46 protein-coding genes (2 of these 46 only partly in view) are annotated in these 57,671 nt (G+C 69.0%); 14 read left to right on the top strand and 32 right to left on the bottom strand.

The genetic code is table 11. The annotated features are described in order from the left end of the window. The 7 genes from ACFYPC_RS02035 to ACFYPC_RS02005 form a co-directional block, all read right to left on the bottom strand. On the bottom strand, positions 1-721 hold the 5' portion of the coding sequence (locus ACFYPC_RS02035) for a sensor histidine kinase (RefSeq protein ID WP_388669206.1). Its footprint begins 473 nt before the window's first position; the window shows 721 of its 1,194 coding nt (coding positions 1-721); it begins with the start codon at positions 719-721; its stop codon lies off the left edge, out of view. Next, positions 718-1,476 (bottom strand): ABC transporter permease, encoded by a 759-nt coding sequence (locus ACFYPC_RS02030; protein WP_388669203.1) that lies wholly within the window; start codon positions 1,474-1,476, stop codon positions 718-720. The genes ACFYPC_RS02035 and ACFYPC_RS02030 overlap by 4 nt, the downstream gene beginning before the upstream one ends. Continuing rightward, positions 1,470-2,495 (bottom strand): ABC transporter ATP-binding protein, encoded by a 1,026-nt coding sequence (locus tag ACFYPC_RS02025; RefSeq protein ID WP_388669200.1) that lies wholly within the window; start codon positions 2,493-2,495, stop codon positions 1,470-1,472. Before ACFYPC_RS02025 ends, ACFYPC_RS02030 begins: the two co-directional genes overlap by 7 nt. A gap of 277 nt (positions 2,496-2,772) precedes the next feature. Further along, the gene (locus ACFYPC_RS02020) at positions 2,773-5,169 is read right to left on the bottom strand and encodes a hypothetical protein (RefSeq protein ID WP_388669197.1); all 2,397 of its coding nucleotides are present in this window, start codon (positions 5,167-5,169) and stop codon (positions 2,773-2,775) included. A gap of 160 nt (positions 5,170-5,329) precedes the next feature. Further along, on the bottom strand, positions 5,330-5,749 hold the full coding sequence (locus ACFYPC_RS02015; protein WP_388669194.1) for a DUF6113 family protein: 420 nt from the start codon (positions 5,747-5,749) through the stop codon (positions 5,330-5,332). Then, positions 5,749-6,690, bottom strand: coding sequence for an N-acetyl-1-D-myo-inositol-2-amino-2-deoxy-alpha-D-glucopyranoside deacetylase (gene mshB / locus ACFYPC_RS02010; RefSeq protein ID WP_388669191.1), 942 nt, complete (start codon positions 6,688-6,690; stop codon positions 5,749-5,751). The genes ACFYPC_RS02015 and mshB overlap by 1 nt, the downstream gene beginning before the upstream one ends. Before the next feature lie 461 nt (positions 6,691-7,151). After that, positions 7,152-7,346, bottom strand: a complete 195-nt coding sequence (locus tag ACFYPC_RS02005; protein ID WP_384388679.1) for a hypothetical protein — start codon at positions 7,344-7,346, stop codon at positions 7,152-7,154. Between the two features lie 187 nt (positions 7,347-7,533). On the opposite strand from ACFYPC_RS02005, the gene ACFYPC_RS02000 reads away from it, so the two are divergent. Further along, positions 7,534-9,654: a prolyl oligopeptidase family serine peptidase gene (locus ACFYPC_RS02000; protein WP_388669187.1), complete on the top strand. Its 2,121-nt coding sequence runs from the start codon at positions 7,534-7,536 to the stop codon at positions 9,652-9,654. A 148-nt stretch (positions 9,655-9,802) separates the two neighbouring features. On the opposite strand, the gene ACFYPC_RS01995 is transcribed toward ACFYPC_RS02000, so the two are convergent. From ACFYPC_RS01995 to ACFYPC_RS01975, 5 genes are read right to left on the bottom strand one after another with little or no spacing between them, the layout of a single operon-like run. Then, the gene (locus ACFYPC_RS01995; protein ID WP_388669184.1) at positions 9,803-10,885 is read right to left on the bottom strand and encodes an ABC transporter ATP-binding protein; all 1,083 of its coding nucleotides are present in this window, start codon (positions 10,883-10,885) and stop codon (positions 9,803-9,805) included. Next, positions 10,866-11,861, bottom strand: coding sequence for an ABC transporter ATP-binding protein (locus ACFYPC_RS01990; RefSeq protein WP_388669181.1), 996 nt, complete (start codon positions 11,859-11,861; stop codon positions 10,866-10,868). Before ACFYPC_RS01990 ends, ACFYPC_RS01995 begins: the two co-directional genes overlap by 20 nt. Positions 11,862-11,866: 5 nt before the next feature. Beyond that, complete coding sequence (locus tag ACFYPC_RS01985) at positions 11,867-12,880, bottom strand: ABC transporter permease (protein ID WP_388669178.1); 1,014 nt, start codon at positions 12,878-12,880, stop codon at positions 11,867-11,869. After that, positions 12,873-13,796 carry an ABC transporter permease gene (locus ACFYPC_RS01980; protein WP_388669175.1) on the bottom strand — a complete coding sequence of 308 codons (924 nt, stop codon included), beginning with the start codon at positions 13,794-13,796 and terminating at the stop codon, positions 12,873-12,875. The genes ACFYPC_RS01985 and ACFYPC_RS01980 overlap by 8 nt, the downstream gene beginning before the upstream one ends. A 54-nt stretch (positions 13,797-13,850) precedes the next feature. Next, a complete protein-coding gene (locus ACFYPC_RS01975) occupies positions 13,851-15,482 on the bottom strand; it encodes an ABC transporter substrate-binding protein (RefSeq protein ID WP_388669172.1) in 1,632 nt (543 codons plus the stop codon). A gap of 536 nt (positions 15,483-16,018) precedes the next feature. On the opposite strand from ACFYPC_RS01975, the gene ACFYPC_RS01970 reads away from it, so the two are divergent. From ACFYPC_RS01970 to ACFYPC_RS01950, 5 genes are all read left to right on the top strand, one after another. Next, positions 16,019-17,047: an ABC transporter permease gene (locus ACFYPC_RS01970; RefSeq protein WP_388669169.1), complete on the top strand. Its 1,029-nt coding sequence runs from the start codon at positions 16,019-16,021 to the stop codon at positions 17,045-17,047. 74 nt (positions 17,048-17,121) lie between these two features. Then, positions 17,122-18,876 (top strand): ABC transporter substrate-binding protein, encoded by a 1,755-nt coding sequence (locus ACFYPC_RS01965; RefSeq protein ID WP_388669166.1) that lies wholly within the window; start codon positions 17,122-17,124, stop codon positions 18,874-18,876. A gap of 101 nt (positions 18,877-18,977) precedes the next feature. After that, positions 18,978-19,958, top strand: a complete 981-nt coding sequence (locus tag ACFYPC_RS01960) for an ABC transporter permease (RefSeq protein WP_388669163.1) — start codon at positions 18,978-18,980, stop codon at positions 19,956-19,958. Between the two features lie 58 nt (positions 19,959-20,016). Next, entirely contained in the window at positions 20,017-21,054 is a 1,038-nt protein-coding gene (locus tag ACFYPC_RS01955; protein ID WP_388669160.1) for an ABC transporter ATP-binding protein, read from the top strand. 26 nt (positions 21,055-21,080) lie between these two features. Next, positions 21,081-22,127 carry an ABC transporter ATP-binding protein gene (locus tag ACFYPC_RS01950; protein WP_388669157.1) on the top strand — a complete coding sequence of 349 codons (1,047 nt, stop codon included), beginning with the start codon at positions 21,081-21,083 and terminating at the stop codon, positions 22,125-22,127. A gap of 252 nt (positions 22,128-22,379) precedes the next feature. Here ACFYPC_RS01950 and ACFYPC_RS01945 read toward each other — a convergent pair whose 3' ends face one another. Beyond that, on the bottom strand, positions 22,380-22,772 hold the full coding sequence (locus ACFYPC_RS01945) for a VOC family protein (RefSeq protein WP_388669154.1): 393 nt from the start codon (positions 22,770-22,772) through the stop codon (positions 22,380-22,382). A gap of 54 nt (positions 22,773-22,826) precedes the next feature. Then, positions 22,827-23,336 (bottom strand): DinB family protein, encoded by a 510-nt coding sequence (locus tag ACFYPC_RS01940; protein ID WP_388669151.1) that lies wholly within the window; start codon positions 23,334-23,336, stop codon positions 22,827-22,829. Positions 23,337-23,583: 247 nt separating this feature from the next. On the opposite strand from ACFYPC_RS01940, the gene ACFYPC_RS01935 reads away from it, so the two are divergent. Further along, the gene (locus ACFYPC_RS01935; RefSeq protein WP_388669148.1) at positions 23,584-24,324 is read left to right on the top strand and encodes a class I SAM-dependent methyltransferase; all 741 of its coding nucleotides are present in this window, start codon (positions 23,584-23,586) and stop codon (positions 24,322-24,324) included. Positions 24,325-24,327: 3 nt separating this feature from the next. On the opposite strand, the gene ACFYPC_RS01930 is transcribed toward ACFYPC_RS01935, so the two are convergent. The 8 genes from ACFYPC_RS01930 to ACFYPC_RS01895 all read right to left on the bottom strand — a co-directional run bounded on the left by ACFYPC_RS01930 (position 24,328) and on the right by ACFYPC_RS01895 (position 36,385). Continuing rightward, a complete protein-coding gene (locus ACFYPC_RS01930; protein WP_388669145.1) occupies positions 24,328-25,449 on the bottom strand; it encodes an ABC transporter ATP-binding protein in 1,122 nt (373 codons plus the stop codon). Between the two features lie 11 nt (positions 25,450-25,460). Continuing rightward, entirely contained in the window at positions 25,461-26,525 is a 1,065-nt protein-coding gene (locus ACFYPC_RS01925; RefSeq protein WP_388669142.1) for an ABC transporter ATP-binding protein, read from the bottom strand. 99 nt (positions 26,526-26,624) lie between these two features. Next, positions 26,625-27,602, bottom strand: a complete 978-nt coding sequence (locus ACFYPC_RS01920; RefSeq protein WP_388669139.1) for an ABC transporter permease — start codon at positions 27,600-27,602, stop codon at positions 26,625-26,627. A gap of 90 nt (positions 27,603-27,692) precedes the next feature. Next, positions 27,693-29,489, bottom strand: a complete 1,797-nt coding sequence (locus tag ACFYPC_RS01915) for an ABC transporter substrate-binding protein (RefSeq protein WP_388669136.1) — start codon at positions 29,487-29,489, stop codon at positions 27,693-27,695. A 98-nt stretch (positions 29,490-29,587) separates the two neighbouring features. Next, positions 29,588-30,616, bottom strand: a complete 1,029-nt coding sequence (locus tag ACFYPC_RS01910; protein WP_388669133.1) for an ABC transporter permease — start codon at positions 30,614-30,616, stop codon at positions 29,588-29,590. Positions 30,617-31,293: 677 nt separating this feature from the next. Then, positions 31,294-33,201 carry a translational GTPase TypA gene (gene typA / locus ACFYPC_RS01905; RefSeq protein WP_388669130.1) on the bottom strand — a complete coding sequence of 636 codons (1,908 nt, stop codon included), beginning with the start codon at positions 33,199-33,201 and terminating at the stop codon, positions 31,294-31,296. 158 nt (positions 33,202-33,359) lie between these two features. Beyond that, a complete protein-coding gene (locus ACFYPC_RS01900) occupies positions 33,360-34,013 on the bottom strand; it encodes a hypothetical protein (protein WP_388669127.1) in 654 nt (217 codons plus the stop codon). Positions 34,014-34,138: 125 nt separating this feature from the next. Continuing rightward, on the bottom strand, positions 34,139-36,385 hold the full coding sequence (locus tag ACFYPC_RS01895; RefSeq protein ID WP_388669124.1) for an ABC transporter family substrate-binding protein: 2,247 nt from the start codon (positions 36,383-36,385) through the stop codon (positions 34,139-34,141). 430 nt (positions 36,386-36,815) lie between these two features. Between ACFYPC_RS01895 and ACFYPC_RS01890 the strand changes: the two genes are divergently transcribed. Genes ACFYPC_RS01890 through ACFYPC_RS01875 form a run of 4 tightly spaced genes read left to right on the top strand, consistent with a single transcriptional unit; the run spans position 36,816 to position 40,756 of the window. Beyond that, positions 36,816-37,103 carry a hypothetical protein gene (locus ACFYPC_RS01890; RefSeq protein WP_388669121.1) on the top strand — a complete coding sequence of 96 codons (288 nt, stop codon included), beginning with the start codon at positions 36,816-36,818 and terminating at the stop codon, positions 37,101-37,103. Between the two features lie 50 nt (positions 37,104-37,153). Continuing rightward, positions 37,154-37,975 carry a hypothetical protein gene (locus ACFYPC_RS01885; protein ID WP_388669118.1) on the top strand — a complete coding sequence of 274 codons (822 nt, stop codon included), beginning with the start codon at positions 37,154-37,156 and terminating at the stop codon, positions 37,973-37,975. Positions 37,976-37,994: 19 nt separating this feature from the next. Beyond that, positions 37,995-39,992, top strand: coding sequence for a fumarate reductase/succinate dehydrogenase flavoprotein subunit (locus ACFYPC_RS01880; RefSeq protein ID WP_388669115.1), 1,998 nt, complete (start codon positions 37,995-37,997; stop codon positions 39,990-39,992). Further along, entirely contained in the window at positions 39,989-40,756 is a 768-nt protein-coding gene (locus tag ACFYPC_RS01875) for a succinate dehydrogenase/fumarate reductase iron-sulfur subunit (protein ID WP_388669112.1), read from the top strand. Before ACFYPC_RS01880 ends, ACFYPC_RS01875 begins: the two co-directional genes overlap by 4 nt. Positions 40,757-40,770: 14 nt before the next feature. Here ACFYPC_RS01875 and ACFYPC_RS01870 read toward each other — a convergent pair whose 3' ends face one another. From ACFYPC_RS01870 to ACFYPC_RS01830, 9 genes are all read right to left on the bottom strand, one after another. Beyond that, positions 40,771-41,700 carry a class I SAM-dependent methyltransferase gene (locus ACFYPC_RS01870; RefSeq protein ID WP_388670006.1) on the bottom strand — a complete coding sequence of 310 codons (930 nt, stop codon included), beginning with the start codon at positions 41,698-41,700 and terminating at the stop codon, positions 40,771-40,773. Between the two features lie 251 nt (positions 41,701-41,951). Continuing rightward, a complete protein-coding gene (locus ACFYPC_RS01865) occupies positions 41,952-43,109 on the bottom strand; it encodes a hypothetical protein (RefSeq protein WP_388669109.1) in 1,158 nt (385 codons plus the stop codon). 112 nt (positions 43,110-43,221) lie between these two features. Beyond that, a complete protein-coding gene (locus ACFYPC_RS01860) occupies positions 43,222-45,882 on the bottom strand; it encodes a SpoIIE family protein phosphatase (protein ID WP_388669106.1) in 2,661 nt (886 codons plus the stop codon). Positions 45,883-46,125: 243 nt separating this feature from the next. Beyond that, the gene (locus ACFYPC_RS01855; protein WP_388669103.1) at positions 46,126-46,557 is read right to left on the bottom strand and encodes an ATP-binding protein; all 432 of its coding nucleotides are present in this window, start codon (positions 46,555-46,557) and stop codon (positions 46,126-46,128) included. Between the two features lie 137 nt (positions 46,558-46,694). Further along, positions 46,695-47,105: a (deoxy)nucleoside triphosphate pyrophosphohydrolase gene (locus ACFYPC_RS01850; protein ID WP_388669100.1), complete on the bottom strand. Its 411-nt coding sequence runs from the start codon at positions 47,103-47,105 to the stop codon at positions 46,695-46,697. 54 nt (positions 47,106-47,159) lie between these two features. After that, positions 47,160-47,351: an SPOR domain-containing protein gene (locus tag ACFYPC_RS01845; RefSeq protein ID WP_388669097.1), complete on the bottom strand. Its 192-nt coding sequence runs from the start codon at positions 47,349-47,351 to the stop codon at positions 47,160-47,162. A gap of 487 nt (positions 47,352-47,838) precedes the next feature. Beyond that, a complete protein-coding gene (locus tag ACFYPC_RS01840) occupies positions 47,839-48,591 on the bottom strand; it encodes a GntR family transcriptional regulator (protein ID WP_388669094.1) in 753 nt (250 codons plus the stop codon). Positions 48,592-48,738: 147 nt separating this feature from the next. Further along, complete coding sequence (locus ACFYPC_RS01835) at positions 48,739-49,986, bottom strand: DUF4190 domain-containing protein (protein WP_388669091.1); 1,248 nt, start codon at positions 49,984-49,986, stop codon at positions 48,739-48,741. 260 nt (positions 49,987-50,246) lie between these two features. Further along, positions 50,247-51,815 (bottom strand): S8 family serine peptidase, encoded by a 1,569-nt coding sequence (locus tag ACFYPC_RS01830; RefSeq protein ID WP_388669088.1) that lies wholly within the window; start codon positions 51,813-51,815, stop codon positions 50,247-50,249. Between the two features lie 289 nt (positions 51,816-52,104). On the opposite strand from ACFYPC_RS01830, the gene ACFYPC_RS01825 reads away from it, so the two are divergent. Continuing rightward, complete coding sequence (locus ACFYPC_RS01825; RefSeq protein ID WP_388669085.1) at positions 52,105-53,208, top strand: pyridoxal-phosphate dependent enzyme; 1,104 nt, start codon at positions 52,105-52,107, stop codon at positions 53,206-53,208. 47 nt (positions 53,209-53,255) lie between these two features. On the opposite strand, the gene ACFYPC_RS01820 is transcribed toward ACFYPC_RS01825, so the two are convergent. Continuing rightward, a complete protein-coding gene (locus ACFYPC_RS01820; protein ID WP_388669082.1) occupies positions 53,256-55,487 on the bottom strand; it encodes a DEAD/DEAH box helicase in 2,232 nt (743 codons plus the stop codon). Between the two features lie 290 nt (positions 55,488-55,777). On the opposite strand from ACFYPC_RS01820, the gene ACFYPC_RS01815 reads away from it, so the two are divergent. Together ACFYPC_RS01815 and ACFYPC_RS01810 are read left to right on the top strand one after the other, a co-directional pair. Continuing rightward, positions 55,778-56,689, top strand: coding sequence for a squalene/phytoene synthase family protein (locus ACFYPC_RS01815; protein WP_388669079.1), 912 nt, complete (start codon positions 55,778-55,780; stop codon positions 56,687-56,689). 558 nt (positions 56,690-57,247) lie between these two features. After that, positions 57,248-57,671, top strand: partial view of an alpha/beta fold hydrolase gene (locus tag ACFYPC_RS01810; RefSeq protein WP_388669076.1) — the 5' portion only. It continues 377 nt past the right edge of the window; only the first 424 of its 801 coding nucleotides appear in the window; it begins with the start codon at positions 57,248-57,250; its stop codon lies off the right edge, out of view.

The raw sequence follows: 57,671 nt of genomic DNA, 5'->3' as shown, positions 1-57,671 counted from the left end.
CGTCGACGAGGGCCTGGCGGCTGACGTTCTCGATGTCGGCGACCTCCTTGGCCGCCTTGTCGGGGTGGTCGGGGAGCATGCGGCCGGCCAGCTCGCTCTTGAGCGTGATCAGCGACAGGGAGTGCCCCAGCAGGTCGTGCAGGTCACGGGCGAGCCGCAGCCGTTCCTCGTTCGCGGCGAGCTGGGCGACGGTGGCGCGGGCCTCGCGCAGCGCGATGGTCGTGCGCACGAGTTCACGCACGCCGGTCATCGCGAACCCGCCGAGGACCGCCGGGATGAGGAGCGCGCCCAGATACGCCGTGCCGTCCGGGACGGCAAGGGCGATCGCCGTCAGCAGGGCGGCGGCGCCCGGGATGCTCCAGCGCGCCCACCGCAGCGGGAGCGCCGCCCCGGACGCGATCGCGACGTACACGAAGAGGACGAGCCACTCCCGGCCCAGGGTGAGCGACAGGACCGCCGACTGGGCGGCGAGGACCGCGAGGGAGCCGAGCACCAGGGCGTTGGTCTCGCCGCGGCCGGTGCGGAAGACCAGGATCATGTACCAGCAGACGAAGGCGACCAGGCCGAGCCAGCCGAGGATCCGGACGCCGGTGCTGTGCCCGCCGTGCAGCAGGTCGCTGACGGGCGCGCTCAGGTAGACGAGCCAGATGCCGGTCCACAGGGACTTGACCAGCTTCTGCTTGCGGTTCTGCGGGCGCTGCCCGATGCCGACGCCGCTCACGCCTTCAGCGTGTCCTTCCGGTACAGCCAGGCCGCGCCGCCCGCGAACAGGACGAAGGAGACGGCGAGGATGGCGAGGTCCTTCGCGTGCGGGGCGTTGCCCAGTTCGATGGACTGCCCCAGGGCAGCGTACGCGTGCGTGGGCAGCCAGTTCGCGATGCTCTGCAGCCAGTCGGGGAAGGTCGTGCTCGGCAGCCACAGACCGCCGAGCATCGAAAGGCCGAAGTAGACGATCATCGTGATCGGGCGGACCGCGTCCCCGGTGGCGAGGTAGCCGATGGCCACCCCGAGCGCGGCGAAGACCAGGCTGCCGACCCAGATCGCGAGGGTGAGGACGACCCACTGCCAGGCGTCGAGGCGTACGTTCTTCACGGTCGCCGCGACGACGAAGACGATCACGATCGAGGGCAGGCTGATGACGGCCGCGCTCGCTGTCTTCGCGAGCACATAGCCGTGGCCCGGCAGCGTGGTCAGCCGCAACTGCCGTACCCAGCCGCTCTCCCGCTCCTTCGCGATGCGCTCGCTGTTGCCCAGCAGTACGGCGGTCAGGGCGCCGAAGGAGGCCATGGAGACCATGTAGAAGGTCGGCAGGGTGAGGCCGGTGTCGCCCACCTGGGTCGTGCTGTCGGCGCTGCCCGCGATCAGCAGGAACAGGGCCGAGGGGTAGATCACCGAGAAGAACAGGAACTTGCGGTTGCGCAGGGCGCGGATGATCTCCAGCTTGACGAGGCCCCGGGAAACGAATGTGTTCAGCACTTCTGCTTCGCCTCCTCGGCGGTCGTGATGGCGACGAAGGCCTGCTCGAGACCGAGCCCGGCGACTTCGAGGTTGCGGGGGTAGAGGCCGAGGCCGTACAGCGCGTGGACGGTCGCGTCGGCATCGGTCGACTGGATGCGGACCGTGTGGCCGGAGATGTCGATGGTGGTGAGGAAGGGCAGCGCTCGCAGCGATGCCTCGTCGGCCTCGCTGACCTGGCTGACCTGGCCGACCTGGCCGACCTGGCCGACCTGGCCGACCTGGCCGACCTGGCCAGCCTCGCCGACCTCGCCGACCTCGCCGGTCGAGGTCTGCAGGTCGAAGGCGATCCGCCGTGCGCCCGCCTTGGCCTTGATCTCGGCGGCGGTGCCGTCGGCCAGCAGGCGTCCCCGGTGCAGGACGAGCACCCGGTCGGCGATCGCGTCGGCCTCCTCCAGGTAGTGCGTCGCGAAGAGGACCGTACGGCCCTGGTCCGCCTGCTCGCGCATGGTGGCCCAGAAGGCCTGGCGGGCGGAGACGTCCATGCCGGTGGTGGGCTCGTCGAGCACGATCAGGTCGCTGTCACCGGCGGTGGCGAGGGCGAAGCGCACGCGCTGTTCCTGGCCGCCGGAGAGCTTGTTGACCTTGCGGTCGGCGAGTTGCGAGACGCCCGCGCGGGCCATGACGTCGGTGGCCCGGAACGGCTTCGGGTGCAGGTCGCAGGCGAGCCTCACCAGTTCCCCGACGGTGACCTCGTCCATCAGGCCGCCGCTCTGCAGCATGGCGCCGACCCGGCCGCCGACGATGGCCTCGCGCGGGGCCGCCCCGAACACCCGGACCACACCGCTGTCGGGTCGCTTGAGGCCGAGCAGCAGGTCGAGAGTGGTCGACTTGCCCGCGCCGTTGGGGCCGAGGAGGGCGACGGTCTCGCCCGGGTGCAGGTCGAGCGTCAGTCCGTCCACGGCCCGGACTCCGCCGTAGCTCTTGGTCACCGATTCGAACCCGACCACCGAGGTGGTGGCCGTCGCAGTCGTTGTCATGTGATCCATCGTGGCGGCGCGGGGGGCGCCAACGGCAGTGCCTCCTGTCGCGCATCCGGGATGACAGATGTCATGCGGCGCTGCGCCGGCGTCGGGCGCGTGGCCCTACCGTTCGTTCGGCGTTCCAGGGCTCCACGCAGGCGTTCGCGGTCAGCACGCGCCGGCCGGGGCGGGGTTCAACTCCCCTGCGGGGGTCTGGTCTTGGGGGACAGCAGAGAGGGTGCCCCGCCATGGGAGTTAATGGCCGGGCACCCTCTCGGAGGCGAAGGCGGTTCCGCTAGCTGGGGTCGGTGCTGATGACCGCGACCCGGTCGGTGGTGCTCAGCAGTGCCTGGCGCAGGGCGCCGTAGACGTCCTGCGGTGTCACGGCCGTCTTCTCGCCGTTGGCCCGGGTGATGAGCACACCGTCGAACGTCTGACCGTACAGCTCCTCCAGGGCGGTCAGGTTCGGCTTGTCCACCAGCTTGCCGTCGACAGCCGTCACCGCGAGGAACTTCCACAGCGAGTTCTGCGGACTCATCTGGATCGTGTGCGCCGCGTCCGTCTGCACGGTCACGTTGGCCGACATCGCCGGCTCCGCGAACTCCTTCATCATCCGGTCGACCTCGGCGTCGGTGACCGTCGGCTGCTGGGTGGACGTGGCGACCTGCACCGGCGGGACCGTGCCGGTCTCCACCTGCGTGCGGTACGCGTCCTCGACGGCCTGCGTGGAGGACGCGACGTCGATGCCCTTGCCCGCCTTGCCGTACACGGCGACGGCCTTGCCGGACTCGAACTTGATCGTGCCGTCGCTCGCCGAACCGGAGCCGCCCGCGGTGCTCTGCAGCGCGGCCCTGAGCTTCTCCTCGTCGACGGGCATCGCGGGCTCGACGACACGCTCCTGGCCGAACAGGGAGCCGATCACCGAGACGGGGTTGTAGTCACTGCCCGCGGCCGCGCGGACTGTCGCCTGGGTGTCGAGCTGAAGCCCGGCCTGGTCCGGCTTGAGTGAGACCGTGTCGCCGTCGACCGAGAGCGGCAGCGCCTTGTTCGTACGGTCGCCGAAGGCGTCGTCGAGCTTCTTGACGGCGTCGTCGCGGGTGCCGCCGCCGATGTCGACGCCGAGCACGGTGGTGCCCTTGGGCACGTCCGAGTGGTTCATGAGGAGCCCTGCGCCGTAGGCGCCGCCGCCGATCACGAACACGCCGGCCCCGAGGAGGACCAGCTTGCTGCGGCCCTTCTTCTTGGTCCGCTTCGCCGCGGGCGCGGGCTCCTGGACCGGCTCGGGCAGCCTCGGCGGGGTGTGCGGCAACGGTCCGTCGGGGTGCGCGCCGGGCCCGAACGGGGAGTTCTGAGTGGCGGGTACGACGGGGATGCCGCTGGTCAGGGTGTCCCCGGAGACGTTCTCCGCGGCGCCGCCGCCGTAGCCGCCGAGTCCCGGCCCGGGGGCCGGCTTCTGCGGCGTGAGGATCGCGGTGTCGTCGCTGAGACCGCTCGCGAAGTCGTATTCCGCGCCGCCGGGATAGCCAGATTCCGCGCCGCCGGGGTAGCCAGAGGCTCCAGGGCCCGCTTGACCGCCAGGGCCCGCCTGGGGGCCCGCGTGGGCTCCGGGACCACCGGGATATCCCGGGCCCGCGCCGGGGCCGCCCTGCCTTGCTCCAGGGCCACCCGGCCTCGTCCCCTGACCGGCAGGCCCACCCGGCCGCATCGTCTGACCGCCAGGCCCGCCCGGCCCTGCGGCCAGACTGCCGGGCGCCACGCCAGGACCCATCGGCGGAGCCAGCGGACCGTCCCCGGTGACCGGACCTGAGGTCGGCCCCGAGGGGCCGGGGCCGTTGCCGTTGCCGGGACCGCGCCGGCCGTCGTCCGGGTAGTCCGAAAAGTACGGGAGGTCGTCGCGCCGCTGTTCACCGGCGCCGGATCCGATCGCAGGGAAGGAGCCGGTGTTGCCGAGCGCTCCCGAGACGTCGAAAGAACCGGTGCCGCCGCCGTGGCCGGGCGCCACAGGTCCGCCGCCGGTGGCACCGGGCAGCCCGGCACCGTTCGTACCGCCGGGGCGAGGCGCGTTGGCCCCACCGGGCCGGGCGCCACCGGAGGCACCCGGGGGACCGGCGCCGTTCGCACCGCCGGGAGCACTGTGACGGCCGCCGCCGGCACCCGGACCACCCGAACCCTGCGGCCCGGCAGGAGCAACCGCGCCCCCGGGGGCCGAACCGCCGGGCAGACCCGTCCCGTTGGTCGATCCACCCCCCGGGCCGCCCTTGGGCGCACCGGACTTGCGCGGCGCGAACCAGTCGCTCGTCTTCTCTTCGGCGGCGGCAGCCGGGGCGGCCGGTGCTGCGCCCCCCGGAGCGTCCATGTACGCAGGCACTCCGCCTGCGGAACTCAGTGCACGCGGCGGCTCCACGCCACCGCCCGGGCTGTCGGCACCCTCGGTGGACGCGTCCGCGTCGGCGACCGGTGTGCGCACCACGACGGGCGGGATGGGCCGCGATCCAGGGATGTTGATCCGGATCCGCGTCGTCAGCGTGGTCTCTGTCTTGCGCTCCTCCGGCGGGGTGCCGGCGGCCGAACGGCCCGCGTCAGCACCGCTGTCGGTGGTCTGTGGGGTCCCGTACGGCGGCGTCCCCGACGGGTACGCGGCTCCACCGCGCCCGTTGGGCCCGGAGGACGAACTGTCAGTTTCACGACTCAAGGCAAGTTCTCCCGGTTGGCTCCGCCGCCCGTTTCCTCGACCTCATCTCGGGCAGCTCGGCGGCGCGCACCACCATACTGGCCATGTCCGGCCCGCAAACCTCGCCCGCGAAGGAAACCCCCACGGGACCCGCACCTGCCGGATACCGCGAAGTGGTACGTCACTTGCCAAGTCGGGCGGCGGAACCCTCAGCTTGCCGCCCCTGTCCAAGCGTGGCGCACATCACAGCCACAGCCATACCGCCGAGCAGGAAGAGGTAGGAACCGAATCCCGCGCCGAAGAGGAAGTCGCCCTCCGGCCGGCTGGCGGTGAGCAGGACGACGGCGACCATCCAGCCGGCCGCGGGTGCGACGGCCCCTACTCTGGTGCCGACGGCCCGCGCCCCGCCCAGGAAGAGCCCGGCCGCGCCGGCCAGCGCGAGCAGCAATCCGCCCGGGAACCAGGCGGGTTGCACCAGCGCCCCGGCTGCCCCGACGACGGCGCCGAGCACGAAAAGTCCCGCGTAGGCGGCGATGCGTCCGCCCGAGGGCAATGCCAGCGGCTGGGCGATCCCGCTCCCCCGCTGTCCCGTCGTACTCATCACAGGCCCGCCTCTCGCTCTTTCCGGTCGATCTCCGCGATCCCCGCGATCCCCGCGATCCCCGCGATCCCCGCGAACAGATCGGTTTCACGCGACCTCGGTCGCTCGCCCCGCACCAACTCGTAGTACTCCGTGGTGAACAGCGGCTGGGCGAGCTCATTGGACAGGACGAACCAGGGTTCGGCCACCTCGACCTGGGTGGCGTGCGCGCGCATCGCGGCGGCCTTGGCGGCGGCGTGGGCCGTTCCGTCGATCTCGGTGGTGATCACCGAGTCGTCAACCACACCCGGTACGTCGTCGATGCCGGCCGACTTCGCGTACGGCAGTTCCGGCAGCGCTTCCCGAAGCCTCGCGAACTCCGCCTCGGCCACGGAACGCGGGACCCGGTTCCAGTAGATCTTGGCGATCTCCCAGGGCTCACCGAGTTCGGGGCGGAAGGACGGCTGCGCGGCCAGCTCGGCGGCGCGTACGGCCACGCGGTGGGCCTGGATGTGGTCCGGGTGCCCATAACCCCCGTGGGGGTCGTAGGTGACGAGCACCTGGGGGCGTACCTCTCTGATCACCTCGACGAGGTGCCCGGCGGCTTCGTCGACATCGGCGGACCAGAAGGCGCCGGGGCGCCGGTTCTGCTCGACGCCCATCATCCCGGAGTCGCGATAGCGCCCGGGGCCGCCGAGGAAGCGGTGATCCGTGACGCCGAGTTCCTTCATGGCGGCGGCCAGCTCACCGGTCCGGTACGGGCCGAGCCCGCCGTCGCGGTCCGGCGCGAGGTGGGCGAGCCCCGGCGGGATGACCTCACCCTCTTCGCCGAGGGTGCAGGTCACCAGCGTCACATGGGCGCCCTCGGCCGCGTACCTGGCCATGGTCGCGCCATTGTTGATAGACTCGTCGTCGGGGTGCGCATGCACCAGAAGCAGACGCCGGTCGGGCAGTTCGGTCATGGAACCCACCCTACGAGGCGCCCGGCTCCCCCGGCCCTCTCCGATCTCGTTCCACCGCCGAGTGATCTCGTCGCGCTCACGCCGCAGGCGCGCGCTCGGGATAACAGGGGGATCTTCGAAGCTAACCGCTGGAGCCATAGCAGGATTGGCAGATCCGTACCACTCGCAGCCTCGGAACATCCTGGTGACAGCCGTTGGAGCTGGTACAGATCTGCCAGTCGTCGCCATCGGCGGAAGTCGCGGCCTCACGGCCGCCGACGCACGCACCGCTTCTACGCAGAACGGTCACGGCAAAGCCGATCGTCCACACTCTGTCTGTCCACGCGCCGCCGCCCCAGCCTTCGCTCGTCCCGGATCCGTCAGCTTACGGAGCCGGACGTCATGAAGCAGCGGAACGGGATGGTCAGGTGCGGACCCCGGCCGGCCTCGCGTCGCCCGAGAGGCTCTCGTCGCCGCGCCGGTCAGAAGTTGATGCTGCCGATCATGCCCGCGATGTTTGTGGTCACCTCGCTGATCGTGGGAGCGACCGTCGAGGAAGCGAGATAGAACCCGAGCAGGACACACACGATGGCGTGCGGCGCCTTCAGTCCTGACTTCTTCACCAGGATGAAGACGATGATCGCCAGCAGCACCACCGCCGAAATCGAGAGTGCCACGGCGGTTCACCTCCAAAGATCCCAGGGACACGGGTCCGGTGTGGGGGTCGGACATGAGGGGTCGGTAAATCCATACGGCAGCCAGCGGGTACATACCCACACAGCGCTAGTGATCATAACTATCCGTACGCGCGCATCGATCGGCGCACGGCCGCACAAGGGGGCGCATGGCCAATATGGTCGGGGCATGATGACCGAGCCCCTTTCCTTCCCCCGACAGCACGCGCGTACCCAGCGGTTCACGCTCGGCGCGCCGCGCGCCTTCGCGGTGGCCCCCGATGGTTCCCGGGTCGTGTTCCTGCGTTCGCGCTCCGGTACGGACCGGGCGAATCTGCTGTGGGTACTCGACGTGGCGGACGGCACGGAGCGCGTCGCGGCCGATCCTCAGGCGCTGCTCGGAGGCGTCACAGAGCATCTGTCGGCGGCGGAACGCGCACGCCGCGAGCGCAGCCGCGAGGGCGGTGCCGGGATCGTCGGCTATGCCACCGACACGGCAGTGGAGTTGGCCTCTTTCGCCTTGTCAGGGCGGCTTTTCACGGCCGAGCTACGGGCCGGCACCGCACGCGAACTCCGCGTCCCCGGACCGGTGATCGACCCGCGCCCCTCGCCCGACGGACGGCTCGTGGCGTACGTCTCCGGGAGCGCCCTGCGAGTCGTCGGCGCCGAGGGCGAGGGCGACCGGGCACTCGCCGAACCGGAGGCGGAGACGGTTTCCTATGGATTGGCTGAGTTCATCGCGGCCGAGGAGATGGGGCGTTCGCGCGGCTTCTGGTGGTCGCCGGAGGGGGACCGGCTGCTCGTGGCGCGGGTCGACGACGCGCCCGTACTCCGCTGGTGGATCTCCGACCCCGCACAGCCCGGACGCGATCCGCAACAGGTCGCGTATCCGGTGGCGGGAAGTGCCAACGCGGACGTACGGCTCTACGTCATCGATCTCGACGGGGTGCGCACGGAGGTCGTGTGGGACCGGGCGCGGTACCCGTATCTCGCGCATGTGCACTGGTCAGAGGCTGGTGCGCCGCTGGTTCTCGTGCAGGCGCGGGACCAGCTCAGCCAGCTGTTCCTGGCGGTGGATCCGGACACCGGGGCGACCCGGATGGTGCACGCGGACGAAGATCCACAATGGCTTGATCTTTTCCCCGGCGTGCCCTGCTGGAGCCCCGCCGGGCAGCTCGTCCGCGTCGCCGACGAGGGCGGCGCGCGGGTGCTCGCGTTCGGTGAACGTCCGCTCACAGGACCGCAGTTGCACGTGCGTGCGGTGCTCGACGTGACGGACGACGAGGTGCTGATCTCGGCGTCGGCGGGCGAGGCGGCGGCCGCGCCGGAGATCGGCGAGGTGCATGTGTACCGGGTCAACGAACTCGGTTTGGAGCGCCTCTCGCAGGAGCCCGGCGTGCACTCGGCGGTGCGCGCCGGGGGCGTTACCGTGCTCGTCTCGGCGGTACTGGACCAGCCGGGCGCCCGAGTTCAGGTACTGCGCGACGGAAAGCGACCGTCGACGATCACTTCGTACGCCGAAAGTCCCGGTCTGTCCCCGCGCGTGACTCTTACACAAGGGGGCGCACGGAAAATCCCATGCGCCGTGCTTATGCCTACGGACTACCGCGGCGACACTCCCCTGCCCGTCCTCATGGACCCCTACGGCGGTCCGCACGCCCCCCGGGTGCTGGCCGCGCACAACGCGCACCTCACCTCGCAGTGGTTCGCGGACCAGGGTTTCGCGGTCGTCGTCGCGGACGGCCGGGGCACCCCGGGCCGCTCCCCCGCCTGGGAGAAGGCGATCAAGAACGACATGGCCGCGGTCATCCTCCAGGACCAGATCGACGCTCTCCAGGCACTCGCCGAGACCTTTCCGCTGGATCTGACCCGAGTCGCCATCAGGGGCTGGTCGTTCGGCGGCTATCTGGCGGGGCTCGCCGTGCTGCGCCGCCCGGACGTGTTCCACGCGGGCATCGTCGGAGCCCCGGTCACCGACCAGCGGCTGTACGACACGCACTACACGGAGCGCTACCTGGGCGACCCGAACACCCGCCCCGAGGTGTACGCCGCGAACTCGCTGATCGACGACAACGGCCTGGTGGCCGCCGCGGAGCCCGCCCGTCCCATGATGATCGTGCACGGCCTCGCCGACGACAACGTGGTGGTGGCCCACACCCTCCGCCTGTCCTCGGCCCTGCTGTCCGCCGGCCGCCCGCACGAGGTCCTCCCCCTGTCAGGCGTCACCCACATGACCCCCCAGGAACAGGTCGCGGAGAACCTCCTCCTGCTCCAGGTGGACTTCCTGAAGCGGTCACTGGGGCTGGCGTAGGTACGGCAACGGGCCGGGAGACATGGCGCTCCCGGCCCGTTTACGGCACCCGCACGGCCGTACGTTGTTCAGACTGACGGGTCCGTATATCGGGTCCGCGTCCGTGAAGTTGCCTGCGTGTAAACGCGATTGGTGCACATTTGTGCGGCTATGCCGCCCCCTCCGTGGGGCCCTCCGGCGGCACCACCTGCTTCTCCTCCGCGAAGTGACAGGCCGAGTCGTGCGCGGCCGGCCCCTCGGTGAGCCGGAACTCCGCGGGCACCGCGAGCAGCGGTACCTCCAGCGCGCAGCGCTCCTGCGCCTTCCAGCAGCGGGTGCGGAAGCGGCACCCTGACGGGATGTTCGCCGGGGAGGGCACATCCCCGGCGAGGATGATCCGTTCGCGGTGTTCCCGGGCCTCAGGGTCGGGCACGGGCACGGCGGAGAGAAGTGCCTGTGTGTAGGGGTGCGTCGGGTGGTCGTAGATCTCGGCGTCCCTGCCGGTCTCCACGATCCGCCCGAGGTACATCACGCCGACCCGGTCGGAGATGTGCCGCACGATGGAGAGGTCGTGCGCGATGAAGACGTACGACAGATCGAACTCGTCCTGGAGTCTGTCGAGCAGGTTGATCACCTGCGCCTGGACCGAGACGTCGAGCGCGGACACCGGCTCGTCCGCGACGATGATCTCGGGGCGCAGCGCCAACCCCCGTGCGATACCGATGCGTTGGCGCTGTCCGCCGGAGAACTGATGCGGATAGCGGTTGATGTACTCGGGGTTCAGCCCGACCACGTCGAGCAGTTCCTGGACCTTCTGCCGCCGGTCGCCCTTCGGCGCGACCTCGGGGTGGATCTCGTACGGCTCCCCGATGATGTCGCCGACGGTCATGCGCGGGTTGAGCGAGGTGTACGGGTCCTGGAAGACCATCTGGATGTTGCGGCGTACGGCTTTGAGGGCCTTGCCGGACATCTTGGTGATGTCCTCGCCCTTGTACTTGATCACCCCGGCGGTCGGCTTCTCCAGGTTTACCAGCATTTTCGCGACGGTGGACTTGCCGCAGCCGGACTCGCCAACGATGCCGAGGGTCTCGCCCCGGTCGAGGTGGAAGTCGACGCCGTCGACGGCCTTGACGGATCCGATCTGCTTTCTGAAGACGATGCCCTGGGTCAGCGGGTAGTGCTTGACCAGCCCGCTGACCTCAAGAAGCGCCTCCGTGGCTGCCGGTGTCGCCTCAGTGGCTGCTTGTGTCATCGAGGCACTCCCTCCAGAAGAAGCAGGCGCTCCTGCGGGGGCCGTCAGGACTGTCGACCTCCGCGAGCGGGGGCACGTCGGTCCGGCAGACGTCCTGGGCCATCGGGCAGCGGGGGTTGAAGGCGCAGCCCGGCGGGATGCGCATCAGGTTCGGCGGCAGGCCCTTGATGGCGTAGAGCTCCTGGCCCTTCTGGTCCAGGCGCGGGATCGACTCCAACAGGCCTTTGGTGTACGGGTGCGCGGGGGCTTTGTAGATGTCGTGGACCGGCGCCGACTCGACGATCCGGCCCGCGTACATCACGGCGATCCGGTCGGCGACGTCCGCGACCACGCCGAGGTCGTGGGTGATGAGGATGAGCCCCATGTGTAGTTCGCGCTGCAACTCGGCCAGCAGGTCCATGACTTGGGCCTGGACGGTGACGTCGAGGGCGGTGGTCGGTTCGTCGGCGATGATCAGGGCGGGTTCCAGGGCCAGCGCCATGGCGATCATGATGCGCTGGCGCATACCGCCGGAGAACTGGTGCGGATAGTCACGTACGCGCTCGGCAGCGGCCGGGATCCGTACCCGGTCCATCAGCTCGACGGCTTTGGCGCGGGCGTCCTTCCTGGACATCCCGCGGTGCACGGTGAACATCTCGCCGAGCTGATCGCCCACGGAGAGCACCGGGTTGAGGGAGGACAGCGCGTCCTGGAAGATCATCGCCATCTCGGCGCCGCGGACCTTGCGCCGCTCCTCCTCCTTGAGTTTCAGCAAGTCCCGGCCCTGAAAGAGGACTTCACCGCCGGTGATCTTCCCGGGGGGCACGTCGAGGATGCCCATGATGGCCTGTGCGGTCACCGACTTGCCGGAGCCGGACTCGCCGAGCACGGCGAGGGTCTCGCCCTCGTCCACGCTGTAGGTGACCCCGTTGACGGCCTTCGCGACCCCGTCCCTGGTCCTGAACTCCACGTGCAGATCGCGCACTTCGAGCAGCACGGCCGTCACCTCAGCTTCGGGTCGAGGGCGTCGCGCACCGCGTCGCCGAGCATGATGAACGCCAGGACGGTGATCGCGAGGGCTCCGGCGGGCCACAGGAGCATGTGCGGGGCCTGCCTGATGTAGGCGGACGCCGAGGAGATGTCGATGCCCCAGGAGACCGTCGGGGGCTTCAGGCCGACACCGAGGTAGGAGAGCGTCGCCTCCAGCGCGATGTACGTGCCCAGCGCGATGGTCGCGACGACGATCACCGGCGCGACGGCGTTCGGTGTGATGTGCCGCAGCAGCAGCCGTGAGTTGGAGGCGCCGAGGGCTCGGGCGGCCTGGACGTAGTCGTTCTGCTTGGTGGTGATGACGGAGCCGCGTGCGATGCGGGAGAGCTGCGGCCAGCCGAGCAGCACCATGAACCCGATGACCGGCCAGACCGTGTTGCTCGTCACCACGGAGAGGAGGACCAGGCCGCCAAGCACCACGGGGATCGCGAAGAAGATGTCCGTGATCCTGGACAGGACCGAGTCCCACACTCCGCCGAAGAAGCCGGCGAGCCCGCCGAGCACCGACCCGAGGATCGCAACCCCGAGCGTGGCGCAGACACCGACGGCGATCGAGACGCGGGTGCCGTACACCGTCCGCGTGTAGACGTCGCAGCCCTGGCCGTCGAAGCCGAAGGGGTGGCCCGGCTGCGAGCCCTCCTGGGCCTTGGCGAGGTCGCAGCTGAGCGGGTTCCCGGAGGCGATCAGCGAGGGCCAGAGCGAGATGACCACCAGGAAGAGGATGACGAGCCCGGAGACGATGAAGACGGGGTTGCGGCGGAGATCACGCCAGGCGTCGGACCACAGCGAACGGGCCTTCTCCTGCGGTCCCGTGCCGTCCGGCCCGCCCGGAGTCCGTTCCAGGGTCTCCCCCTCGCTCGTGGCGAGGTCCATCGCGCCGCCCATGCCCGTCGCGGCGATCGCGCCGTCCTCCGGGGCGCGGCCACCGCCCGACATCCACGGCTTCGGCGGCTGGGGTTCAGGCATAGCGGATCCTCGGGTCGAGTACGGCGTACAGCAGGTCCACGAGCAGGTTGGCGACCAGGAACACCAGGACCAGGACGGTCACGAAGCCCACGACGGTCTGTGTGTTCTGGCGGAGAATCCCCTGGTAGAGCTGGAAGCCGACGCCGTGGATGTTGAAGATCCGCTCGGTGACGATCGCGCCGCCCATGAGCGCGCCGATGTCCGTGCCGATGAAGGTGACCACGGGGATGAGTGAGTTCCGCAGCAGGTGCTTGGTGATCACCCGGCGCCGGGGCAGGCCCTTGGCGATCGCCGTACGGACGTAGTCGGACCGTTTGTTCTCCGCGATGGAGGTCCGGGTCAGCCGGGTCACGTAGGCGAGGGAGACGGAGGCCAGGACCAGGCCCGGGACGATCAGTTCGCCGAATTCGGCGTCCGAGGAGACCGACGGTTTGATCCAGCCCCACTCGACGCCGAGCAGCAGTTGGAGCAGCAGGCCGGTGACGAAGGTGGGCACCGAGATGACGACGAGGGTGAACAGCAGGACGCCGGAGTCGACGGGCCGCCCGCGGCGCAGGCCGGTGATGACGCCCAGCGCGATGCCGATGACGATCTCGATGACGATCGCGACGATGGTGAGCCGGATGGTGACGGGGAAGGCGGTCGACATCAGTTCGGTGACCGGCTGCCCGTTGAAGGCGGTGCCGAAGTCGCCGGTGAAGACGTTGCCCATGTAGGTCAGGTATTGCTGCCACACGGGCTTGTCGAGGCCGAACTCCTTCCTGAGCTGGGCGGCGGTGGCGGGGTCGCAGGCCCGGTCTCCGCACAGGCCGGCGATGGGATCGCCCATCACGTTGACCATCAGGAAGATCAGCAGGGTGGCGCCGATGAAGACCGGGATCATCTGCAGCAGGCGCCGGATCACGTACCGTCCCATGAGGGCTCCGGAGGTAGAAGAGGGCGGCCCCTTCGAGGGGCCGCCCGGCGCGGCTCAGTTGACCTTGATCTCGTTGTAGACGGGGACGCTGAACTGGTTGAGCGCCACGTTGGAGACCTGGTCCGAGTAGCCGGCGCTGCCGTTCTGGTACCAGAGCGGGATGGCGCCCATGTCGTCCCGCAGGACCTCCTCGGCCTGCTGGAAGAGGTCCACGGCCTTGGCACGGTCCGTCTCGGCGTTCGCCTGGTCGACGAGTTTGTCGAAGTCCGGGTTGGTCCACTTGCCGTCGTTGGACGAGGCGTTGGTGTAGTACAGCGGCTGGAGGAAGTTCTGGATCAGCGGGTAGTCCATCTGCCAGCCGGCCCGGAAGGGGCCCGACATCTTGTCCGAGGTGATCTGGTCGCGGAAGTCGGCGAAGGTGCCGACGGGGTTGCCGACGCAGGCCTTGTCGTTGCCCATCGCGTTGTTGACGGAGTTGCAGACGGCGTCGACCCACTCCTTGTGCGAGCCGGTGTCCGCGTTGTACGAGATCTTGACCTGCCCGCCGGGAAAGCCGCCGCCCTCCTCGATCAGCTTCTTGGCCTCGCTCGGGTTGTAGTCGCAGGCGTCACCGCACAGCCCCTCCTTGAAGCCGCCGTCCGCGCCGAGCACCGGTGAGGTCCAGTCGGAGGCCGGAGTGCGGGTCTTCTGGAAGATCGTGTCGGTGATCTGCTCACGGTTGATCGCCATGGACAGTCCCTGACGAACCTTCTCCATCCCTGCTTTGTCCCAATTCTTGTCATAGAACGGGAAAGCGAGCGTCTGGATGATGCCGGCGGGCGTATTGATGTACCGGTCACCGAGGTCGCTCTGCACGTTCTTGAGCTGGGAGGCGGGCACGTCATCGACGAGATCGAGGTTGCCGGCCATGAGGTCGGTGTAGGCGGTGTTGTTGTCGGTGTAGACCTTGAGGTCCACGCCGCCGTTCTCCGCCTTGTCCGTGCCGGAGTAGCCGTCCCACTTCCGCAGGGACATCTGCGAGCCCTTGGTGTACGAGTCGATGGTGTAGGGCCCGTTGCCGATCGGCTTCTTCAGCCAGTTCGCGTGGTCGTCGAAGAACGCCTTGGGCAGTGGGGAGAAGGCGGCGTAGCCGAGGGTGTCGGGGAAGGTCGAGAACTTCTGGTTGAGCCTGACGGTGAAGGTGTTGGTGCCGGTGACCTTCAACCCGGACAGGGTGTCGGCGCTCTGCTTGCTGCCGTCCTCGGGGTGGGTCTTGTCGTACCCGTCGATGTACCCGAAGAAGTACGCGTTCTTCTGGTTGTTCTTGAGGCTGGCGCCGTAGTTCCACGCGTCGACGAAGGACTGCGCGGTGACGGCCTCGCCGTTGCTGAACTTCCAGCCGTCCTTGATCGTGACCGTGAAGTTCTGCGAGTCCGTGGTGTCGATCTTGTCGGCGAGCATGTCCTCGGCGGCGCCGGTCTTGGCGTTGTACCGCTTCAGCCCGCGGAAGACCATGTCCAGGACCTTGCCGCCCTGCACCTCGTTGGTGTTGGCCGGTTCCAACGGGTTCTGCGGGTCTCCCCACGAGGAACTCACGACTCCGGTGCCGTCGCCGCCGCTGTCACTCCCTCCGCCCCCACAGGCGGTCGCCGCGAGGGCTACCGCGGCCGCACATGCGGCCCATTTGGCGTGCGTGGCTCCACGCATGGAGTGCCTCCTCAAGAGTGCGCTGTGCCGTCGGCGCCGGGGCGTTCGCTGTCGGCTCCGGTGCGCTGTGCCTGTAGCGCTCAATATCAGCCCATAAATGGCATATCGCACATTCGGCCCACTCTTTCGAGTGGAAGCGCCAGCCATATGCAGGCACGCCGGAATCTGACACTCCGGCTGCCGACGCACCGGACGCCGACACCCCGGACGGTCGGCGCAATGGATCTTCACAGTTCGATGCGAAACCGTTGGATCGCGTCCGTCGGACGTCCGCCGGATGTACGCATTCCGAGACTCCGGCGTCCGCATATCGAACCTCTTGCCCGATTAGGGCAGTTGGTCCGTTTCTGGACACGGATCGGCCACGGCACGCTACACGCGTAGTTATGCCGAAGTCAGGTCGAGGCAAAGACAGTAAAGACAAAACCAAGGGGGGTCGGATTTTATTGACCTTGCATGAATTGCGTTGAAAAAGTCCGGCGTAGCCCGTAGGGAGCGCCCTGCGGAGCCCTTGACCCCTTCGGGCACGGAGCACCATGACCCTCCCTACTCCTTCCGCGGCCGCCCCGCTTGAGGTGACCGACGAGAGCATCGAGAAGTCGACGCCCTCATCCATCCCCAAGGGCTCCGAGAGCCGCTCCCCGGGGCGACTCGCCTGGAAGCGGTTCAAACGCGACCGCACGGGCGTCATATCCGCCTACATCGTGATCTTCTTCTTCACGATCGCGATCTGCGCCCCGCTGATAGCGAAGCTGTACGGCAAGAACCCCTACACGACGTACGCCAGCCAGCGCCCGGAACTCCTGGACGCCTTCTCCTACCCGGCCGGAGCGAACGGCGGGATGAGCTCGGAGTTCTGGTTCGGCATCGAGCCGCAGCTGGGCAGGGACGTCTTCACCTACCTGCTGTACGGCATCCGGACCTCGCTGGGTATCGCCGTGGCCGCCACCCTGCTGACCACCGTCGTCGGCGTGGTCGTCGGCACCACCGCGGGCTATCTGGGCGGCAAGACCGACTATCTCGTCGGCCGGATCATCGACATCGTGCTGTCGTTCCCGTCCACGTTGTTCTTCATCGCCTTCATGCCGGTCGTGTACGGGCTGTTCGTCGCCCCCGACGACAACATCCCCACCTCTCTGCGGGCCGCCGCCCTGATCCTGGTCCTCTCCTCCTTCGGCTGGGCCTCCATCGCCCGACTGCTGCGCGGCCAGGTACTCGGTCTGCGCGAGCGGGAGTACATCGAGGCGGCCAAGGTCACCGGCGCGTCGCCGCGGCGCATCGTGTTCAAGGAGCTGCTGCCCAACCTGTGGACGCCGATCCTCATCCAGTCCACGTTGATGCTTCCCGCGTATGTGACCTCCGAGGCCGCCCTGTCCTTCCTCGGCGTCGGCATCACCGACCCGACCCCGGACTGGGGCGTCATGATCCAGCGCGGCGCCCAGTTCTATACCGAGGACCTCACCTTCATGCTCTTCCCGGGCTTGTCGATGGTGATCTTCGTCCTCGCCTTCAACCTGCTCGGCGACTCGGTGCGCGACGCGCTCGACCCGAAGTCCAAGCGGTAGCCACCCCGTTCCACCCGGTCGTTTCAGGCGGCCGGCCCATCCGTTCCGAACGTCCTCACAAGGCAGGTTCACCCATGTCTTTCTCGCGTAGAAACTTCCTGATAGCCACCGGTGTGGTCGCGGCCTCGGCGTCGGTGCTGACCGCATGCGGCGGCAGTGACACCAAGTCGGCCAGCAAGGTCCCCTCGGTCAGCGGCTCGAAGACCCAGGAGATCCCGGTCGGCACCAAGGCCGACTCGACCGGCCCGGCGCCGGAGGTCACGGGAGCGGTCAAGGGCGGGACGATCTACTCGCTCGACCAGTTCGACATGGACCACCTGGACCCGGCGCAGATCTACGTCTCCACCGAGGGTGCCATCACGCGGCCGATCCTCCGCGGCCTCACCGGCTACAAGATCGACGACAAGGGCGGCGCGACCCTGGTCGGCGACCTCGCCACCGACGCCGGCACCATGAAGGACGGCGGCAAGACCTGGTCCTTCACGCTGAAGGACGGCATCAAGTGGGAGGACGGGACGGACATCTCCCTGGACGACGTCCGCCACACCTTCGAGCGCCTCTTCGCCACCTTCGTCACCGAGGGTCCCCGCTACGTCCAGCAGTGGCTGGTCGGCGGCGACAAGTACACCGGGCCCTACGACGGCAAGTCCCTCGACTCCGTGGAGACCGACGGCAAGACCGTCACCTTCCGCCTGACCGAGGCGCGCGCCGACTTCAACTTCACGCTCGCCATGCCGGGCTACGGACTGGTGAACAAGAAGAACGACACCAAGGAGGACTACGACAAGCGTCCGTTCTCCTCCGGCCCGTACAAGATCGGCAGCCGCAGCGTCGGCAAGTCGCTGACCTACGTGCGCAACGATCACTGGGACCCGGCGACCGACTCGATCCGCAACAACTACCCGGACAAGTTCGTCTTCCAGTTCGGCTTCGAGCCGCTGGCCTCCACCGACCGCTACATAGCGGACTCCGGCAACGACCAGTACGCCATGTCGATCTTCAACGAGGTGGCTGCGGAGCGGATCGCTCAGGTCCTCACCAACGCCACGCTCAAGAAGCGCGTGCTCACCGAGGTCGACACGGTCACCTACTACTGGCCGATCAACACGACCCGTATCAAGGACGTCAAGGTCCGTCAGGCCATCAACTGGGCCTGGCCGCACCAGCAGTTGCAGACCATCCGCGGCGGCGCCTCCACCAGCGAGCTGGCCACCACGATTCTCTCGCCGGTGACCCCGGGCTACCAGAAGTTCGACCTGTACGGCGTGACCACGAAGCCCGGCGGCGACCCGGCCAAGGCCAAGGCGCTGCTGAAGGAAGCCGGCAAGGAGGGCCAGAAGCTGGTCATCGCCTACCAGGCCTCCGACAACGCGCAGAAGCAGGCCGTCGCGATCAAGAACGCTCTGGAGGCGGCCGGCTTCACGGTCGTCAACAAGCAGATCGACAAGTCGACCTTCTACACCCAGATCGGCAAGATCGACAACGGCTACGACCTGTTCGCCGCGGGCTGGAGCCCGGACTGGCCGAACGGCTACTCGGTCTTCTACCCCTGCTGGAGCGGCGAGAACATCGGCGACGGCCGCAGCAACTACGCCCAGCTGAACGACGCGAGCGTCAACAAGGCGATCAACGCGGCCTCCACGATCACGGACACCGCCGAGGCGAACAAGGCCTGGGGCAACATCGACCGCCAGATCATGGAGCTGGCCGCGGTGGTCCCGGACTACCACTCCATCCGCAACTGGATGCACGGCTCCAAGGTCGGCAACGTCGTGTACGACAGCGGCAACACCTGCGTCGCGCTCACCAAGCTGTACGCCATGAAGTAAGCCGTACGACCTGGGGGGCGGCCGTTCGCCCGGCCGCCCCCTCCGGCCCTCACCCCTCCACGCCCCCGGCGACGGCGCCCCGTCCGGAAAGTCACGCCCCCATGCCCCGCTTCCTCGTCCGCCGAGTCCTCGGCGCACTGGTCATCCTGCTGATCATCAGTGCCATCACCTTCGGCCTCTTCTACGCCATCCCGCGTGACCCGGCGATGATGTCCTGCGGCAAGAACTGCACGCCCGACATGCTCGCGCAGATCCGGCACAACCTGGGCATCGACCACCCGATCCCGGTGCAGTACTGGGACTGGCTCAAGGGCGTCTTCGTCGGACGTGACTACGCCGGCTTCGGGAACTGCAACGCCCCCTGCCTCGGCTACTCCTTCGCCAACCGCGAGCCCGTCCTCGGCACGATCCTCGACCGGCTGCCGACGACCCTCTCACTCGCCTTCGGTGCGGCCGTCGTGTTCCTGATCTTCGGAGTCGGCGCGGGCATGATCGCCGCCCTCAAGCAGGGCAAGTTCCTGGACAAGTTCGCCAGCTCGGCCTCGCTGTTCGGTTCCTCGCTGCAGATCTACTTCGTCGGCTACATCGCGATGTACTTCCTGGTCTCCAAACTGGGCCTGTTCTCGCAGCCCTCGTACACGCCTCTCACCCAGGACCCGGTCGCCTGGTTCTCCGGGCTCCTGCTGCCCTGGCTGACCCTGGCGATCATCTTCACCGCCAACTACACCCGTATGACCCGCTCCCAGCTAGTCGAACAGCTCAGCGAGGACTACGTCCGCACCGCCCGCGCCAAGGGCCTCTCCCGTGCGAACGTCTTCTTCCGGTTCGCCTGGCGCGGCGCGATGGGTCCCATCGTCACGGTCTTCGGCATCGACCTCGGCACCCTGATCGGCGGCGCGATCATCACGGAGTCGGTCTTCAGCATGCAGGGCATCGGCCGCCTCGCGGTGGACTCCGTGAACAAGAGCGACCTGCCCATGCTGCTCGGCGTCACCGTCCTGTCGGCCGGCGCGATCGTGTTCTTCAACATCATCGTCGACGCCGTCTACGCCCTCATCGACCCGCGGATCCGGCTCGCCTGACCCCGGGCAACCCGCCCCCGACAGCTACCCCGGCATCACCCCCCTCAGGAGCGTCCCCGTGACGAGCACCGATCAGCAGCCCTTCCTGTCCGTCAGGGATCTGAAGGTCCACTTCTCCACCGAAGACGGCACCGTCAAGGCCGTCGACGGTCTCACCTTCGACCTGGCCAAGGGCAAGACGCTCGGCATCGTGGGCGAGTCGGGCTCGGGCAAGTCCGTCACGAACCTGACGATCCTGGGCCTGCACGACCGCGACCGCACCACCATCGAGGGCGAGATCCTGCTCGACGGCAAGGAGCTGCTGACCGCCACCGAGCGGGAGATGGAGCACCTGCGCGGCAACAAGATGTCCATGATCTTCCAGGACGCGCTGGCCTCGCTGTCGCCGTACCACACCATCGGCAAGCAGATCGGCGAGACGTACCGCAAGCACACCGGCGCCTCCAGGAAGGAGGCCCGCGCGCGGTCGATCGAAATGCTCAAGCGGGTCGGCATCCCGCAGCCGGACATGCGGGTCGACGACTACCCGCACCAGTTCTCGGGCGGTATGCGCCAGCGCGCGATGATCGCGATGGCGCTGGTCTGCGACCCGGAACTGCTGATCGCCGACGAGCCGACGACGGCCCTCGACGTGACCGTCCAGGCCCAGATCATGGACCTCCTCAAGGACCTCCAGCAGGAGTTCGGCACAGCGATCGTCTTCATCACCCACGACCTCGGTGTCATCGCCGACATCGCGGACGACGTGCTGGTGATGTACGGCGGCCGGTGCGTGGAGCGCGGTACCAAGAAGGAGGTGCTGCGGCAGCCGCAGCACCCGTACACCTGGGGTCTGCTGGGCTCGATGCCGAGCCTGGACGGACCGGTCGACGTACCGCTGTCGCCGATCCCCGGTACCCCGCCCTCCCTCCTCAACCCGCCGACGGGCTGCCGCTTCCACCCGCGGTGCACCTTCACGGAGAAGGTCGCGGCCGGCCTCTGCTCCACCGCGCAGCCGCCACTGGAGATCACGGACGGGCGCGGCGCCGCCTGCCACCTCACAGCGGACCAGCGCCTCGACTTCTTCGCCGACTACGCCGCGACCCGGTCGCACTGACGTAACTGAGACGGGACCTCACGATCATGAGCAACACGAACCCCCTCCTGGACGTCACCGGTCTGACCAAGCACTTCCCGGTGATGGGAGGCTTCCCCATCAAACGGAAGATCGGCGCGGTCCAGGCGGTGGACGGCCTCGACTTCCAGATCGCCGAGGGCGAAAGCCTGGGTCTGGTCGGTGAGTCGGGCTGCGGCAAGTCGACGACGGGCCGGCTGATCACGCGCCTCCTGGAGCCCACCGGCGGGAAGATCTCCTACCGCGGTCAGGACATCACGCACGCGAACCGCCGACAGCTCGCCCCGGTTCGCTCCGAGATCCAGATGATCTTCCAGGACCCGTACGCCTCGCTGAACCCCCGTCAGACGGTCGGAAAGATCATCTCGGGTCCGATGGAGATCAACGACATCAACCCGTCGGGCGGCCGCGAGAACCGCGTACGGGAACTCCTCGAAACCGTCGGCCTCAACCCCGAGCACTACAACCGCTTCCCGCACGAGTTCTCCGGCGGTCAGCGCCAACGTATAGGCGTGGCAAGGGCGTTGGCCCTCTCTCCCAAGCTGATCGTGGCCGATGAGCCGGTCTCGGCCCTCGACGTCTCGATCCAGGCCCAGGTCGTGAACCTCCTTCAGGATCTCCAGAAGGATCTGGGCATCGCGTTCCTCTTCATCGCCCATGACCTGGCGATCGTCCGGCACTTCTCACAGCGCGTCGCGGTCATGTACCTGGGCAAGATCGTCGAGATCGCCAACCGCGAGGACCTGTACGACAACCCGCGGCACCCGTACACGCGCGCGCTCCTGTCCGCGGTCCCGGAGGCCACGGCGGACGACGTGCCGTCCCGCGAGCGCATTCTTCTCACCGGTGACGTGCCCTCGCCGCTCAATCCGCCCTCCGGCTGCCGCTTCCGCACCCGCTGCTGGAAGGCCACGGACAAGTGCGCGTCACAGGCTCCGCCGCTGGTCCAGATCGGCGGGAGCAGCGACGGCCACCTGACGGCGTGCCACTATCCCGAGGTGAAGGAGACCGTCCCGGCTCCGCGCCTCTCCAAGGACCCCGAGGTCGCGGCCTGACATACGCCCCTATCGTCAGCCCGTGACCCGCGGGACCGAGGTTCGCCGGCCCATTGACCCGAGCAGACGAACGTCCGGTTCCCGGGGAACGAAGGCCCGTGCATCCCTGAGGGGAGCACGGGCCTTCGTCTTGGTCTGGGCGGGGCGCATCGACCTCGCATCGACCTCGCATCGACCTCACTCGCTCGAAAGGGGCAGACCGGCACCTTCCGGCGTCCTGAAGGCCGGCGGCGCCCCTGAGCGGCGCAGGGGTCAGCCCAACTCCCCCCGCTCCACACAGAATTCGTTCCCCTCGGGGTCCGCCAGGACCACCCACCCGCCGCCGTCCGGGCGGGTGTGGTCCGCGATCTGGCGGGCGCCGAGAGCGAGGGCCCGCGCGACTTCCTCGGCCCGGGTGCGCCCCTGCGGCTGCAGGTCCAGGTGGACCCGGTTCTTGGCCGCCTTGTCCTCGGGTACGTGCACGAAGAGGAGGCTCGGTCCGCCGGAGGCGTCCCGGATCAACGCCTCGGGGTCGCCCGGCTTGTCGTCGTCGGCCAGGGGACGGCCGAGCAACTCGCTCCAGAACAGGCCGAGATCGTACGGATCGCCGGTGCAGTCGAAGGTGAGCGTGCGGATGGTGGGGTTCAGCAAGCCTGTCGCTCCCATGGTCTGGTCACCGGTCCGGTCTGGTCACCGGTCCGGTCTGGTCACCGCTCTGGTCTAGTCACCGGTCCGGCCGTCGGCCAGTTCGCGCAGGATGTCGAGGTGGCCGTTGTGCCGGGCCGTCTCCTCGACCAGGTGGAGGATGATCCAGCGGAGGTTGACATGGAGGCCGTCGCGGACGGGGCGCTTGGCAGTGGTGTCGAGGTCGTGCTCGGCCACCAGCCGGCGGTAGCGCACGCACTGTTCCTCGTACCGGTCCAGCAGGTCCGTCAGCGGAACGTCGACGGCGATGCGCATCTCACGGTCGGGATCCTCGTCCGTCCACGGGCCTTCGTCCTCCTCGCCGAGGAACACCACCTGGAACCAGTAGTACTCGACCCAGTGCAGGTGGCTGATCAGTCCGCACAGGGTCATCAACGGGGAGCCCGGCAGCGGCGCCTGGCGGGCGTTCTCCGGGGAGACGTCCTCGCACTTGGCGCGGGCCGTCGCGCGGACGTAGTCCAGGAAAGTGGCCAGCTGGGTGCGCTCGTCCCAGGCGGGAGGCGTGTCTGTTCGCGTCGTCGTCATCGAGGTGAAGCATCCCCGGCCCAGCCGTTCGATGTCGAACGATTAATCTCCCTCGTCCCGCCGGCACATTTCCCACGGGAATGCGGGTTCCACCGGCCGGTGGGTGGTTGCCACGCCGAAGAGGACGCCAGTTGCCTCGCCTTCTTCCAACTCCCTTACGTTTCACCACAGTTACGGCAGGCTCGCGAGCGTCGCCAGTGTCATGATCCATGGTTCGGGCGAGCGCACGGGCTGAGAGACTGCTGCGATGGCTGACCGTTCGTTCAGTGACCTCTCACTGGCCGCCCTGTATGACACCCTCAATCCCTGGGGCCTCGGTGACGACTTCTGTCTGGACCTCGTCCTGTCCGCACGGTCCGTGCTCGACGTCGGGTGCGGGACGGGTCAGTTGCTCGGGCGGGCCCGCGAGGCCGGTCACGAAGGACGGCTCTGCGGGCTCGATCCCGCCGCGGCGATGCTGGTGCAGGCGCGGCGGCGGCCGGGCGTCGAGTGGGTGCTCGGGGATCTCGCCGCGACGCGGTGGGAGCGCGAGTTCGACCTCGTCGTGATGACCGGCCACGCGTTTCAGGTCCTGCTGGGCGATGAGCAGTTACGCGACGCCCTGGGCGCGGTGCACCAAGCCCTCTCCCCCGACGGCCGGTTCGTCTTCGAGACCCGCAATCCCGCCGCCCGCGCCTGGGAGAGTTGGACTCCCGAGCACGTGCGCGAGGTGACGGACGCCCGCGGAGATGCCGTACGGATCTGGCACGACGTCGAGACACCCGTCGCCGGAGACCGCGTCACGTTCACCGAGACCTTCGACCACCCGGGGTGGGAGCGGCCGCGGGTCAGTCGCAGCACGCTGCGCTTCCTGGGCCCGGACGCGCTCGACGGGTTCCTCACCGAGGCGGGGCTCGCCGTGCACGAGCGGTACGGGGACTGGGGGCGGGGGTCGTTCACCCCCGCCTCCCCGGAGATCATCACCGTGGCCCGCCCCGAGAGGCCGTGATCCTCAGTTCTTCGCGATCTCGTCCTCCAGCGCCGCCAGCGCCGGGTCCAGGATGATGTCCTCGGCGCGGGCCTCGATCGTCGGGTCCTCGGGGAAGTGACAGGCCGTCAAATGACCCTCGGCGTTCCCCGAAAGGCGGACCAGCGGCGGCTCCTCCTGCGCGCACTTGTCCTGCGCCTTCCAGCAGCGGGTGCGGAAGCGGCAGCCGGACGGCGGCGAGATGGGGGAAGGCACATCGCCCTGCAGGCGGATGCGTTCCTTCTTCTCGGCATCGATGTCGGCGTCGGGAACGGCCGACATCAGCGCGTGGGTGTACGGGTGGCGCGGGCCGGTGTACAGCGACGTACGGTCGGCGATCTCCACGATCTTGCCGAGGTACATGACCGCCACGCGCTGCGAGAAGTGCCGGACGATCGCCAGGTCATGGGCGATGAAGACGAACGCGATGCCCATCTCCCGCTGGACCTCCTGGAGCAGGTTCACGACCTGCGCCTGGATCGAGACGTCGAGGGCCGATACCGGCTCGTCCGCCACGATCAGCTTGGGCGAGAGCGCCAACGCCCTTGCCACGCCGATACGTTGGCGCTGACCGCCGGAGAACTCGTGCGGGAAGCGGTTGTAGTGCTCGGGGTTGAGGCCCACCGTCTCCAGGAGCTCCCGCACCCGGGCCTCGCGGCCGCCCGGCGGACGGACGTCGTTGATCTCCATCGGGGCGGAGATGATCGTGCCGACCGTCTGACGGGGGTTCAGAGAGGCGTACGGATCCTGGAAGATCATCTGGATCTCGGAGCGGATCGGGCGCAGCTGTCGCCGGGTGGAGCGGCTGATGTCCTTTCCGCGGTACGAGATCGTGCCGTCCGTCGGTTCCAGGAGCCGGGTCAGCAGGCGGCCCATCGTGGACTTGCCGCAGCCCGACTCGCCCACCACGCCCAGGCTTTCGCCGGGGAACACGTCGAAGGAGACCCCGTCCACGGCCTGGACGGCGCCGACCGTGCGTTTGATCGGGAAGCCCCCCTTGACCGGGAAGTGCTTCTTGAGGTCGGTGACACGCAGCAGCGGTTCCCGTGTCTCGTCCCGCTGCCCGGGGATCGCGTCGGTCACGACCGCGGTTTTGTCGTCGCTCACAGTCAGTCCCCTCAGCCCAGCCTGGGCCGAATCGTGTCGATGAAGATGTGGCTCTTTTGATCCGGTGTCAGATGGCAGGCCGAGCCACGCCCCACCGGCAGTTCGGGCCGTACGTCCACGCAGCGGTCGGAGCCCTCGACCTCACCCCTGAAGGTGCACCGCGGATGGAACGGGCACCCCGAGGGCGGGTTCAGCAGCGACGGGGGCGCGCCCGGAATGGGGACCAGCGGTTCGTCGACATCCGCCGTGAGGCGCGGCATGGATCCCAACAGCCCCCAGGTGTAAGGGTGTTGCGGCGCCTTGAGCACCTCGCGGACCGTGCCGCGCTCCACCGCCCGGCCCGCGTACATCACGAGCAGGTCGTCCGCCATGTTCGCGACCACTCCGAGATCGTGGGTGATCATGATGATGGCGGAGCCGAACTCCTGCTGAAGGTCTTTCAGCAGGTCCAGGATCTGCGCCTGGACGGTCACGTCCAGGGCCGTCGTCGGCTCGTCGGCGATCAGCAGATCCGGGTTACAGACCAGGGACATCGCGATCATCACACGCTGGCGCATACCGCCGGAGAACTGGTGCGGGTAGTCGTCCACACGCTCCTTGGCGTGCGGGATGCCGACCTTTGTCAGCATCTCGATCGCCCGCGCCCTCGCCTCCTTCTTGGAGGCCCCGGTGTGCTTGCGGAACGGCTCACCGATCTGCCGCCCGACCGAGTGGTAGGGCGACAGCGCGGTCAGCGCGTCCTGGAAGATCATCGCCATCTTGTTGCCGCGGAGCTTTTCCAGCTCGCTCTCCGTGGCGGTGGTCAGCTCTTGGCCGTCGAGGACGATCTCGCCATCGACCGTGGTGTTGAGCGGACTGTGCAGGCCCAGGACGGTCAGGTTGGTGACGGACTTCCCGGACCCGGACTCACCGACGATGCCGAGGGTCGTACCGCGCTCCAGGTCGAAGGAGAGACCGTCGACCGCCTTGACGTCGCCGTCCTCCGTGGAGAACCGGACGTGCAGGTCGCGGACCGAGAGAAACGCGTCGGATCCGGTGGGAGCCGGCGCGTCCTCCGGCTTGGTGAGAGTGGTCACTGGGGTTTCTCCCGGTACTACGAAGCAGGACGACGAGCAGGACTGCGGCACAGCTACTGCGGGGCTACTACGGGCTAGCCGACTACTGGGACTACTGGACTACGCCAGTCGTACCCGCGGATCGACCACCGCGTACAGGGCATCGACGATGACGTTCAGTACAAGGATGAACGCGGCGCTGACGAGCATCACGCCCATCAGTTTCGGCAGGTCCTTGCCGATCACCGAGTCGACAGCGAGCCGGCCGACGCCCGCGAGACCGAAGGTGAACTCGGTGACGATGGCGCCGCCGAGCAGTGCGGAGAGGTCCATGCCGAGGATGGTGAGGATGGGGATGAGCGAGCCGCGCCAGGCGTACCGGAAGAAGACGTATCTGCCGGACATGCCCTTCGCGCGGGCCGCGCGCACATGCTCCTCCTGGAGCTGCTCGATCATCGTCGAGCGTGCCATACGCGTGTAGTTGGCGGTGAAGATCACGGACATGACGAGCCAGGGGATCAGCAGGCCCATGAACCACCCCCATGGATTCTCGGTCAGCGGCACGTACTTGGGCTTGTCCAGCCAGCCCGTGCTGTAGACGAAGATGCCCAGGACGATCGGGCCGAGGAAGTAGATCTGGAACGAGCTGAGGACCAGCGAGATGCCGCTGGCACCCTTGTCCAGCCAGGTCCCCCGGTAGCGGGCGGCGACCATGCCGGTGCTGAGGCCGACGATGAGGAAGACGACCAGGCCGCCGACCGTGAGCGACAGCGTCAGCGGGAAGCGATCCATGATCGTGTCCCAGACCATCTGCTGGTCACGGAAGGAGATGCCGAAGCAGGGGGCCGGGCAGTGGCCCACGGCGAAGTCCCGCCCGACGAAGACGCCGGAGAGGAACTTCCAGTACTGCACAGGCAGCGGATCGTCCATGCCCAGGTTCTTGTGGATGATCGCCAGCGCGTCCGGGGTGCAGTTCTTGCCGCACGAGAGCAACGCCGGGTCCTGGGGAATGGCGTAGTACATGAGGAACGTGACGACGCTGATCAGCAAAAGGATGAGCATCGCGCCGAACGTCCGGCGAAGGAGGAAACGAAGCATGGCGGAACGCTGCTCTCGGGACGGCTACGGCCAGGGACGGACAGGAGCACCCGGGGGCGCACTCCGCTGAGTGCGCCCCCGGGACCGTGGTCAGCTCTTGAGGAAGACCCGGGTCGGGTCGATGTAGCTGGTCACCGTGGAGTAGCGCAGGCCACCCACGTTGGAACCGGCGATCTGGAACACCTTGGTGTAGTAGATCGGCGCGGCCGGGTTGACCTTCTCGCTGATGTACTGGTTGAGGGCGTTCCAGGCCTTGGATGCCTCCGCGGAGTCCGTGATCTTCTGGATGCGGACGATCTCGGAGTTCACGTGGTCGTCGTTGATGTGCGCGTAGTTCGACGCACCGTCCTGGATCTGCGTGCCGTCGTACAGCGGCGGGAAGACGGTGCTGGCGGACGGCCAGTCCTGGCCCCAGCCGGTCATGTAGATGTCGAAGCCGTTGTCGACCTTGCCGACCTGCTCGTACCAGGTGGCGGAGTCGACCTCCTTCTTCTGGACGTCCAGACCGATCTTGCCGAGGGCGTTCTCGATGAGAAGTGCCTGCTGCTGGCGGACCGGGGTGTTGGCGTAGGCGTAGACGATCTTCTTACCGTCGGCGCCGGCTTCCTCGATCAGCTTCTTGGCCGCCTCGATGTCACCGTTGGGCTTCTTGGCCCGGTTGAAGGGGTCGTACGCCTTGTCGTAGCCCGGGGTGGTGGGCGACATCAGGCTGTTGGCGACCTCACCGCCGTAGGCACCGCCGTCGGCCTTGAAGACCGAGGTCGCCGGCAGGGCGAGGGTGATCGCGTCGCGGAGCTTCTTGTCCTTGACGCGGTCCAGGTTGAAGTTCAGCTGCCACACGTACGGCGCGTAGCCGTCGACCGTGCGCTTCAGCGCCGCGGGGTCGGACACGACCTGCTGCACCTGCGTGGTGGCGACCTGACCGGTCATCATGATCGCGTTCTGGGCGTCACCGCGGTCGGCGAGGATCGTCTTGGTCTGGTCCTCGTCGTCGTGGTTGACCTCGATGTTGAAGCCGTCGACGTACTGGTGGCGCATCGGGTCCGTGTCGGCGTCCCAGTTCGTGTTCTTGACCAGCGACATGCTCTTGCCGGGCTTGAACTCCTGGATCTTGTACGGACCGACGGCGACCGGGTCGGTGTCGTACTTCTCCTTCGTGTCCGTCTTTTCGGGCACGATGGAGTATCCGGCCATGGCCAGGGCCTGAGCCAGGTCCGGCTGGGGCGTCTTGAAGTTGAAGACGACGGTCTTGGCATCGGGCGTGGCCAGCACGGTGTCCGGCAGGTGCTTGCCCTTGAACGGACCCTCGTACGCGTCGCGGTAGGTGGTACCGGAGCCCGACAGCCACTGCTGGATGTAGGTGGGGCCGTCCGTGATGAACGGGTCGTAGAGCCGCTCGATGGTGTGCCTGATGTCGGCCGAGTCGATCACATGACCGGTCTCGTCCTTGACGCCGTCCTTCAGCGTGAACGTCCAGGTCTTGCCGCCGTTGGTGACCTTGCCCGGGTCGGTGGCGAGGTCGCCGACGACGGTGAGGCCGCCCTTGCCGTCCTCCTTGTACGTCGTCAGACCGCGGTAGATCAGCTTGGAGAGCAGGCCGCCGTCGCTGACGTAGATCTGGGCGGGGTCCAGGTGCGAGAAGTCGGTCTCCTGATAGACCTGTATGGTGCCGCCGGGCTTGGCCCCCACGACCTCCTCGGCGGGTCCCGTCGAGTCGGCGGCGGTGCCGAACTTCACCGCGGCGGACTGCGCTGCGGCGTCTTCCTTCTGCTTGCTGTCGTTGCCGTTGCTGCCGCTGTCACTGCTGCTGCAGCCGGCCAGCGCCAGGGCGCCGACCGCGACCGCGGCGACTGCGGTCCGCCCTCTGCGGGAACTGAGGATGCTCATGGAGTTGAGTCCACCTGCCTGTGAGTAGTGGTCACTGGTGCTGCCTGCAGTGCACGGCCCCGTCGCCGGCTCCCGGGTGGCAGCGGCCCTCGCTGGTATCAGCGGCCCGTCTTGGGATCGAAGGCATCCCGGACGGAGTCCCCGAGGAGGTTGAACGCCACGACGAAGACGACCATGGCGACACCCGGGAAGAACATGTAGACGGGGTCCTGTTCGTAGATGTCCGACCCAATGGCGAACATCCGGCCCCAGTCTGGGGTCGGCTCGGTGTAACCGACGCCGACGAAGGAGAGAAACGCGACCGACAGAATGGTGCTGGGCAGCAGGTACGTGCCCTGCACCAGGATCGGTGTGACGAGGTTGGGCAGCAGTTCCTTGCGGATGATCCGCCACGGGGAGGCGCCGGCGACCTTCGCGGCCTCGACGAACTCGCGCTCACGCAGCGAGAGGGTGACTGCCCGGACCAGCCGGGAGAGCCCCATCCAGCCGAGGAACCACAGCACGCCGACGATGGCGAGCGTGCGGATGTAGGTGGGCGTCTCCTCGTCGGGAGCGACGAACGCCACCGTGATCACGGGCATGGCCGCGATCATGAACAGCTGGTTGGGAAACGCCAGCAGGAAGTCCGTGAGCCGGCCCAGCCAGTAGTCGACCCTGCCGCCGAAGTACCCGCCGACCAGCCCGATCACCACCCCCATGACGACCATGCAGAGCGTCGCCACGAGTGCCGTGTAGAGCGAGGTGCGCATGCCGTACAGGAGCTGCATGAACACATCGCGCCCCAGGGTCGGTTCTATTCCGAACCAGAACTCCGAGGTGATGCCGCCGTTGGGTCCTGACGGCATGTTGAAGTCGTTCAGGAGCGTCGGGTCGTCCTGCCCGTAGAGCGTGTACGGGTCTTTGCCGTACAGCTTCGAGATCAGCGGAGCGAGGGCGGCGATCAGGAAGAAGAAGAGCACGATGTACGCGGAGACCACACCGGTGCGGTCGCGCTTGAACCGGCGCCACATCAGCTGGCCGGGCGATCGGCCCGCCGGCTTCTCCGGCTTCTCCGAACCTTTCGGCCCGGCCTTCTCGTCGACCTCGGTGGAAGCTTCCGCGCCCTGGATCTCGATCGGACTGGTCATTGTTCGTCCATTTCATGGGTACGCCGAGTCCGTGGGCCACCACAGGGTGAGGGCGGCCACGGGCCGGACCATGTGAATCAGGAGAGACGTATGCCTAGTAGTCGCTGGGCGCCAGGGCGCGGCGGGCGACAACTCGCAGGTGAACACGCGTAGCTGGCATCTTGTGCCTCCTCATGACTCAACCGGTGCACGGACAGGAGAGGTTCTTGCTTGACCTCCGACACCCCTGACGGAGGGTCAAGCACCCCACTGTGCTCGTGAGTCGGCGCTGCCCCCGGCAGCGCATGACCCATTGACCCGAGCGTTACGCGGCTAACTATCTGACATGAGCCAGATACCGACCACTGCCTTTTGGTCTCGGTTCCATCACAGCTGACACGTACATCTTCCAAAATCTGGACAAAATGATCTGCGAGAGAAGCCCGCGAAACGGACTTGTTACATATGTATCGGGCGGGAGGAACCGTATTTCGGACACGGCGCGACGGGAAAACCAGTTGCGGGCGCCGTCCGGGACGGCTGGATCTTTCGCAGCAAGAAGCCCGGGTACCCCCATCATGAGGGAACCCGGGCTCAGTTGCCGGTGACTCGATCCTGCCGCGCGGCCGGATCAGGCGTGCCGGATGGCCGGATCAGGCGTACGGGACGGCCGGGATCAGTTGTACCGAGCGGCCTGATCAGCCGTGCTTGGCGCGGCTCGCGGCGCGGCCGCGCTCGCGGGCGTCCAGGTTGACCTTGCGGATGCGAACGGCTTCCGGGGTCACCTCGACGCACTCGTCGTCGCGGCAGAACTCCAGCGACTGCTCCAGCGAGAGCTTGCGCGGCGGGACGATCGCCTCGAAGGAGTCGGCCGCGGCGGACCGCATGTTGGTGAGCTTCTTCTCCTTGGTGATGTTCACGTCCATGTCGTCGGCGCGCGAGTTCTCGCCGACGATCATGCCCTCGTACACCTCGGTGCCGGGGTCGGTGAAGAGCACACCGCGCTCCTGGAGATTCGTCATCGCAAACGCGGTGACGGCGCCGGCGCGGTCGGCGACCAGCGAGCCGTTGTTACGGGTCGTGAGCACGCCGAACCAGGGCTCGTGGCCCTCGTGGATCGAGTGGGCGATGCCGGTGCCGCGGGTGCCGGTGAGGAACTCGGTCCGGAAGCCGATGAGGCCGCGGGACGGCACGACGAACTCCAGCCGGACCCAGCCCGAACCGTGGTTCGACATGTTGTCCATCCGGCCCTTGCGGACGCCCATGAGCTGCGTGACCGCACCCATGTGCTCCTCGGGGACGTCGATCGTCATGCGCTCGACCGGCTCGTGGACCTTGCCGTCGATCACCTGGGTGACGACCTGCGGCTTGCCGATGGTCAGCTCGAAGCCCTCGCGGCGCATCTGCTCGACCAGGATGGCGAGCGCGAGCTCACCGCGGCCCTGGACCTCCCAGGCGTCCGGGCGCTCGGTGTCGAGCACGCGGAGGGAGACGTTACCGATCAGCTCGCGGTCCAGACGGTCCTTGACCTGGCGGGCGGTGACCTTGCGGTCCTTGACGGCCGCCTTCGCGGCGGCGCCCTTGCCGGTGCCGCCGCGGCCGACCAGCGGCGAGGTGTTCGTACCGATGGTCATGGAGATCGCCGGCTCGTCGACCGTGATCAGCGGCAGCGCGATCGGGTTCGCGGGGTCGGCCAGAGTCTCGCCGATCATGATGTCCGGGATACCGGCCACGGCACAGATGTCACCGGGGCCCGCCATCTCGGCCGGCTTGCGGGTGAGCGCCTCGGTCATCAGGAGCTCGGTGATGCGCACGTTGGACATCGTGCCGTCGCGCTTGATCCACGTGACGGTCTGGCCCTTGCGCAGCTCGCCCTGCTCGATGCGGAGCAGCGCGATACGGCCGAGGAAGTTGTCCGCGTCCAGGTTGGTGACGTGCGCCTGGAGCGGGGCCTCCTCGTCGTACTCGGGGGCCGGGACGTGCGACAGGATCGTGGAGAAGAAGGGCTCCAGGCTGTCGCTGTCTGCGGGGACGGTGCCGTTCTCCGGCTTGGTCAGCGAGGCCACGCCGTCACGCGCGCACGCGTAGACGATGGGGAACTCGATCTGCTCCTCGTCCGCCTCCAGGTCCAGGAAGAGGTCGTAGGTCTCGTTGACGACCTCGTCGATCCGGGAGTCCGGGCGGTCCGTCTTGTTGATGCACAGGATGACGGGCAGGCGCTGCTGGAGCGCCTTGCGCAGCACGAAGCGGGTCTGCGGCAGCGGGCCCTCGGAGGCGTCGACCAGCAGGACGACCGCGTCCACCATCGACAGACCGCGCTCGACCTCACCACCGAAGTCGGCGTGGCCGGGGGTGTCGATGATGTTGATGGTGATGACGTCGCCGCCATCCTTGGGGTGGTACTTCACGGCCGTGTTCTTGGCCAGGATCGTGATGCCCTTCTCACGCTCCAGGTCATTCGAGTCCATCATGCGGTCGTCGAGCGACTCGGCGGCGTGCGCGGCGAAGGCACCGGCCTGCTTGAGCATGGCGTCGACCAGAGTGGTCTTGCCATGGTCGACGTGGGCGACGATGGCAACGTTGCGGATGTCGTGGCGCGTGGCCATATTGAGGCGCTTCTCCCGGAGTGAGTGGACGGCCTCCGCAGCACGGGGCCTGCCGGGCTGAACACGCCACGGCCTTACCCCATGGTACGTGGCCCTGACACCCGCGGCCCCCGCGGGCCCGTGCGCGAGGGGGCGCGGAGGCGTTCCCGGGCTCGTGGTCAGGCGGTCTTCGCGGCGGGAGAATCGGCGGGGCAGGTCTCCCGGGCGGCGATGCGCTCGGGGGCGCCCGTCGAGGCGATGTCTCCGACGTCGATGGGATCGCCGCAGGTCAGGAACCCGCTGCCGGTCTTCTCCCAGGTCAGTACATGGCCCTCGACCGGCTCGGCGCCGGCCCCCCGGCAGGTGTACGTGAAATCGGCCTCGACGAGATCGACGTACGTCCATGCGTAGTACGCCCCCTGAAGGTCTCCCATATGTGCCTCGAAGTGCTCCCCGACTTCACTCGGCACGGCCGGCTCCGAGGGGTCCGCGAGGGGAAACGCCGTCTCGAGATGCCTGCCCAGCGCCTTGATGGCGTCGGCCGCGCGGACTCCGGGCGCCATGGAGGTCATGCGGGGCTTGTAGCTGACGCCCCGCAGCGGCTTGAGGTCCACCGACACGGAGTCCGTCTTCTTCAGCCTGATCGGGTCGGCGAGCCCGGTCAGCTTCTGCTCGCGTTCGATGCCGGACCAGGCGTACGCGCAGGACGCGGCCTCGGCGTTCCCGTTCCCGCGGTCCGTGGCGTCCGCGCCGCCGGTGCAGCCCGCGGCGCCGACGAGCAGCGCCGACGCGACGAGACCCGCCGCCGTGTTCCTGAAAGTGTGCTCGCGCATGGTCGTCCCCCGGTGTCGCAGACGGCCGGTGGTGATCACCGGCCGTCGGGGACACTCTGCCCAGTCGTGTCCCGCCCGGCACTCGGTTTGAGGACGATCTGAGCGAAGTGGCTTGCGCGGGCGGACTACTTGTCCTTCTTCTCCGTCCGCTGCGGGCCCTGCGCGCCCTTTCGCAGGAAGCCCATGTCCTCGTAGACGGGGGTCTGGAAGCCGAAGGCGCCGGTGTTCGCGAGGTTGGTGCGGGCGGCTGTCAACTGGGGGCGCTGGTAGAGGGGAATCGATCCGGCGGCGGCCCAGATACGGGCGTCGGCCTTGCGGACCAGGGAGCGTCCCTCTTCCTCGTCGAGTGTCGCGATGGCCTGGTCGAAGAGCTGGTCGACCTGGTCGGTGCCGACGCGGGTGTAGTTCTGCTCGACGGTGAGGGAGCCGTCGGCGGCCGGTACGGGCTTGGAGTAGATGGGGCGGGCGTCGGTGGCCGGGTAGGCGGAGGCGGGCCAGGAGTACAGCGCCAGGTCGTACTCGCCGGACGCGATGTGGTCCTTGAAGTAGCTGTCGTCGGGGACCCGGTTCATCTCCGTACGGATGCCGACGCGCTCCAGCATCCCCGAGATGCGGTCGGCGACGGCGCGCAGCGACTCCGAGCCGGGGCCCGAGGGGACCACGAAGCGCAGCGTGAGCGGCTTGCCGTCCTTGGCGAGCGCGCCGGCCGCGGCACCCGCCGGGGCGGCCGTGCCCTTGGGCGCGTACGCGCCGGGCGCGCCTCCCTTTTGGGCCTCCTTCGCCTCCTTGCGCCCGTACTGCTTGCCGTCCAGGTGCTTGCCGGCCTGCTCGTCCGCGTACTGCCCCGACTTCTTCCTGGAGTGGTCCTTGGGGTCCTTCTTCTTCTCCCGGTCGGCCTCGGCGGGCTTGTTGTCCTCGCCGACGATGTACGTCCCGTCGTCGGAGCCTTCCTCGGAGGCAGCGGAGTCCGCCGCCTCGCCCTCGGACCCGGCAGCCTTCTCCGTCTTCTTCTGCTCCTTGACCGGCCCGCCGGGCACCCAGCCGGCGTCCGCGAGCAGAGCCCGCGCCTCAGCCGTGTCCTGGCCGCCGAGGGCGCCGCTGTTGTCGGCGTACGCCTGCTGGCCCGAGAGCGCGAGGTGGCTGCCGACCGGCACGGCGGGCAGGCCGAGCGGTTCGAGGACCAGCTTGGCGAGCTCCTCGCGGTCGAGGGCGCGGGCCACCGCGCGGCGGACGCGCTCGTCGGCGAGGGGGCCCTCGGAGCCGTTGAGCGCGAGCTGCGTGTAGGCGGGTTCGAGGGACTTGCGGACCACGAAACCGCGCAGGGCGGACTGCTGGCCGGCGTACCGCGCGAGCTTCTCGCGGCGCTTCTCACGGGCGCTGATCTCCTCGTCCGCGGCCTCCTCGTCGGAGCCGTGCGCCAGGGCCCAGGAGCGCAGCGCCTTCTCGGGGGTGAGCGCGGCGCCGGGACCCTGGAGGGGCGTGCTGCCCTTGTCGCGGGCGGCGAGGGTGATCCGCTCGGCCTCGGCGGGGTCGATCTCGGCCAGGTCGAGCTTGTCCGCGGCGAGCGCGGCGGCCCGCTCGTCGCGGGGGACGGCGCTCAGCACGATCCCGGAGAGCTTGGTGGGCCGGCCCCACCAGCGAGGGTTGCGGACGAGGGTGACCTTGCCGTCCTCGTGGTCGACCTTCTGCAGCGCGAAGGGTCCGGCGGTGACCTTCAGCTTGCGGCGCGCGCCGTCGTTGAAGGTGTCCGGGGTGCCCATGACGTCCTTCGGGTACAGCGGCGAGAACAGCGACTTCCAGTCGGCGTAGGGGCGACTGAAGGTGACCTTGACCTCCAGGTCGTTGGCGCCGCGCTCGATCTTCTCGATGCGGTCGTAGCCCGCGTTGCGGGCCGTCCAGTACGCGGAGTCCTTGCCGGACAGGGCGCGCCACTGTGCGGCGAAGTCGGGGGCGCCGATCTCGCGGCCGTCGCTCCAGACGGCCTGCTGGTTGAGCTTGTACAGCACGACCTGCTTGGGCTCGCGGTCGGCGACCTTCGCGGAGTCCAGGTAGTCGGGGTTGGCCTGCGGCCGCCCGTTCGGATCGAGCCGGAACATCGAGGGCAGTACGGCGCCGGCGACCCTCGACGTGGCGGCGTCGGCGTCCGCCTGGAACGTGTTGAGCGTCTCCGGTACGGCGTCCACCGCCCAGCGCATTGTGCCGCCGTCGGCGATCAGGTCGCGGTTCGCGGGCGCGATGTCCTGCGCGGCCACCGGCTTGCCCGCCTGGTCCTCCGCACTGCACGCGGTGAGAAGGGGTACCGCGAGCGCGCCAGCGGTGAGAAACGCGACCGAGCGCATCACCGCGCGCAGTCCGACGCCGTCGTGGGACATCACTGCAACCTCCGGGGGATGCTCTGCTGTCGGCTTCTGATCACGTTTGGCGGTATATGGAGCTGATCAGATGTATGCGCCCACTGAAGGGGAGGGCGGCGGGGCGGAGGCGCCGACACGGCGGTGGGAGCGCGGAAGCCCACCCGTGCGGCGCAACGGACCCGGTGCCGGGGCGGGCCTCGGGGGTTTTCGCCCCCTCCGCCCCTGCCCGTCCCTTGTTCCTGGGGGCTGCGCCCTCAGACCCCCGCTGTCGGCCTGAACGGCCTCGTCCTCAAACGCCGGACGGGCTGAAAGGTCTCCGGCGCACGGAGGCGCGCGATCCACCAATCCATGCACACGCCTTCACACGGGCTCATGTGACGCGCAACACTCGCAGGCGCATGAACGTTGCCGCCGAGGGGCCGACGCGCCCCGGAAGTGAGGGCAAGTCATGTCCGTGCAAGACGACCTGAAGTCGGTCCAGCGCTGCCTCGACGACCTCGCGAGGTCGGTGGGACGCCTGGAGCAACAGATAGGCCCAGGCCTGGAGATGCGCCGCGTGCGCACCGACACCGACCACCTCCGCGAGAGCCTCGCACTGCTGAAGGAGGCCGCCGCCGGCCTGACCGCCCCCCGGCGCCCCGACCTCGTATCCATCCCCGACACCCCGTACGACACCTCCCTGTGGACGGACTCGGACGACGAGGGACTCGGCGCCCGCGACCGCCGAGCCCCCTGAATCCGCCCTCTGGACCGGAACCCGAACGCGAACCCGACCGGAGTCATGAGTTGGCCACTGGTACGGAACCCCATCCCGACAGCGGCGGTGTACGCGCCGGCACTCGCGCCGCGATCACCGCCCCGCACCTGCGGACGGACCGCTGGTGGCTGGCGCCCGCCACCACCGCGGCCGGTCTGCTGGCGTTCATCGTCTACTCGACATGGCGCGCGTTCGCCGACGCGGACTACTACGCGGCGCCGTACGTCTCGCCGTTCTACTCGCCCTGTCTGGCGGACCGCTGCGAGCCGATGCGCTCCGGACCCAACGCGGACCTCTTCGGCAGCTGGTGGGGCATCTCCCCCGCCGTCCTCATCCTGATCTTCCCGCTCGGCTTCCGGCTGACCTGCTACTACTACCGCAAGGCCTACTACCGCGGCTTCTGGGCGAGCCCGCCGGCCTGCGCGGTCGCCGAGCCGCACAAGAAGTACTCGGGCGAGACCCGCTTCCCGCTGGTGCTCCAGAACATCCACCGGTACTTCTTCTACGCGGCCATCCTCGTCGCCGGGATCCTCACGTACGACACCGTGCTCTCCTTCCGCGACGAGCACTACAACTGGGGCCACATGGGCCTGGGCACCCTGGTCTTCCTGCTCAACATCGTGCTGATCTGGGCGTACACCCTGTCCTGCCACTCCTGTCGGCACATCGTCGGCGGGAAACTCAGACACTTCTCCAAGCACCCCGTGCGCTACCGGATGTGGCAGTGGGTCGGGAAGCTGAATGACCGTCACATGCTGCTCGCCTGGGCGTCGTTGGTGAGCGTGGCGCTCGCCGACTTCTACGTGTATCTGCTCGCGTCCGGCGCCTTTGACGATCCGAGCATCTTCTAGCGGGAAAGGGGGGCTTCTGATGTCCGCTGTGGACCGACAGGAGTGGGACGTCGTCGTGGTCGGCGCCGGGGGCGCCGGACTGCGTGCCGCCATCGAGGCGCGCGAGCGTGGCGCCCGTACGGCCGTGATCTGCAAGTCCCTGTTCGGCAAGGCGCACACGGTGATGGCCGAGGGCGGCATCGCGGCCGCCATGGGCAACGTCAACTCCGGTGACAACTGGCAGGTCCACTTCCGCGACACCATGCGCGGCGGCAAGTTCCTCAACCAGTGGCGGATGGCCGAGCTGCACGCGCAGGAAGCGCCGGACCGCGTCTGGGAGCTGGAGACCTGGGGCGCCCTCTTCGACCGTACGAAGGACGGGCGGATCTCGCAGCGCAACTTCGGCGGGCACGAGTATCCGCGGCTCGCGCATGTCGGCGACCGGACGGGGCTGGAGCTGATCCGCACCCTCCAGCAGAAGATCGTGTCCCTCCAGCAGGAGGACATGAAGGAGACGGGTGACTACGAGAGCCGCCTGAAGGTGTATCAGGAGTGCACCGTCACAAGGATTCTGAAGGACACGGCATCCGACACCGGCTCCGCCGCGGGCCGGGTCTCCGGGGTCTTCTGCTACGAGCGCGAGTCCGGCCGCTTCTTCGTCCTGGAGGCGCCCGCGGTCGTGATCGCCACGGGTGGTATCGGCAAGTCCTTCAAGGTGACGTCGAACTCGTGGGAGTACACGGGCGACGGGCACGCGCTGGCCCTGCTGGCCGGAGCACCCCTGCTGAACATGGAGTTCGTGCAGTTCCACCCGACGGGCATGGTCTGGCCGCCCTCGGTGAAGGGCATCCTCGTCACGGAGTCGGTGCGCGGCGACGGGGGCGTCCTGCGCAACTCCGAGGGCAAACGCTTCATGTTCGACTACATCCCGGACGTCTTCAAGGAGAAGTACGCGCAGTCCGAGGAGGAGGGCGACCGGTGGTACGAGGACCCCGACCACAACCGGCGTCCCCCCGAACTGCTGCCCCGGGACGAGGTCGCGCGCGCCATCAACTCCGAAGTGAAGGCCGGCCGCGGAACAGCCCACGGCGGGGTCTTCCTCGATGTCTCCACCCGTATGCCCGCCGAGCTGATCCGGCGCCGGCTCCCTTCCATGTACCACCAGTTCAAGGAGCTGGCGGACGTCGACATCACCGCCGAGGCGATGGAGGTGGGCCCGACCTGCCACTACGTCATGGGCGGCATCGCGGTCGAGTCGGACACAGCGGCGTCGCGCGGCGTACCCGGCCTGTTCGCGGCCGGTGAGGTCGCCGGCGGTATGCACGGCTCCAACCGGCTCGGCGGCAACTCGCTCTCCGACCTGCTGGTGTTCGGGCGCCGGGCCGGCCTGCACGCGGCGCAGTACGCGACCGGGCTGGGTGAGCGGCCCCCGGTGGACGACGTCGAGATCGCCGCGGCGGCGGCGGAGGCGCTGCGGCCGTTCTCCGCAGAGGGCTCCGAGCCGGCGAAGGACAGTGCTCTTCCGGGAGCCGGCCCCCAGACCCCCGGTGGCCGCCCGCCCGAGAACCCGTACACCCTCCACCAGGAACTCCAGCAGACGATGAACGACCTGGTCGGCATCATCCGCCGGGAGCCGGAGATGGAGGCGGCCCTGGAGAAGCTCGCGGATCTGCGGGTACGGGCCCGCCGGGCCGGGGTGGAGGGCCACCGCCAGTTCAACCCCGGCTGGCATCTCGCCCTCGACCTGCGCAACATGCTCCTGGTCAGCGAATGCGTCGCACGAGCCGCCCTGGAACGTACGGAATCACGTGGCGGCCACACCCGCGAGGACCATCCGGCGATGGAGCGCACCTGGCGCCGCATCAACCTGCTGTGCCGACTGACCGATCCGACAGGGGGGTTGGCGGCTACCGACCCCCTGCACGGCCAGATCGACCTGAGCCGCGAGACCACCGAACCCATCCGCTCCGACCTGCTCGCCCTCTTCGAGAAGGAGGAGCTGGTCAAGTACCTCGCCGAAGAGGAGCTCTACGAGTGAGCAGCTATGAGGCCCGTTTCAAGGTGTGGCGCGGGGATGTGCGGGGCGGCGGCCTGACGGATTTCGAGGTCGAGGTCAACGACGGCGAAGTGGTCCTTGACATCATCCACCGCCTCCAGGCGACCCAGGCCCCCGACCTGGCCGTGCGCTGGAACTGCAAGGCGGGCAAGTGCGGTTCGTGCTCGGCGGAGGTCAACGGGCGGCCGCGGCTGCTGTGCATGACACGCATGTCGGTGTTCACGCCGGAGGAGACGATCACGGTCACCCCGCTGCGCGCCTTCCCCGTCGTACGGGATCTCGTCACGGACGTGGGCTTCAACTACGCGAAGGCGCGCGAGGTCCCGGCCTTCGTGCCGCCCGCGGGGCTGGGCCCGGGCGAGTACCGGATGCGGCAGGAGGACGTGGACCGTCCGCAGGAGTTCCGCAAGTGCATCGAGTGCTTCCTGTGTCAGGACACCTGCCATGTCGTCCGGGACCACGAGGAGAACAAACCGGCGTTCGCGGGCCCGCGCTTCCTGATGCGCGTGGCCGAACTCGACATGCATCCGCTGGATGCCGCCGCCGAGTCCGGCCTGGACCGCAAACGCACCGCACAGGACGAACACGGCCTCGGCTACTGCAACATCACCAAGTGCTGCACCGAGGTCTGCCCCGAGGGCATCAAGATCACGGACAACGCGCTGATTCCCTTGAAGGAAAGGGCAGTCGACCGCAAGTACGACCCTCTCGTGTGGCTCGGGAACAAGATCCGGCGGCGGGCCTGAGATCTTGGGGTGCCTCACGCCTCCGCTCGGAGATAGCCGGAGTGGGCCACCTGCCCGAGGAACTTCAGCCGGGTCTCCCCCGCCATGTGCTTCTCGAAGGCCTCTTTGATGCCGGGCCACTTGGGGTGCCCGAAGTCGTCCAGGACGACGATGCCGCCGGGCGCGACGATCTGTTCCGCCCACTGCAGATCGGCCGCGACACCGGCGGCGGAGTGGTCACCGTCGACGATGATCACTCCGTAGGAGCGGTCGGAGATCAGGGCGCGTACTTCCGGGTCCTCGGAGAAGCCCTGCTGGATCCGGGCCGCCACGCCGGCCGCGCCCACCAGTGCCAGATTGGTGCGCACCGCGGCTTCCCGTACGGGTGTGCCCGACGGGTCGTTCCCCACGGCGGCGCCGGGCTGCAGCTGCTTCCCCGCGAGGGGGTCGACGATCGTCAGACGCGGGTCACGGCCGGCGCGCTCCATCATGCGGATCAGGGACGCGCTGAACATCCCGTACAGAGTCCCGATCTCCAGGATCTCGTCGTTCGGCGGGTCGAGCAGCGGCACCGCGGACAGTTTGCCGACGATGTTCATCGTGCCGCCGGCGATCCTGCCGACCCCGAGCGCCTCCATCGCGATGAGCAGCCGGAACGCCTGCGCGACATTGCGCTCGGCACCGTCCCTGTCGCCGGTCACCTCCGCCAACTCACTGATCGCGCGGTTGAGATGAGGTGCGGACGGCAGCCGTGACGAGCCGCGCCCGGTCCCGTCGAAGAGCAGCTCCAGGGGCCGCTGGCGGCTGCGCAGCGTCTTCAGCTCCTGCTGCAGCGCGGCGTCCGCGGAGTTCTTCAGGGAGTTCCCGGCGGTACGACGGATCTGGCGCTCTATGCGCTGGTCTATGAGGTCGGCCAGGGGGCGCAACGCACGCCGGGCAACCTTGTTGGTGAGTAACGCTCGAATCACTGTGTGGCCCTCACGGGATAGGGGAAGTGGACGGTAGGGCCCACACAGGCAGTTCACAACCAACAAAGGCGTCCGTACGGGGAAATCACACATGACACCTGGGTGGCGGAATGCTTACGTCACCTTGTCCTTGCCGCAGCCCGCGCCCGTCCGGCCAGGTCATCGGGCGTGAGCGGGCCCCGGGAGTCGCCCGAGTACCCGTACATCCCCCGCCCCCCTCCGCACCCGCGTACGTCACGCGCCCCCGATCACGACACCCAGCCCTCCCTGTACGCCGCCCAGTCCGACTCCTCGGCGGCGAAGTCCACGTACAGCGCGACCCCGAAACGCTCCCGGTCGCGGTCCGTGCGGGAGAGGCCCAGACGGGTGCCGCGTACGGCCGCCTCGACCGTCTCGGCGTTCCCGTGGTGACTCAGGTCGTCCTCGTGGAAGAACGGCAGGCCCATCAGCAAGTCCGTTGACTCCGGGGTGACTTCGAGGGCGAGGGAGGTCTGCTGGGCGACGTATCCGCCGTACAGGCTCTCCAGCGGCATTGCCGTGTCGTACGACATGAGGGCGATCTGGTCGACGCGGCCGGCGACTTGACCGAAGTAGGCCTGGGACCACCACTTGGGGTGGCCCGAGAGGGCGCCCCGGATGGAGTTGGCGGCGGGGAACGGGTCGATCTGGTGGGCGGCGACCGAGAGAGGGACGCCGCGGTCCTGGGTGACCGCGTGCAGGTCGTCGAGGAGCAGGAGGTAGTCGTCGTCGTCCGAGTGCAGCGGCTCCAGGTCGAAGTGGACGCCGTCGAAGCCGGCCCCGAGGACCTGCTCGGTGGACCCGACCACGGCGGCCCGCGTCTCCTCCCGCTCCAGCCGCATCCCCTCCGGCCCCTCACTCGCCAGTACGTCCCCGAGCCAGGCCTGCACCCGTACGCCGGGCAGCTCCCGGTGCACGGCCCCGATCAGCCAATCCGCCTGTGGATAGGCCGACTTGGGCAGCGTCCCGTCGTGTTCCAAGGGTCCCGCGTGTACATACAGGTCCCGTATCCCGGTGTCCCGCAACTGCTCGGCGAGCGCCTGGACATCCGTGTCGTCCTTCCGCCCGTCGATCCAGGCGTGGCCCAGCCACAGGGCGTCACGGTTTCTGGTCTGGGTGCCGGGGCCCGGGTCTCCGGCGTAGTTCACGCGCAGCGCGATGCCGGCGCCGAGGGCCGGGAGGATGAGCAGGAGCACCAGCGCGAGGGCGATGCGCTTGGGCCAGCGGAGGCGGGGGTGCCGCCAGGCCCGGGGCAGCCGTCCCGCCCGGGGCTCCTTCGCCGTTTCCGACTCCGGCCGCTCCGACTCCGGCCGGTCCGACTCCGGCCGCTCCGACCCGCTGCTCTCCGCCTCGGATTCCGTCCGCTCCGTGTCCATCCCTGTGTCCATCCCCGCGCCCCCTCCTGTACGCCCCCGTGTCCCCCGCACCCTAAGCGCCCCCGCCTCGGGCGCAATCCGCTCGCGGTGGCCCACGGGGGGTCGTAAGGATCCCGCCCCGGCGTCAGAACAGGCTCAGCAACGCCTCCGCCGGATCCGCCAGGGCCTTTCCCCCGTCGGGGAGCGGGAGTTCGAACCACACCGTCTTGCCGCGTGGCGTGCGGCGTGAGCCCCAGCCGGCGGACAGCAGGCCGACGAGCTGGAGGCCGCGGCCGCCTTCGTCCGTGTCGCGGGCGCGGCGGCGGCGGGGCTGGACGAGGCCGGCGTCCCAGACCTCGCAGACCAGGGTCCGGTCCAGGAGGAGGCGGAGCCTGATCTCGCCCTCGCCGTAGCGGAGGGCATTGGTGACCAGTTCGCTGACCAGCAGCTCGGCGGTGTCGACCAGCGGTTCCAGGCCCCAGGACACGAGCTGGGTGCGTGCGTACTCGCGGGCCCGCCCCACGCTGCGCGGTTCGCGGGGCAGGGTCCAGTCGCCGACGGAGTCGGCGGGCAGCCCCTGGACACGTGCCATGAGCAACGCGATGTCGTCCTCGCCGTGGTGGGTGTCGAGGGTGTTGAGGACGTGGTCGCAGACGTCTTCCAGGGGACTGGACGGGTCGGTCAGGGCGCCGACGAAGGCTTGCAGGCCCTCGTCGAGGGGATGGTCGCGCGATTCGACCAGTCCATCCGTGTAGAGCGCCAAAAGAGCACCTTCGGGAAGTTCGACCTCGACCTCCTCGAAGGGCTCGCCGCCGACGCCCAGCGGCATTCCCGGCGGCACGTCGAGCATCAGCGCGGCCTCCCCCGGCTCCACCAGGACCGGCGGCAGATGGCCCGCGTTGGCGAAGGTGCACCGGCGCGTGACGGAGTCGTAGACCGCGTACACACAGGTGGCGAGGTAGACCTCGGACAGGTCGGCGTCACGGGATGTGCGAGCCGTACGGGTGGCCTGCTGGACCCCGCCTGGCGTACCGAGTCCGCGGGCGATCTCGTCCAACGCCGAGAGCACCTCGGCCGGTTCGAGGTCGAGAAGGGCCAGCGTCCTTACGGCGGTGCGCAGTTCGCCCATGGCGACGGCCGCGCGCAGTCCGCGTCCCATCACGTCGCCGACGACCAACGCGGTGCGGTGGCCGGGCAGTTCGATGACGTCGAACCAGTCGCCGCCGACCTCGGTGGCCGCATTGCCGGGCAGATACCGGCAGGCGATGTCCAGGCCGGAGGCCTCGGGGTCGCCCGGGGGCAGCAGGGACCGCTGGAGGATGAGCGCACGCTCGTGCTCACGGCGGTACAGGCGCGCGTTGTCGATACAGACCGCGGCGCGCGCGGCGAGCTCCACCGCGAGCGCCCGGTCACGGTCCCCGAACGGCTCGCTGCCCTTCGTACGCGAGAACTGCACCAGGCCGACCACGGTGTCGTGGGCGACCATCGGCACGGCGAGCGTGGACTGGATGAGGCCGCCCTCTTCGGCGGGGAGGTGCAGGGGCCGGGCGGTGCGCAGGGCGTCCGCGCAGGGCGAGTTGAACGGGAAGCGGTGGACGGCGCCGACGGCGACGGGGGCGGGTCCGCCGGCGAGGGGCGCGTCGGAGACGGCACTGGCGAAGGCGACGCGGCGCAGTTCGGCGCTGCCGTCGGCGAGCCCGGGCGGGGTCTCGTCGCCGGCCAGGAGGCCCTGGTAGAGGTCGACGGTGGCGAGGTCGCAGAAGCCGGGGACGACGACGTCGAGGAGCTCGCGAGCGGTGGTCTCCAGGTCGAGGGAGTTGCCGATGCGGGCGCCGGCCTCGTTCAGAAGGGCGAGATTGCGCCGCGCGGAGGCGGCTTCGCGGGCTGCGGCCCGGCGGGCCGTGATGTCGGTTCCGAGCCAGGCGATGCCGATGGGGCGACCGCTGCCGCTGTGCACGCGGTAGAGGTTGACGGACCAGTGGCGGCGCTCTTCGGAGCCGGGCACGGGGCCCGTGACGTGCATGTCCGTGATGGAGTCGCCGGTCTCCAGGACACGGCGCAGGGTCGCGGAGACGCGCTCTGCCTCGGAACGCGGCAGATAGTCGTGGACGCCGCGCCCACGGTGGTCCGCGGGAGTCCCGCCGAAGAGCGCAACGAACCGCTGGTTGGCCCGCCGGATCCGCAGGTCCGTGTCGATCAGCAGAAAGCCGAACGGAGATTGTCCGAAAATCGCCTGCGAGGCGGCAAGATCCGTCTCGATCCGCCGGAGGGTGCGTACGTCGACCACGATGCACACGGCGGCCCGCTCGCCGTCCTCGTTCGTGGTCGGCATCACATAGACCTCTGCGAGGCCTTCTGCGCCGTCCCGGGCGGTCTCGGTGGGCGGCATCCGGAAGGGAACCACACCGGTCCACTCGCGGCCGTCGAGGATCTCCGCCATCTTGCGGTGTCCGAAGTCACGCCGGTCCGGGGCGACGAACGCCGCGATGGGGTCCATGCCGACGGCGCGGTCCGCGGATATCCCGAAGAGCTGCTCCGCGCGCAGGCTCCACTGGTCGACCAGCCCGTCGGCGCCTATGGAGAACGAGGCGACCTTGATGTAGTCGTAGATCGAGCCGGGCGGGCTGCTCTGCCACATCCCGTCGCCCGCCCTGTCGCCCCTGGTGTCGCCCATTCCCTCGTCCAAGGCGGACAGGGTGGATCGGCGCACCACGGAGCCACCCACGGCCGAGTCACCCACGGCGCCAGCCCTCGCGCCGTCCGACGGGTCCTCGGACTCCGTGGCCTTCGCTGGTATCTCGCTCACGCGAACCGTCCCCTCCAGCTCACCACGCCCGGCACCGGTCACCGGGGGCGGCTGACCGCAGTATCCAGTACTACGGCGCCGCACAACACGGTGTTCACGATCACAGCACGGTCCCGATGGATTTTGGACCGGCCGCGACATACTCCCAGTCTTCTAACCAGGTGGCACCCCGTCGAATCCAAGAGTCCGGTCGGCGCCAGTGGCCTGAACCAATTGGTTGGCGCGCACCCGGACCGATCCCCCTCATCCAGGCACCACCAGCTCGAACCAGACCGTCTTGCCGGTTTCCCCGGCGCGGGTGCCCCAGCGGCGCGAGGATCTGGCCACCAGCTGGAGTCCGCGGCCACTTTCGTCGTCGACGTCGGCGGCCCGTTCGCGGGGTGGGTCGGGCAGCGGGTCGGAGACCTCCACCAGCAGGGCGTCCGGCATTCCACCGCGCCGCAACAGCCGTACGCCGATGGGTCCCGTGGCGTGCCGCAGGGAGTTCGTCACCAGTTCGCTGACCAGCAGGGCGGCAATATCAGCAAGGCAGTCCAGCCGCCAGGCACGCAGCTGGTCCCGGACGACGGCGCGAGCGTTGCGGACGGCACCCGGCTCCGCGGGAAAGGTCCACTCGGCACAGTCGCCTTCGGTGTCGATCACGCCGATCACTTCCCAGGCCCGAAGCACACCCATGTCCGATTTCATGGGGTTAATGGGCACATACCCGATATCCGGGACGCCTTACCGCGCCTGCCGGCGCACTGTGGCACGAACGGCGTACGAAGCGCCGAAGCAAGGTCATCGCACGCGCCCCCTCAGCTACGGACCCCCTACTCCAGCCCGGTGTCCCACTCCAGCAGCGTCGCCTTCACGGCGGGAACATCCTGGTCCAGCCAGTCCACGTCCCAGACCTCGGCCGGTGTCAGCCAGCGCAGCTCGTCGTGGTCCTGGAGTGGCTCCGGATCGGCCGAGCCGGGGAGCAGCCGCGCGGTCCACACCTGGAGGACGTACGGCACTCTCAGGGGCCACTCCCCCGGGACGCGGCCGGACGGCTCCGCCGTGACGCCGAGCTCCTCGTGCAGCTCGCGCACCAGGGCCTGTTCGGGGGCCTCCCCGGGCTCGACCTTGCCGCCGGGGAGTTCCCAGCGTCCGGCGAGCTCCGGGGGCGCGCTGCGGCGGGCGGCGAGCAGTCGCCCGCTGTTCAGGAGGGCGGCCCCGACCACCACGGTCCGTTCGGTCATGCGCCGGAGCCTACGGGAGCGCCGCGCGCCCACGGACGCGCCCGTCGGTCGGGATCACCTGCTCGCGTTCTGCCCGTTCTGGCCGATCCGCTCGACCCAGTAGAGCTGCCTGTGTCCGCGGTCGTCCAGACTGTCCGCGATCTTCTGGGCCTCGGCACGGGTCGCGTACCTGCCCACACGGTAGCGATTGCCGTTGTCGTCCTGCCGGATGACGAGCCAGGGAAGAGTGATCGTGCCGTCGTTCATCGAGCCCCTCCACTTCCCGCCCCGGGCCCCCGCCGTGGCTCGACCTCTAAGGAAACCGCAATCCGCATATGCCCGAGCCTACGCCTTACCTTCACGCAGCGAACACGGCTTTTCACAAAGAGGTACCCAACAAGCCAGGAAGTGGACTTGAGTCCTGGGGCACACACCGCCGAATGCGCCGTCGAACAGCTCTCCCCGCGCCTGCGAGCTGGGCAAAGTCCTTGTAGGGCAGGGCTGTTGAGAAAGGCCAGATTCCAACCGGCCTGGTTTGAGGGCTACTTCACCGGTGACTGCCGCGACACGCCCCTTGCTGCCGCTTCACCGGTGACAGTTGCCACCTCCCCCGGGGCCGCTTCAACGGCGACAGCCGCCGCGCTCCCGGGGGCCTCTTCACCGGTGACAGCCGCCACCCTCCCAGGGGCCTTCACCGGTGACAGCCGCCACCCTCCCCGGCGCCACACCGGCGCAGCCGCCGCGCTCCCCGCGGCTACTTCACGGGCAGGTGGTACGCGATCCGGTAGCGGTCCGCCGGCACGACGACGTCCGCCGTCTCGACCGGACGCCCCGACGCGAAGAACGTCCGCTGGATGACGACGACCACGTGTCCGGGAACGCCGCCCAGCGCGAGGAGCTCCTCCGCGAGACCCGGGCGGGCGCCCACCTCCTCGGTGACGTTGTCCACGATCACGTCGATGGCCGCCATGCGCTCGACCACACCCATGCCGCCGAGCGGGCCCTCCTCGGGGAGCATCACCGGCGTACGGCCCGTGACGGCGAGGGGCTCCCAGGACGTGGAGAGCATCATCACCTCGCCCCCGTCCCGGTAGACGTAGTTCGTGCACATCACGCGGTCACCGGGCTGGACGGAGAGCCGCTCGGCGATCGCGGCGCCGGCCTCGACCTGCCGGCTGCGGGACTCCCAGGTGCCGCGCGCGGAGACGTCGGCCTGCTCCTGACGGAACGGCGTCGCGCCGCTGTCCGGGCGGTATCCGGAGCGGGCGACGCTGCGCGGCACCGGACGCTCCCGTACGTACGTGCCCGACCCGGAGCGGCCCTCGACCAGGCCCTCGGCCATCAGCACCTTGCGCGCCTCCAGCGCGACCGTGTCGGAGACGCCGTACTCCTCGCGGATCCTGGCCTGCGAGGGGAGGCGGGTGTGCGGGGGCAGTGAACCGTCGACGATCTTCTGGCGGAGATCACCCGCGACGCGCAGGTAGGCCGGCTGCTCACCGAATGTCACTGGCCGCTCCCATCAGGTTGTACAGACAGCAACAGCCTGGCAACCGTGGGTTGTCTCACGCAAGCAAAGGCCAAAGATTCACTCGATGTGATGACTTGTGCTTGCCGAGGGCTTTACCCAGGCACTTTCTCCCCGGTACAGCCGCCGTCACACCTCCAGATCGGGGTCGCCTCCGCCGTCGTCCGCCGAGCCGTCGTCCCAGCCGTACGACGGCGGGGCGGTGGCCAGGCCCAGAGCCTCGCGCGTGGTGACGGTCTTCGCGGGGTCGGTGAGGTCCAGCCCCTTCTCGTAGTGCAGGTAGAAGGCGTCCACGTCCGCCGCGTCCGCCGCCTTCGCCCACTCCGCCCGCGCCGACTCGAGGTCCTTCACGAGGGCGGCCAGGGGCGTGGCCGCGTCGGGGGCGAAGGTGTGGTCGTGCAGCATGCCCGTCTGCTTCGTGAGCGCGTCCGACACCCTGGTCGCCCACTCCTTGTGACCCGGGAGATCGTCCTCGACGTACTCGGTGTCGGGCACCGAGTCCATCGCCGCGTCCTGCACCCGCGCGGCCTCCAGGTAGGCGAGCTGGTCCGCGTCGAGCGTCGTGGCGTCCTGGCGCAGCGAGCCGGTCAGACTGGCGGTCTCCTCCACGTTCCCGAACACGCAGGTGATCTCGCGGTCGCCCAGGCCCCAGCTCTCCCGGGTCGGAGTGAAGTAGTACAGGTCGACGTCGGCCGGGACGGCCCAGGTGTCCATCGCGTAGGTGTCCTGGAGCGTGTAGCACTTGTCGTCGGCGGTGTCCGAGATCACGCTGTCACCGGGATAACTTCCGTCGCTCACCAGGAAGTTCGCGACCACCTCACCCTGGTGCTCACCGGCGCACGGCACCTTGTCGACGTCGTACGTCATGCCCTCCAGCGAACCGCCCGGCACGTCGAAGCAGTCGCCCTTGTCGAGCGAGAAGGTGCTGCTCTGCGAGTCGTTCGCCGCTTCCTTGAAGCCGTCCCAGAAGTCCCGCGCGCCGCCCGTGGTGACCGCGAGCAGGGCCAGCACCATCCCGAGCGAGGACACCACCACGCCTCCGACCGCCATCCCCTTGCCACGCTCGCCCCGCTTCTTGATCTGCACCAGCGCGACGATCCCGAGGACCAGCCCGACGCCGGGCAGAAAGCAGAGAAGACCGAGCACGAGCGCGGAGATCGCAAGCCCGTTGACGGGCACCGGCGGGACGGCCCCGGGGTAGCCGTAGCCCCAAGGCTGGTACGGCTGTTGGAACGGCTGCTGGAACGGCTGCTGCTGGTACGGGCCTTGGGGGAACGGAGCCTGTGGGTACGGCCCGGGAGGCGTCCCGGGTGGCGTCCCAGGAGGCGGGTACTGGCCCTCGGGCTGCTGGGGGCCGGGCGGCGGGGGTATGGCCACTTGTACCTTGCTCCTGGTCCGGGCGGGTGCGGGTTCGGCGTACAAACCGCGATACGAACGGCAGTACGGCTTGGCGCATCGTAAACGCGGCACGGGACGCGGCGGAATGCGGGGGCCGCACCCGGCGTCCCCCTCGCGCCGCACCTCATGCCTCGTCCTCGCGGCCGGCCGGGTCAGGGACCCGAGGCCGCACCGCGAGGACGAGTACACGAGTGGTCGACTACCGCCGATCAGGACTCAGAGCTCCAGGGCTCCAGGGCTCAGAACTGCAGGGCCCAGGAGTCGATCCGCCCCACGTCCTGTGCCGCGTTGTCACTGACCCGCAGCTTCCACACGCCGTTGGCGACCTCGGTGGAGGCGTTCACGGAGTAGGTGGTGTTGATGTTGTCGGTGCTGCCGCCGGTGGTGTACGCCTTCAGCGTGTACGCCGTGCCGTCGGGTGCGATCAGCTGCACCTGGAGGTCACCGATGTACGTGTGGACGATGCTCACCGGCACGCTCAGCGCAGCGGGTGCGTTGCCCGTGACACCGCTCACCGTGATCGGCGACTCCACGGTGGTGTTGTCGGCGATCGCGTAGTCGGCGGTGTTCTCGAAGCGCGAGCCGGTCGGGGGCGGAGTGGTCGTACCGCCGACGACGTTGAGCAGCCGGTTCGGCGAGCCGGTGCCGGCGCTGGTGACCACACCGGTCGACGAGTTGTTGATCAGCCCCGTCGCCACCTGCGCGGGCGTGGCCGTCGGGTTGTCGCCCAGGTAGACCGCCGCCGCGCCCGCCACGTGCGGCGACGCCATCGACGTACCGGAGATGGAACTTGTGGCCGTGTCGCTGGTGTTCCAGGACGAGGTGATCGTGGAGCCCGGCGCGAAGATGTCCAGCACCGTGCCGTAGTTGGAGTAACTGGCGCGGGCGTCGGTCGACGTGGTCGCGCCGACCGTGATGGCCTCGGTGACGCGCGCGGGCGAGTAACTCGACGCGTTCGCGTTGCTGTTGCCGGCCGCGATGGCGTAGGTGACGCCGGAGGCGATGGAGTTGCGGACGGCCGTGTCGAGCGCGGTGTCCGCGCCGCCGCCGAGCGACATGTTGGCGACGGCCGGCTTGACCGCGTTCTGGGTGACCCAGTCGATGCCCGCGACGACGCCCGCGGTGGTTCCCGAGCCGGCGTTGTCGAGGACGCGGACGCCGACGATCTTCGCCTTCTTCGCGACACCGTACGAGGTTCCGGCGACCGTGCCCGCGACGTGCGTGCCGTGGCCGTTGCCGTCCTGCGCGGTGTTGTCGTTGTCGACGGCGTCGTAGCCGTAGGAGGCACGGCCGCCGAAGTCACTGTGCGTGATGCGTACGCCGGTGTCGATGATGTAGGCGGTCACGCCCGTCCCGGCCGAATCCGGGTAGGTGTAGCTGCTGTTGAGCGGCAGCGTCTTCTGGTCGATGCGGTCCAGGCCCCAGGAGGGCGGGCTGGGCTGGGTCGCGTTGATGTGGAAGGTGCGGTTCTGGACGACGGAGGCGACCGCGGGGTCGGCGGCGAACTCCTTCGCCTCGGCCTCGGTGGCCTCGACCGCGTAGCCGTTCAGGGCCTTCTTGTACGTACGCTCGATCGTGGCGCCGTACTCCTTGGCGAGGGCCTTGCCCTCGGTGGACCCGGCCCTGGCGGCGTCCGCCTTGAGGGTCACGATGTAGCTGTCGGCGATCGCGTTGGCGGCGCCGGCGTACTGGATCTGTCCCACTCGCTCGGGTGCCGCGTTCGCGGGGAGGGTGGAGACGACTCCGAGGACGAGGGCCGCGCTTGCTATGCCGGCCAGTCTTCGGCGCGTGTGACGCATCACTGCCATCTGAGGGATCCTCCTCGATCGGTGGTGCGCTGGTGGTGGGGGTACTGGAGACGCAAACAAGACAGGGTCATGTCAACCCGTACTGCCGATCCGTACTGCTGATCCGTCGCGCCAATCCGCCGTGCAGATCGCCGTACAGATCCCGTTCGGACCCTGTACAACGCCTGTGCGTCAGCCGAAAGATTGAGGCTTCCACAGGAATTCCACAAGGGTCCTGCAAGGACGTAACACGGGCGCCATATGCCAGTCATGACACAACGTCACCAACCGGCGCATCTAATCTGCGCACATGACACCATTGCCGGATTGTTTCTGCCCGGTGGACGGCACCCGCGTCCCCGCCGGTTCGCTCGCCTGGTGCTGCCCGGCCTGCCGCGGCCCGCTCGACCTGGACTTCGCTCCGACCCCGGCGACCCTCAAATCCCTGACAGGACGCGTCAATTCACTCTGGCGCTACACGGAGTGCCTGCCGCTGACGGCCCCCACCATCAGCCTGGGCGAAGGCCGCACGCCCCTGGTCCCGCTCCGGGACGGCATCTCGGCCAAGCTCGACTTCCTGATGCCGACGCTGTCGTTCAAGGACCGCGGCGCCGTGCTCCTCGCCGAGCTGGCCGTGCGGCTGGGTGCCCGGCAGGTGCTCGCGGACAGCAGCGGCAATGCGGGGACGGCGATCGCCGCGTACTGCGCGCGGGCCGCACTGCCGTGCACCGTATACGTCCCGGAGGGCACGTCAGCGAAAAAGCTGGAGCAGATCGGGGCACACGGGGCGCGGGTTCATGTGGTCGACGGCGACCGTGAGGCCACCGCGGCGGCCGCGCGGGAGGCCGCGGACGAGGAAGGCGTGTTCTACGCCTCGCATGTCTTCAATCCCTACTTCCTGGCCGGAACCAAGACCTATGTCCACGAACTCTGGGAGGACCTCGGCGGCCGCCTCCCCGACGTCATCGTCGTCCCCGTGGGCAACGGCACCCTGCTCCTGGGAGCCGCCCTCGCCATCGCGGAACTCCACTCGGCGGGCTTCATCGACCGCCGACCGGCCCTTTACGCGGTCCAGGCGGCCGCGGTCGCCCCGCTCGCCGAAGCCTGGCACGCGGGCGCCGAGGACCTGATCGGGGTGACCCCGGCGGCGCCGACCTTCGCCGAAGGCATCGCGATCCCGCGTCCGCCGCGGGCCCGCCAGATCCTGCGCGCGGTGCGCGACTCCGGTGGCGCGTTCCTGACGGTGACGGAGGATCAGATCCGGCACGCGCAGACGGACTTGGCATCACGGGGGCTGTATGTCGAGTCGACGGGGGTGGCGTGCTGGGCCGCCGTCCGGGAGGGCGTGCTCGGGGAGCGGTCGGCGGTCGTGCCGTTGTGCGGGGCGGGGGTGAAGACGGGGCTGGCGCACTAGGCGGCTGTCGAGTCTCGGGTGGCGAGTCGTTCCGGCGTTCGGGCGTCCTAGGAAACCCCGCCCGCCAGGCGCTGCTGTTCCTCCTCGACGATGCGGCGGGCGAGGCCGCTGTCCGAGACGTCGACGGCGTCCGGCGTGTGTTCGGCGGTGTCACTGCGGCGGGCGTAGGCGTCGAAGAGGCGGGTCTTGTTCTTGAGGATGTCCAGGAGGCGCTGGTCGACGCTGTCGGTGGCGAGGAGGCGGTGGACCTGGACCGGGCGGACCTGGCCCATGCGGTGGGCACGGGCCACGGCCTGGTGCTCCATGGTCGGCTTGACCTGCGGCTCGCAGAGGATGACCACGGACGCCGCCTGCAGGTTGAGGCCGACGCCGCCGGCCTCGATCTGGCAGAGCAGCACCGCGTGCCCGGGCGCGGCCGTGAAGTCGTCCACCAGACGCTGTCTGCGCGCGGCGGGAACGGCACCGGAGATCGGGCCGAACATCCCCTCCCCCAGCGCATGCCGGACGGTGGCGAGGACGTCCTTGAAGTACGAGAACACGACGACCTTCAGACCGTTCTCCGCCGCCTCGGCGACCAGCTCCCGCAGCCGCTGCAGCTTCGCCGACCTCTCCGCGTCGGCGTACCCGGCACGGCGCATCGCCATGAAGTTCCCGTCCTGCACGGCCTTGCGGTACGCCGCCCGGTCCGCCGCGCCGAACTCCTCCCATTCGTCGACCTGGAGGAGGGCGGGGAGCTCGGTGAGGACGTCCTGCTGGTTGCGACGCAGATACGCGGGGGCGACGGACCTGCGGAAGACATGCGGGCCCGCGGCCGCCGAGCCGTTGTGGATGCTGGGGAGAAGGCCGGGCTGAAGATAGCGGACAAGGGTGCGGAACTCCTCGACACGGTTCTCCATGGGCGTACCGGTGAGGAACAGGACACGGTCGCAGTGCCCGGTCCAGGCGGCGACCGCCTTGGACCGACGGGTGTCGGGGTTCTTCACGTAGTGCGCTTCGTCGACGACGAGCATCCCCGGCTTGCTGCCGTTGGCGCTCTCTGCGCCCCTCGGTTCAGGGAGACTGTGCAACACGTCGTACGTCGTGATCGCGACACCCCCGCGTTCCCGCCACTCCTCGTACGCGTCCAGCCGTTCGGCTCCGTGCACCGGCAGGGCCCGCAGGGTGCTGCGTGCGCCGATCTCGCGCGTCCAGTTGATCAGCACGCTGGCCGGGCAGACCACCAGGAAGTGGCTGTGCCCGTCCGAGGCGAGGTGCGCGAGCGCCGCGATGGCCTGCACGGTCTTCCCGAGCCCCATCTCGTCCCCGAGGACGACCCGCCGCTGGGCCAGCGCGAAACGGGCACCGAAGGCCTGATAGCCGCGCAGCGAGACCCGCCGATGCGTGTCGTCCAGCTCCTGCTTGTGCACCCGCTCGGCGACCTCCGACGGAAGGAATCCCTCGGAGGCCTCGACATCGGGACGCTGCTGCGAGACTTCGGCGAGCTGGCTGTAGTACTCCGTGGACCGCAGCTCGAAGTCGACCCACGCCTCGATGTCGGAGGCGGGTTCGCGCAACAGGTCCGCCGACGCCTGGGCCAGCAGCAGTCGTACGTCCCTGGCGGCGGCGCCGGTGGTCAGCTCGCGCAGCTCCACGACCGCCGCCCACGCGCTCTCGCGCCGGTGCCGCCCCGCGAGCGCCATCCGCAGCCGCCCTCCGGCAGGCCGGGCCGCCGGCAGCAGCGCGCCGAGCCGCTCGTCGAGCCGGGTGGCCGCGTCCACGGCCCGGCGCAGGTCCGGACCGGCCTCGACGAGGGTGCGCAACGCGATGACCAGGGCGGTCGTCCGGGGCTCCGGGTGATCGACGTCGATCCGCACGGAGACGGTCTCCTCCACCGCGCGCGCGATCTGCCGCGCGGCGGCGAGCGCCCGGTCGGCGGTCTGCGCTCCTACGCCGGGCAGCTGCCGCAGCTCGTACCGGCTCGTCCCGTACACCGCCCGCACCGATTCGAACCCCGCCGCCTCGAGCGCGCCGAGCCGCAACCGCCCCTCGGTGACGTCCTTCAGCCGCGAGACGGGGATGGACTCCAGCTCCCCGGCGACCAGTTCGGCATGTATCGGCGCCAGAGCCGCCCGTACCGCTTCGATCGCCCGCGCGTGATCGGCGAGGACGGCCCGCGCGGCGCCGTACAACCGCGCGCCCGCGACGACCAGTTCCCTGGCCCGTCGGCCGACCGGCAGGGCTTCGCCGGGACTCCCCGGCCGCGCCGGACCCGGCCTTCCACTCCCCTCCACACCCGCCATACCGCGCCCCTCTTGAGCCGTCCGACCCGATGCGCGCATCCTTCCACGGAGCACTGACAGCCACGGAGCACCGACAGCCACGGCCTCGGCGGGGACGAGGGGCGGCGGCCTCCGCAGGAGGCGGCGCATTTCCTACGTGACAGAATCACGGCCGACGCCGGCTGCGCCGATAGCTTCGCGCCCTCGCGACAGCGGGAGGCCTGCGCGTCCAGGTCACTTCCGGGACGAAGGACTGCGAACTGCACCTGGAAGGTCTACCAATGCCAGCAATGCCAGGGATGGTGACGAAGTTGACCACGTGGCAGCGGAGCCTGACGGCGGCTGGGGTCCGGGAAGCGCAGCTGCGCAACGACTACGCCCACGCGCGTCGGCTGGTGTCACGGTTCCGCCGTAGTTCCTACCTGGCGGCCCGTTTGCTGCTGCCGCCGTCGGTGCTGCCGCATGTGGTGGCCGCGACGGCCGTGATGCACCACGGGGACAACCTGCTGGACACCGGCCCGAAGCCGCAGCGGATCGCGGCGTGGGCATCCTGGGAGCAGCGGGTTCGCAAGGCACTGGAAACGGGCGTGGCCGACGACCCGTTGATCCGCACCCTGCTCCACACAGTCGCCGCGCATCCGCAGCTTCGGGGAGCCGTGGAGGAGTATCTGTCCACAGCCGGCGCCGAGCTGGAGTTCAGCGGCTTCGTCTCCGAGGCCGACTACCAGGCCTACGTGGACGCCTACTCACTTCCCGGCTTCATGCTGATTGCCGTGTTGCTGTGTCCCGAGGACGTTGACGGCCGGTACCGGGCGACATGCCGGACGCTCATCGACGGCAGCCAGCGACTGGACTTCGTCAATGATCTCGCCGAGGACCTCGCGGAAGGGCGACCGGGCATTCCGGCTCAGACACTGGCGCGTTTCTCGGTCACGGAGGCGGACCTGGTGGCCGGGCATGAGCCGCCGGGCATGCGCCCGTTGGTGGAGCACGAGGTGAGTGCGGCCCGGACCGCCCTGGAGGCAGCCCGTGATCTGCCCACCCAGGTCTCGGCCCCCGGCCGGGCACTGCTGAACGCATTCGTCGAGATCGAGCTCCTGACCGCCGACGCGGCACTGGCGCGCGGAGCGGCGCTGCTGCACGGCTCCGCAAGCCCTCCGCTCCTGGACACCCTGCGGGTCCTGCGGAACGCTCGCCGGACCGCGCGGAACGCCAGACGTTGAAGCGGAACGTCTTCGGTAGCCCCCGTACAGCTCCGGCACGAGAGCGGCATCCCCGGCACAGGTAGCCCGGAGGTGATCGCGCTTGACAAGCCGCCACGCGTTCGCAGGCGGGCGTGGCAGGTACGACACCAACATTGATGTCACTGACATTCACGTCAGCATTGCGTCGACAGTTGTCGCTCAGGGTCACGGCTTCGAACCACCTTCGCGGCCGGTGCTGCGTACGTACCCGACGAGGAGGGCTCACCCTCCGAGTCGATGCTCGAACTGCGTACGCAGCTGTGACCTGCGGTGATTGGCCGGCGCGCAACACGATCCAGCAGCGATCCAGCACGCGGATCGCTACCGTGTCGACGAGGTGTCCACGCCATGCTGAGCGGAAGCAGCGAGAGCAAACCCGATGACAACCGCTCGCCCACTCGGGCGGCCCCGGCATCCCTTACGGGGCAAGCGGACAGTCGAGGCCGGTGTCGGGAGTCCTTGGCGCGGCGATCTGCTGACCGGCGTCACTCTGCGTACCATGCTGCGCAGCCACGCCGCGGCCCGAGAGGATGTCTCATGTCGTTCATCTCCGTAGCGGACGGCGTCAATCTGCACTACCGCGTGGCCGGCGACGGGCCGACGCTTCTCTTCCACCCCGGATTCTCCAACACCCTGGACCTGTGGAACTGGCTGGTCCACCGGCTCTCGCCGACCCACCGTTGCGTCACGTTCGACCCGCGGGGCCACGGCGCCTCGGACAAACCCGACTCCGCGTACGACCTGGCCGAGCTGGCCGGGGATGTCGTCCGCCTGGCCGAGAGACTGGGTCTGACCGACGTCACTCTGGTGGGGCACTCGCTCGGCGGCGCGGTCAGCCTCAAGGCAGTGCTCGACCACGACTGCGCGGGCCGAATCAGCCGCCTCGCGCTCATCAACCCGGCGCTGCCGACCTTCCTACGCGCCGAGGGCGAGGAATGCGGTGTTCCCCCCGAGGCGTACG

It is taken from the genome of Streptomyces sp. NPDC005808, assembly GCF_042871385.1.
GTDB lineage: Bacteria > Actinomycetota > Actinomycetes > Streptomycetales > Streptomycetaceae > Streptomyces.
This window is presented reverse-complemented; position numbering and strand designations above follow the sequence as displayed.

Coding starts and splice junctions, on each gene's coding strand:
- ACFYPC_RS01895 (WP_388669124.1), bottom strand. CDS start 36,385: ATGTCCCACGACGGCGTCGGACTGCGCGCGGTGATGCGCTCGGTCGCG.
- ACFYPC_RS01995 (WP_388669184.1), bottom strand. CDS start 10,885: ATGACACAAGCAGCCACTGAGGCGACACCGGCAGCCACGGAGGCGCTT.
- ACFYPC_RS01915 (WP_388669136.1), bottom strand. CDS start 29,489: ATGAGCATCCTCAGTTCCCGCAGAGGGCGGACCGCAGTCGCCGCGGTC.
- ACFYPC_RS01970 (WP_388669169.1), top strand. CDS start 16,019: ATGACCCTCCCTACTCCTTCCGCGGCCGCCCCGCTTGAGGTGACCGAC.
- ACFYPC_RS01985 (WP_388669178.1), bottom strand. CDS start 12,880: ATGCCTGAACCCCAGCCGCCGAAGCCGTGGATGTCGGGCGGTGGCCGC.
- ACFYPC_RS01825 (WP_388669085.1), top strand. CDS start 52,105: ATGACACCATTGCCGGATTGTTTCTGCCCGGTGGACGGCACCCGCGTC.
- ACFYPC_RS01935 (WP_388669148.1), top strand. CDS start 23,584: ATGGCTGACCGTTCGTTCAGTGACCTCTCACTGGCCGCCCTGTATGAC.
- ACFYPC_RS01960 (WP_388669163.1), top strand. CDS start 18,978: ATGCCCCGCTTCCTCGTCCGCCGAGTCCTCGGCGCACTGGTCATCCTG.
- ACFYPC_RS01890 (WP_388669121.1), top strand. CDS start 36,816: ATGTCCGTGCAAGACGACCTGAAGTCGGTCCAGCGCTGCCTCGACGAC.
- ACFYPC_RS01865 (WP_388669109.1), bottom strand. CDS start 43,109: ATGGACACAGGGATGGACACGGAGCGGACGGAATCCGAGGCGGAGAGC.
- ACFYPC_RS02025 (WP_388669200.1), bottom strand. CDS start 2,495: ATGACAACGACTGCGACGGCCACCACCTCGGTGGTCGGGTTCGAATCG.
- ACFYPC_RS01975 (WP_388669172.1), bottom strand. CDS start 15,482: ATGCGTGGAGCCACGCACGCCAAATGGGCCGCATGTGCGGCCGCGGTA.
- mshB (WP_388669191.1), bottom strand. CDS start 6,690: ATGACCGAACTGCCCGACCGGCGTCTGCTTCTGGTGCATGCGCACCCC.
- ACFYPC_RS01940 (WP_388669151.1), bottom strand. CDS start 23,336: ATGACGACGACGCGAACAGACACGCCTCCCGCCTGGGACGAGCGCACC.
- ACFYPC_RS01945 (WP_388669154.1), bottom strand. CDS start 22,772: ATGGGAGCGACAGGCTTGCTGAACCCCACCATCCGCACGCTCACCTTC.
- ACFYPC_RS01850 (WP_388669100.1), bottom strand. CDS start 47,105: ATGACCGAACGGACCGTGGTGGTCGGGGCCGCCCTCCTGAACAGCGGG.
- ACFYPC_RS02000 (WP_388669187.1), top strand. CDS start 7,534: ATGATGACCGAGCCCCTTTCCTTCCCCCGACAGCACGCGCGTACCCAG.
- ACFYPC_RS01920 (WP_388669139.1), bottom strand. CDS start 27,602: ATGCTTCGTTTCCTCCTTCGCCGGACGTTCGGCGCGATGCTCATCCTT.
- typA (WP_388669130.1), bottom strand. CDS start 33,201: ATGGCCACGCGCCACGACATCCGCAACGTTGCCATCGTCGCCCACGTC.
- ACFYPC_RS02015 (WP_388669194.1), bottom strand. CDS start 5,749: ATGAGTACGACGGGACAGCGGGGGAGCGGGATCGCCCAGCCGCTGGCA.
- ACFYPC_RS01965 (WP_388669166.1), top strand. CDS start 17,122: ATGTCTTTCTCGCGTAGAAACTTCCTGATAGCCACCGGTGTGGTCGCG.
- ACFYPC_RS01880 (WP_388669115.1), top strand. CDS start 37,995: ATGTCCGCTGTGGACCGACAGGAGTGGGACGTCGTCGTGGTCGGCGCC.
- ACFYPC_RS01845 (WP_388669097.1), bottom strand. CDS start 47,351: ATGAACGACGGCACGATCACTCTTCCCTGGCTCGTCATCCGGCAGGAC.
- ACFYPC_RS01910 (WP_388669133.1), bottom strand. CDS start 30,616: ATGACCAGTCCGATCGAGATCCAGGGCGCGGAAGCTTCCACCGAGGTC.
- ACFYPC_RS01980 (WP_388669175.1), bottom strand. CDS start 13,796: ATGGGACGGTACGTGATCCGGCGCCTGCTGCAGATGATCCCGGTCTTC.
- ACFYPC_RS01855 (WP_388669103.1), bottom strand. CDS start 46,557: ATGGGTGTGCTTCGGGCCTGGGAAGTGATCGGCGTGATCGACACCGAA.
- ACFYPC_RS01830 (WP_388669088.1), bottom strand. CDS start 51,815: ATGGCAGTGATGCGTCACACGCGCCGAAGACTGGCCGGCATAGCAAGC.
- ACFYPC_RS01900 (WP_388669127.1), bottom strand. CDS start 34,013: ATGCGCGAGCACACTTTCAGGAACACGGCGGCGGGTCTCGTCGCGTCG.
- ACFYPC_RS01820 (WP_388669082.1), bottom strand. CDS start 55,487: ATGGCGGGTGTGGAGGGGAGTGGAAGGCCGGGTCCGGCGCGGCCGGGG.
- ACFYPC_RS01950 (WP_388669157.1), top strand. CDS start 21,081: ATGAGCAACACGAACCCCCTCCTGGACGTCACCGGTCTGACCAAGCAC.